At 61.2% G+C, this 54,548-nt stretch carries 49 protein-coding genes and 1 rRNA gene (2 of these 50 cut by a window edge); 17 read left to right on the forward strand and 33 right to left on the reverse strand.

The annotated features are described in order from the left end of the window. Nucleotides 1-290: the 5' portion of a PAS domain-containing sensor histidine kinase gene (locus tag AB4N85_RS25035; RefSeq protein WP_236169649.1), read on the reverse strand. 2,473 nt of this gene lie to the left of the window's left edge; the window shows 290 of its 2,763 coding nt (coding positions 1-290); it begins with the start codon at nucleotides 288-290; the stop codon falls past the left edge of the window. Beyond that, nucleotides 287-733: a TadE/TadG family type IV pilus assembly protein gene (locus AB4N85_RS25040; protein ID WP_024011435.1), complete on the reverse strand. Its 447-nt coding sequence runs from the start codon at nucleotides 731-733 to the stop codon at nucleotides 287-289. The genes AB4N85_RS25035 and AB4N85_RS25040 overlap by 4 nt, the downstream gene beginning before the upstream one ends. Before the next feature lie 75 nt (nucleotides 734-808). Here AB4N85_RS25040 and AB4N85_RS25045 point away from each other — a divergent pair, with 75 nt between their 5' ends. From AB4N85_RS25045 to AB4N85_RS25055, 3 genes are all read left to right on the forward strand, one after another. Further along, nucleotides 809-1,279 (forward strand): A24 family peptidase, encoded by a 471-nt coding sequence (locus AB4N85_RS25045; RefSeq protein ID WP_056787729.1) that lies wholly within the window; start codon nucleotides 809-811, stop codon nucleotides 1,277-1,279. Between the two features lie 106 nt (nucleotides 1,280-1,385). Continuing rightward, nucleotides 1,386-2,165: a response regulator gene (locus AB4N85_RS25050; RefSeq protein ID WP_370695132.1), complete on the forward strand. Its 780-nt coding sequence runs from the start codon at nucleotides 1,386-1,388 to the stop codon at nucleotides 2,163-2,165. 1,563 nt (nucleotides 2,166-3,728) lie between these two features. Beyond that, complete coding sequence (locus AB4N85_RS25055) at nucleotides 3,729-4,091, forward strand: DUF6124 family protein (protein WP_041480653.1); 363 nt, start codon at nucleotides 3,729-3,731, stop codon at nucleotides 4,089-4,091. A gap of 107 nt (nucleotides 4,092-4,198) precedes the next feature. Here the strand turns inward: AB4N85_RS25055 and AB4N85_RS25060 are convergent, their stop codons facing one another. The 8 genes from AB4N85_RS25060 to cpaB are packed head-to-tail and all read right to left on the reverse strand — an operon-like array spanning nucleotide 4,199 to nucleotide 11,646. Next, nucleotides 4,199-4,471: a DUF3613 domain-containing protein gene (locus AB4N85_RS25060; protein WP_041480652.1), complete on the reverse strand. Its 273-nt coding sequence runs from the start codon at nucleotides 4,469-4,471 to the stop codon at nucleotides 4,199-4,201. 9 nt (nucleotides 4,472-4,480) lie between these two features. After that, complete coding sequence (locus tag AB4N85_RS25065) at nucleotides 4,481-5,203, reverse strand: tetratricopeptide repeat protein (protein WP_256811987.1); 723 nt, start codon at nucleotides 5,201-5,203, stop codon at nucleotides 4,481-4,483. 23 nt (nucleotides 5,204-5,226) lie between these two features. After that, a complete protein-coding gene (locus AB4N85_RS25070) occupies nucleotides 5,227-6,111 on the reverse strand; it encodes a type II secretion system F family protein (protein WP_110647081.1) in 885 nt (294 codons plus the stop codon). A 1-nt stretch (nucleotide 6,112) separates the two neighbouring features. Further along, nucleotides 6,113-6,997 (reverse strand): type II secretion system F family protein, encoded by an 885-nt coding sequence (locus tag AB4N85_RS25075; RefSeq protein ID WP_310219105.1) that lies wholly within the window; start codon nucleotides 6,995-6,997, stop codon nucleotides 6,113-6,115. Between the two features lie 17 nt (nucleotides 6,998-7,014). Then, nucleotides 7,015-8,283: a CpaF family protein gene (locus AB4N85_RS25080; RefSeq protein ID WP_310219102.1), complete on the reverse strand. Its 1,269-nt coding sequence runs from the start codon at nucleotides 8,281-8,283 to the stop codon at nucleotides 7,015-7,017. Beyond that, nucleotides 8,280-9,470, reverse strand: coding sequence for a pilus assembly protein (locus tag AB4N85_RS25085; RefSeq protein ID WP_056787738.1), 1,191 nt, complete (start codon nucleotides 9,468-9,470; stop codon nucleotides 8,280-8,282). Before AB4N85_RS25085 ends, AB4N85_RS25080 begins: the two co-directional genes overlap by 4 nt. Then, entirely contained in the window at nucleotides 9,467-10,684 is a 1,218-nt protein-coding gene (locus AB4N85_RS25090) for a type II and III secretion system protein family protein (RefSeq protein WP_041480646.1), read from the reverse strand. The genes AB4N85_RS25085 and AB4N85_RS25090 overlap by 4 nt, the downstream gene beginning before the upstream one ends. 20 nt (nucleotides 10,685-10,704) lie before the next feature. Further along, nucleotides 10,705-11,646 carry a Flp pilus assembly protein CpaB gene (gene cpaB, locus AB4N85_RS25095; RefSeq protein WP_256811979.1) on the reverse strand — a complete coding sequence of 314 codons (942 nt, stop codon included), beginning with the start codon at nucleotides 11,644-11,646 and terminating at the stop codon, nucleotides 10,705-10,707. 329 nt (nucleotides 11,647-11,975) lie between these two features. Here cpaB and AB4N85_RS25100 point away from each other — a divergent pair, with 329 nt between their 5' ends. Further along, nucleotides 11,976-12,191 carry a Flp family type IVb pilin gene (locus tag AB4N85_RS25100; RefSeq protein ID WP_370593582.1) on the forward strand — a complete coding sequence of 72 codons (216 nt, stop codon included), beginning with the start codon at nucleotides 11,976-11,978 and terminating at the stop codon, nucleotides 12,189-12,191. A gap of 70 nt (nucleotides 12,192-12,261) precedes the next feature. Then, entirely contained in the window at nucleotides 12,262-12,669 is a 408-nt protein-coding gene (locus tag AB4N85_RS25105) for a response regulator (RefSeq protein WP_041480644.1), read from the forward strand. Nucleotides 12,670-13,232: 563 nt separating this feature from the next. Here the strand turns inward: AB4N85_RS25105 and AB4N85_RS25110 are convergent. The 5 genes from AB4N85_RS25110 to AB4N85_RS25130 form a co-directional block, all read right to left on the reverse strand. Then, nucleotides 13,233-13,595 carry a DUF6124 family protein gene (locus AB4N85_RS25110; RefSeq protein WP_041479635.1) on the reverse strand — a complete coding sequence of 121 codons (363 nt, stop codon included), beginning with the start codon at nucleotides 13,593-13,595 and terminating at the stop codon, nucleotides 13,233-13,235. A gap of 520 nt (nucleotides 13,596-14,115) precedes the next feature. Next, on the reverse strand, nucleotides 14,116-15,786 hold the full coding sequence (locus AB4N85_RS25115) for a ShlB/FhaC/HecB family hemolysin secretion/activation protein (RefSeq protein WP_071174303.1): 1,671 nt from the start codon (nucleotides 15,784-15,786) through the stop codon (nucleotides 14,116-14,118). 135 nt (nucleotides 15,787-15,921) lie between these two features. Further along, nucleotides 15,922-17,484 carry a collagen-like triple helix repeat-containing protein gene (locus AB4N85_RS25120; protein WP_460066303.1) on the reverse strand — a complete coding sequence of 521 codons (1,563 nt, stop codon included), beginning with the start codon at nucleotides 17,482-17,484 and terminating at the stop codon, nucleotides 15,922-15,924. A gap of 303 nt (nucleotides 17,485-17,787) precedes the next feature. Continuing rightward, a complete protein-coding gene (locus AB4N85_RS25125) occupies nucleotides 17,788-18,642 on the reverse strand; it encodes a MaoC family dehydratase (protein ID WP_095180890.1) in 855 nt (284 codons plus the stop codon). 2 nt (nucleotides 18,643-18,644) lie between these two features. Further along, entirely contained in the window at nucleotides 18,645-19,997 is a 1,353-nt protein-coding gene (locus AB4N85_RS25130) for a 3-oxoacyl-ACP reductase (protein ID WP_252887270.1), read from the reverse strand. Between the two features lie 237 nt (nucleotides 19,998-20,234). Here AB4N85_RS25130 and AB4N85_RS25135 point away from each other — a divergent pair, with 237 nt between their 5' ends. From AB4N85_RS25135 to AB4N85_RS25145, 3 genes are all read left to right on the forward strand, one after another. Further along, nucleotides 20,235-21,512: an acetyl-CoA C-acetyltransferase gene (locus AB4N85_RS25135; protein WP_460066307.1), complete on the forward strand. Its 1,278-nt coding sequence runs from the start codon at nucleotides 20,235-20,237 to the stop codon at nucleotides 21,510-21,512. Nucleotides 21,513-21,942: 430 nt separating this feature from the next. Beyond that, the gene (locus AB4N85_RS25140) at nucleotides 21,943-22,839 is read left to right on the forward strand and encodes a PA4780 family RIO1-like protein kinase (RefSeq protein ID WP_016771829.1); all 897 of its coding nucleotides are present in this window, start codon (nucleotides 21,943-21,945) and stop codon (nucleotides 22,837-22,839) included. 558 nt (nucleotides 22,840-23,397) lie between these two features. Next, the gene (locus AB4N85_RS25145) at nucleotides 23,398-24,606 is read left to right on the forward strand and encodes an MFS transporter (protein WP_460066311.1); all 1,209 of its coding nucleotides are present in this window, start codon (nucleotides 23,398-23,400) and stop codon (nucleotides 24,604-24,606) included. On the opposite strand, the gene cueR is transcribed toward AB4N85_RS25145, so the two are convergent. From cueR to AB4N85_RS25160, 3 genes are all read right to left on the reverse strand, one after another. After that, entirely contained in the window at nucleotides 24,560-24,973 is a 414-nt protein-coding gene (gene cueR / locus AB4N85_RS25150) for a Cu(I)-responsive transcriptional regulator (RefSeq protein WP_016771827.1), read from the reverse strand. The two genes, AB4N85_RS25145 and cueR, sit on opposite strands and share 47 nt — an antisense overlap. Further along, on the reverse strand, nucleotides 24,970-27,363 hold the full coding sequence (cueA, locus tag AB4N85_RS25155; RefSeq protein ID WP_460066314.1) for a copper resistance metal-translocating P1-type ATPase CueA: 2,394 nt from the start codon (nucleotides 27,361-27,363) through the stop codon (nucleotides 24,970-24,972). Before cueA ends, cueR begins: the two co-directional genes overlap by 4 nt. 175 nt (nucleotides 27,364-27,538) lie before the next feature. Beyond that, a complete protein-coding gene (locus AB4N85_RS25160; RefSeq protein ID WP_024011458.1) occupies nucleotides 27,539-27,922 on the reverse strand; it encodes a hypothetical protein in 384 nt (127 codons plus the stop codon). 148 nt (nucleotides 27,923-28,070) lie between these two features. Between AB4N85_RS25160 and AB4N85_RS25165 the strand changes: the two genes are divergently transcribed. Beyond that, on the forward strand, nucleotides 28,071-28,268 hold the full coding sequence (locus AB4N85_RS25165; RefSeq protein ID WP_150638131.1) for a cation transporter: 198 nt from the start codon (nucleotides 28,071-28,073) through the stop codon (nucleotides 28,266-28,268). 87 nt (nucleotides 28,269-28,355) lie between these two features. Next, a complete protein-coding gene (locus tag AB4N85_RS25170) occupies nucleotides 28,356-29,552 on the forward strand; it encodes a multidrug effflux MFS transporter (protein WP_024011460.1) in 1,197 nt (398 codons plus the stop codon). Between the two features lie 17 nt (nucleotides 29,553-29,569). On the opposite strand, the gene AB4N85_RS25175 is transcribed toward AB4N85_RS25170, so the two are convergent. From AB4N85_RS25175 to AB4N85_RS25185, 3 genes are all read right to left on the reverse strand, one after another. Beyond that, entirely contained in the window at nucleotides 29,570-29,743 is a 174-nt protein-coding gene (locus tag AB4N85_RS25175; RefSeq protein WP_016771823.1) for a hypothetical protein, read from the reverse strand. A gap of 152 nt (nucleotides 29,744-29,895) precedes the next feature. Beyond that, nucleotides 29,896-30,909 (reverse strand): zinc-binding alcohol dehydrogenase family protein, encoded by a 1,014-nt coding sequence (locus AB4N85_RS25180; protein WP_460066319.1) that lies wholly within the window; start codon nucleotides 30,907-30,909, stop codon nucleotides 29,896-29,898. 32 nt (nucleotides 30,910-30,941) lie between these two features. Next, the gene (locus AB4N85_RS25185) at nucleotides 30,942-31,235 is read right to left on the reverse strand and encodes a putative quinol monooxygenase (RefSeq protein WP_125917567.1); all 294 of its coding nucleotides are present in this window, start codon (nucleotides 31,233-31,235) and stop codon (nucleotides 30,942-30,944) included. Nucleotides 31,236-31,354: 119 nt separating this feature from the next. Here AB4N85_RS25185 and AB4N85_RS25190 point away from each other — a divergent pair, with 119 nt between their 5' ends. From AB4N85_RS25190 to AB4N85_RS25200, 3 genes are all read left to right on the forward strand, one after another. Further along, on the forward strand, nucleotides 31,355-32,284 hold the full coding sequence (locus AB4N85_RS25190; protein WP_252879382.1) for a LysR family transcriptional regulator: 930 nt from the start codon (nucleotides 31,355-31,357) through the stop codon (nucleotides 32,282-32,284). A gap of 317 nt (nucleotides 32,285-32,601) precedes the next feature. Continuing rightward, nucleotides 32,602-33,336, forward strand: a complete 735-nt coding sequence (locus tag AB4N85_RS25195; RefSeq protein ID WP_041479646.1) for an ArsR/SmtB family transcription factor — start codon at nucleotides 32,602-32,604, stop codon at nucleotides 33,334-33,336. 127 nt (nucleotides 33,337-33,463) lie between these two features. After that, nucleotides 33,464-34,831: an MFS transporter gene (locus tag AB4N85_RS25200; protein ID WP_336353914.1), complete on the forward strand. Its 1,368-nt coding sequence runs from the start codon at nucleotides 33,464-33,466 to the stop codon at nucleotides 34,829-34,831. Between the two features lie 121 nt (nucleotides 34,832-34,952). On the opposite strand, the gene AB4N85_RS25205 is transcribed toward AB4N85_RS25200, so the two are convergent. The 3 genes from AB4N85_RS25205 to AB4N85_RS25215 all read right to left on the reverse strand — a co-directional run bounded on the left by AB4N85_RS25205 (nucleotide 34,953) and on the right by AB4N85_RS25215 (nucleotide 38,171). Beyond that, a complete protein-coding gene (locus tag AB4N85_RS25205) occupies nucleotides 34,953-35,906 on the reverse strand; it encodes an adenosine deaminase (RefSeq protein WP_024011466.1) in 954 nt (317 codons plus the stop codon). An 80-nt stretch (nucleotides 35,907-35,986) separates the two neighbouring features. Next, nucleotides 35,987-36,952 (reverse strand): 2-oxoglutarate and iron-dependent oxygenase domain-containing protein, encoded by a 966-nt coding sequence (locus tag AB4N85_RS25210; protein ID WP_460066325.1) that lies wholly within the window; start codon nucleotides 36,950-36,952, stop codon nucleotides 35,987-35,989. A gap of 145 nt (nucleotides 36,953-37,097) precedes the next feature. Next, complete coding sequence (locus AB4N85_RS25215; RefSeq protein ID WP_016771815.1) at nucleotides 37,098-38,171, reverse strand: BMP family ABC transporter substrate-binding protein; 1,074 nt, start codon at nucleotides 38,169-38,171, stop codon at nucleotides 37,098-37,100. Between the two features lie 286 nt (nucleotides 38,172-38,457). On the opposite strand from AB4N85_RS25215, the gene AB4N85_RS25220 reads away from it, so the two are divergent. Further along, the gene (locus tag AB4N85_RS25220; RefSeq protein ID WP_056787779.1) at nucleotides 38,458-39,549 is read left to right on the forward strand and encodes a calcium:cation antiporter; all 1,092 of its coding nucleotides are present in this window, start codon (nucleotides 38,458-38,460) and stop codon (nucleotides 39,547-39,549) included. 124 nt (nucleotides 39,550-39,673) lie between these two features. Here AB4N85_RS25220 and AB4N85_RS25225 read toward each other — a convergent pair whose 3' ends face one another. The 9 genes from AB4N85_RS25225 to AB4N85_RS25265 form a co-directional block, all read right to left on the reverse strand. After that, nucleotides 39,674-41,032, reverse strand: coding sequence for an 8-oxoguanine deaminase (locus AB4N85_RS25225; protein WP_016771813.1), 1,359 nt, complete (start codon nucleotides 41,030-41,032; stop codon nucleotides 39,674-39,676). Between the two features lie 256 nt (nucleotides 41,033-41,288). Continuing rightward, entirely contained in the window at nucleotides 41,289-41,975 is a 687-nt protein-coding gene (locus tag AB4N85_RS25230; protein ID WP_460066328.1) for an SDR family oxidoreductase, read from the reverse strand. Between the two features lie 276 nt (nucleotides 41,976-42,251). Further along, complete coding sequence (locus AB4N85_RS25235) at nucleotides 42,252-43,178, reverse strand: ABC transporter permease (RefSeq protein ID WP_041479652.1); 927 nt, start codon at nucleotides 43,176-43,178, stop codon at nucleotides 42,252-42,254. Continuing rightward, nucleotides 43,178-44,284 (reverse strand): ABC transporter permease, encoded by a 1,107-nt coding sequence (locus AB4N85_RS25240; RefSeq protein WP_252883136.1) that lies wholly within the window; start codon nucleotides 44,282-44,284, stop codon nucleotides 43,178-43,180. The genes AB4N85_RS25235 and AB4N85_RS25240 overlap by 1 nt, the downstream gene beginning before the upstream one ends. Before the next feature lie 12 nt (nucleotides 44,285-44,296). Then, nucleotides 44,297-45,844 carry an ABC transporter ATP-binding protein gene (locus AB4N85_RS25245; RefSeq protein WP_460066332.1) on the reverse strand — a complete coding sequence of 516 codons (1,548 nt, stop codon included), beginning with the start codon at nucleotides 45,842-45,844 and terminating at the stop codon, nucleotides 44,297-44,299. Nucleotides 45,845-46,456: 612 nt separating this feature from the next. Beyond that, complete coding sequence (locus AB4N85_RS25250) at nucleotides 46,457-47,038, reverse strand: IMPACT family protein (protein ID WP_125917571.1); 582 nt, start codon at nucleotides 47,036-47,038, stop codon at nucleotides 46,457-46,459. A gap of 7 nt (nucleotides 47,039-47,045) precedes the next feature. Beyond that, on the reverse strand, nucleotides 47,046-47,696 hold the full coding sequence (locus tag AB4N85_RS25255) for a TetR/AcrR family transcriptional regulator (RefSeq protein ID WP_016771809.1): 651 nt from the start codon (nucleotides 47,694-47,696) through the stop codon (nucleotides 47,046-47,048). A gap of 88 nt (nucleotides 47,697-47,784) precedes the next feature. Next, nucleotides 47,785-49,173 (reverse strand): uracil-xanthine permease family protein, encoded by a 1,389-nt coding sequence (locus AB4N85_RS25260; protein ID WP_305382163.1) that lies wholly within the window; start codon nucleotides 49,171-49,173, stop codon nucleotides 47,785-47,787. A gap of 119 nt (nucleotides 49,174-49,292) precedes the next feature. Beyond that, nucleotides 49,293-50,213 carry a LysR family transcriptional regulator gene (locus AB4N85_RS25265; RefSeq protein WP_056787796.1) on the reverse strand — a complete coding sequence of 307 codons (921 nt, stop codon included), beginning with the start codon at nucleotides 50,211-50,213 and terminating at the stop codon, nucleotides 49,293-49,295. 137 nt (nucleotides 50,214-50,350) lie between these two features. Here AB4N85_RS25265 and aptA point away from each other — a divergent pair, with 137 nt between their 5' ends. The 3 genes from aptA to AB4N85_RS25280 all read left to right on the forward strand — a co-directional run. Beyond that, a complete protein-coding gene (aptA, locus tag AB4N85_RS25270; protein ID WP_016771806.1) occupies nucleotides 50,351-51,700 on the forward strand; it encodes an omega-aminotransferase AptA in 1,350 nt (449 codons plus the stop codon). 76 nt (nucleotides 51,701-51,776) lie between these two features. Further along, nucleotides 51,777-53,270 carry a CoA-acylating methylmalonate-semialdehyde dehydrogenase gene (locus AB4N85_RS25275; protein WP_041479657.1) on the forward strand — a complete coding sequence of 498 codons (1,494 nt, stop codon included), beginning with the start codon at nucleotides 51,777-51,779 and terminating at the stop codon, nucleotides 53,268-53,270. 628 nt (nucleotides 53,271-53,898) lie between these two features. Continuing rightward, nucleotides 53,899-54,548: ribosomal RNA gene (locus AB4N85_RS25280) — 16S ribosomal RNA — on the forward strand (it continues 887 nt past the right edge of the window).

The raw sequence follows: 54,548 nt of genomic DNA on the forward strand, positions 1-54,548 counted from the left end.
AGGCCGGTGAAATCCAGATCGAGCAATTGCCCGTGCCAGTCCCGCGGCTGGCCTTCGACGCTCAGCAGGCTATGCGGCAGCAGATAGGCGCGAAGCGGCAGCGGCTGACCCTGAGGTTTGTGCTGGGCGAGCAAATGCCGCAGCGGGCCGGCGATCTGCAACACATCGCCGTTGCCATCCAGATAAAAATGCAGGCCGATCGGCGGCGCGCCGAGGTGGTCCGGCAAGTCGTGGGCTGCGACGGGGGCGCGCTTGAGCAAGCGCCCGAAAAGCTTATCGCCGGCGGTCAAAATTGCAGGCTCGAGCGGGCGGTGAGATGCGTGGGCAGATTAGGCACCGTGCCGATCCCGGGCAGCACCAGAAACGGCATGATCTGATTGAGCTTGCTCACCGGGTAATTGACGCTGACGGTCAGGGTGCCAGTCCCCGCGTCGTACGCCGCACTGGTGTCGGTGCCGACCACCAGATTCAAGGCCGAGGGCAGCCATTGCAGTTGTTGGGTCAGCGCGGCATTGGCGGTGTTGACCACCACCGTCGAATAGTTCGGCGTGGTCGGGTCGACCGCAACGCTGCGGCGCACCGCCTCGGCGGTGGCCTGGTTGAACGATTGCATCATCACGAAGGGCAGGCCGTAGCTGACCAGCCCGTAAAACACTGCGAAAAAGATGATGAACACCAAGGCGAATTCGATCGCCACCGCACCTTTTTGCGACCTGCGAAAGCCGTTTTTCATGCGTGCGTCTACCCTGACAGTCACTGCGTAGTATCAGCATAGAATCAATCAGGCAAAACGGACGGCTTTCAGCGGATGCAGATTTCCCTTGTTCTGATCTGGCTGGCGATCTGCGCCGCGCAAGATGCCCGGCAGCGGCGAATTTCCAACGCATTGACGTTAGGCGTGGGCGCGCTGGCGCTGGTCTGGTTGCTGGCGACCGGCAGCACCTGGCTGGGTGCCGACGCGGGGCAGGGCGGCTGGGCCTGCCTGATCGCTTTGCTGCTGACGCTGCCCGGTTATTTCATGGGCCGCATGGGCGCTGGTGATGTGAAATTAATGACAGCCCTAGGTCTTGCGACGAACGGCATATTCGTTCTTGGCGCGTTTATCGGCGCGGGCCTGGCCAGCGTGCTGTGGCTGCTGCTCGCGCCAAAAGTCTGGCCTCATATGGCTCAAGGGCTTAGAGCGCATCTGCGTCATCTGGCCCCGGACAAGTCAAAAAAGCTGCCATTTGCGCCGTTCGTGTGGGTAGGGGTAGTGCTTTCGCTGTACTGGATCACCTGATCGCGGGGTGCCACTAGTCCTATGTACATAGTCGGAAAGTGGGTCTACTTTCAATTCAGGCGAATACGCCACCAAAGTGCAGGAATCGTCAGCGTTGGCCGAGCAAATGGAGTGGTTCGTGAACAAGCCTAATTCGGTAAAAATCCTCGTGGTCGATGATCAGCCGCTGATCGTCGAAGAACTCTGTGAGTTTCTCGAGAGCAGTGGCTACCGTTGCGTGCCGTGCGACTCAAGTCTTGAAGCCATCGAGCTGTTCAGGGCGGACCCGGACATCGGTCTGGTGCTGAGTGATTTGCACATGCCGGACATGGACGGCATCGAGTTGATCCAGGCGTTGCAGCGGCTGGCCGGCAAGCAGCGGGTGTTCGAGGCGATCATGCTCACCGGGCGCGCTGACAAGCAGGATGTGATCAAGGCATTGCGTGCGGGGATTGCCGATTACTATCAGAAGCCGATTGATCTGGCAGAGTTGCTCGAGGGTGTGCAGCGCCAGGAACTGGCTTTGCAGGAGCGGCAGAAGAATCTGCATCTGGGGCATTTGAATCAGAAATTGCAGTTTTTGTCCGAGTCGATTGATGACCTTTATCAGGATCTGGACAAGGTGCGGCGCTCGCCCGTGCCGGTGGTGAGTGATGGTGAGCCTGAGTCCGTGGAGATGCCGGCGGTGTTCAGTCAGTTGTCGCCCCGGCAGTTGGATGTGGCGCGGCTGGTGGGCAAGGGGCAGACCAATTATCAGATTGCCTGTGAGTTGGGGATTACCGAGAACACGGTGAAGCTGTATGTGTCGCAGGTGTTGCGGTTGACGCATATGCATAATCGGACGCAGTTGGCTTTGGCCCTTTCGCCCGTTGGATCTGCTGGGCGGCAGCGGGTTACTGCGCATTGACTTGGCGGCCTTTGGGCCGACCATGCTTTGGGTGGTTGGGGTGAATATCCGTTTTTTTGGTGTCGCTGATTACGGTTCCGCCCTTACGGCGGGTCACTTTTGGCAAACGCCCCAAAAGTAACCAAAAGGTCTTCGCCCTGACGTTCGGCCCGCTCGCTGGGGCTCGGGGTTCCTTCGCTCCGGGATCGATCCTGGCGCAGCGGCTCCGGTTTGCTTCGCTGCACCTCCTTCCGCTGTGTACGACTGCGTCGTACGGTCGCTGCGCTCCCACGCCCGGATCAATCCCTCCACTCAGCCTGCCGACGGGCTCCCAGATCAAGATCAAAAGCTACTCGAGCTTGCGCTCATTGTTTTGAGTGGTGAAAAGCATGCGGTGTCTGGCTTTTGTTTTGCGCTGGATTCGCCCCTCACCCCAGCCCTCTCCCGAGGGAGAGGGAGCCGATTTGTGGGTTGTTCAAAATTTGTGTTCGACTCGGTATCTCAGGTCGGCATACCTGACCCAAACAACTCGGTCGGTCCCCTCTCCCTCTGGGAGAGGGCTAGGGTGAGGGTGCTTTTGATCTGCTTCAAAATCTGCATTCGACTCGGTATTTCAGGTCGGTGTACTTCGCCCAAACAACTCGGTCGGTCCCCTCTCCCTCTGGGAGAGGGCTAGGGTGAGGGTGCTTTTGATCTGCTTCAAAATCTGTGTTCGACTCGGTATTTCAGGTCGGTGTACTTCGCCCAAACAACTCGGTCGGTCCCCTCTCCCTCTGGGAGAGGGCTAGGGTGAGGGTGCTTTTGATCTGCTTCAAAATCTGTGTTCGACTTGGTATTTCAGGTCGGTGTACTTCGCCCAAACAACTCGGTCTGTCACCTCTCCCTCTGGGAGAGGGCTAGGGTGAGGGTGCTTTTGATCTGCTTCAAAATCTGCATTCGACTCGGTATTTCAGGTCGGTGTACTTCGCCCAAACAACTCGGTCGGTCCCCTCTCCCTCTGGGAGAGGGCTAGGGTGAGGGTGCTTTTGATCTGCTTCAAAATCTGTGTTCGACCCGGTATTTCAGGTCGGTGTACTTCGCCCAAACAACTCGGTCGGTCCCCTCTCCCTCTGGGAGAGGGCTAGGGTGAGGGTGCTTTTGATCTGCTTCAAAATCTGTGTTCGACTCGGTATTTCAGGTCGGTGTACTTCGCCCAAACAACTCGGTCGGTCCCCTCTCCCTCTGGGAGAGGGCTAGGGTGAGGGTGCTTTTGGTTTTGATTGTTTAAATCTGTGTGTGATTTGCCAGAACCTTCCCACAAGGTTTTCAGGTTGTCCGTCGGACGTCGGGTCACTAGTCTCTGGCTGTCGCTGACAACTCAGCGGCCAGGTGTGGAAACCTGAAATTCAAGTAGTTGCTTTGCATTGCTACCGTAATCGTTGTCGGCGCGCTCGTTCGTCTGCAAACTGTGTCGCGGCGGCTGTGCGTGGGCAGACTTTGGTCTGGCCGGTTGCCTACTTATCGGTTTTCCACCCTGCGTACAGCTGCCACCTTTTGTCGTGTGGAAACGACAGAAGAGGGCGTCACAGCCAAGTAGGAGTTCTCATGGACAAACTGATCCCAGACCCACCGCCATCCCCCACCACCCCGCTCGAAGACGCCATGCGCGCCGACGATCTGGTGAAAAACCGCGAAGCGATAAAACGCGCGCTCGATTTCTATCTCTGCCCCGAACCCGCAAAACCGCACCCGCCCAGCACGCTGTTCATGGTGGTGCCCAATGTCGATACCGAAAGCCTGTTGGCGCATGCCTGTGAGTCGCTGGCGTCAGCGAGTGCGATGGCGAGTAATTTCGCTGGTGAGTTGAGCGGGTTTCAGCGCAGCACGGCGTTGGCGATTCAGCAGATTGTCATGCTGGCCGAGCTGGCCGTGAATCGGGCGCTGGATCGGGTTGATCCGCAGCGTTGAAACCGCGTTATCGTTCTTCGCGAGCAGGCTCGCTCCCACAGGGGAAACGCATTGCAAACTGTGGGAGCGAGCCTGCTCGCGAAGGGGCCTTCAAGAACACCACCAGACTAGTTCTTGCTCTCGATCTTCCCGCCCGCATCCGGATCATAAAAATCCGGGATCTCGTACTGGTATTTCTTCAGCCAGCGCTGCATCGCCAGTTCGCGTTCGGTGGCGGTGGCGCTTTGGGGTTTGGGGGAGGCGGCTTTGTTGCGGCTTTGCAGGACCAGCCAGCCTTCGGTTTCCTGCTGCTGCGCAGAAGCAGGGCCGGCGTCGATGGCTTGGGCGCTGAGGGGCAGGGTGAGCAGGGTCAGGTAGCACAGGCCTTTGCGGATGGTCATGGCTGTCTCCTATTCGAGCGTCGGCGGTAGCGGGTCGATGAAGGCGGCGACGCGGTCGCCAGGTGTGGCTTTGGTGTTGGTCGGGGCTTTGAGTTTTTCTGCGCGTTGCTGCGCTTCGGTGAATTGCTCCGGGGTCAGTTTCGAGCGGCTGACGATTTCCGCGGCTTGCGGCCAGTCGTTCTGGTAGAGCAGCAGGGTGACCATGTTCAGCGTCGCCAGTTGATTGTTCTGGCTCAGTTCGATGGCGGTGAGGAATTCGAATTTCGCTTCGTTGAGGCGCAGTTGGTTGAGGTAGACCACGCCGAGATCATTGCGGATTTTTTCGTCGGTGGGCGCCAGGCGTGCGGCGCGTTGCAGGTGGGCCTGGGCCTGGCCGTTGTCGCCACGGGCGGCGTAGACCTGGCCCAGGCCATGTTCGGCCTGGGCGGTGAGGCAGCCGCCGAGCAGGCTGCGGTAAAGCGGCTCGGCTTCGCTGCGGCCGAGCAGGCGATAAACCTTGGCTTTGCGCAGGCGCACTTCGCTGAGGTTGTCCGGCAGGCTTTGCAGGTTGGCGAGGCTGGCGTGGAGCTTGCCGTCGCTGGCCAGATCATCGGCGAGGTTCAGCGACAGTTCCTGCTCCGACGTGAGTTTGCTGCAGCTGGACGGCGACAGCAGCGAGGTCCACGGCGCCTGGCCATCCGTGGCGCAGCCGCTGAGCAGCAACAGAATTGCCATGACTATCAGTACTTTCATCAAACGCTCTCCATGAGCCAAGGTCAGTTTGCGAACGCGCGGGCAATGGCGGTGAAGCCCGGGCCGGCCAGTACGATCAGCAGGGCGGGAAACAGAAACAGCATCATCACCACCGACATCTTCGCGGACATTTTCGAGATGTATTCCTGCAGCCGGGTCAGGCGTCGGTCATCGAGTAATTGCTTGAGCGCCAGCAGTGATTTCATCGCGCCGCCGCCCTGGTGGATCAGTTGCTGGAGGATCACGCAGGTGTCGGTGAATTCGTCCACCGCGAGCATCACCGCAGTCTTGTTCAGCTCCTGCCCCAGCTCCAGACCCGAGTCGACGCGGCTGAGGATCAGGCGCAGTTCGCTGGTCAGTTCCGGCAGCAGTTTCTGTGCTTCGACGCTGAGCACACGCAACGCTTGTTCCACGGCCATGCCGGATTCGAAGAGGATGCGCAGCAGCGGTATGAACGTGGAGATTTCCACGGCGATGGTTTTCTGTCGGCGGGCGGCGGCGTAGGCGAGCAGGCGTTTGGGCAAGAGATAGCCGCCGCCCGCAGCGAACATCGGCGCCATCCAGCGGTGACTGGTCTGCGGGAAAAACACTTCCTGCAAAAAGATCGCCAGCCCCAGAGCGAGCAGCGGCGTGCCGATCTGGCAGGCGGCGAAGAGCGCGCGTTCGTTGGCGCGGCGCCAGCCGAGGCGGCCGAGCAGGGTCTGGGTTTCGCTGTCGATGCTCACCGAGCCCCGGCCGAAACGGCTGTTGCCCAGCGCGCGCAGCCAGTGGCCGAAACGGTTCTCCCGGACCAATTGACCGTGCAAGCGCTGATGCACCTGACGCACGCGGCGGCGCTCGGTGAGCAGGTGATTGCCCAGCAATAACAGCGAACCGAGGAGCAACAGCAACGCCGCGAGCCAGACCATCTCAAACGCTCCGCAACATGCGCCACAGCGCCATACTGCCCAACACCTGCAACACGGCGGCGCTGAGCAGCATGGTCTGGCCGCTTTCGTCGTGCCACATGCCGAGCATGTAGCCGGGGTTGGTCAGCATGAAATAGCTCACCAGAATCAGCGGCAGCAAACCCAAAACCCAAGCAGTCATGCGAGTTTCCCCGGTCAGCGCGCGCAACTGCCGCGCGCCCTGGTCGCTCTCGCGGATCAGTTTGATCAGGTTCTCCAGCAGCTCACTGGCGTTGCCGCCGTAGCGGTGGTTGACCTTCAGGCCGAGGGCGAACATACGCAGTTCGTCCTGCTCGTAGAGTTCGGCAAAATCGCTGACGGCGTCAGGCAAGTTCACCCCCAGTTGCACGTTGCGCTGCACCCGGCCCATGGCCGCTTTCAAGGGGTCTTCACTGGCTTCGATGGCGCCCAGGACTGCGTCGCTGAGGGTGCGGCCGGACTTGAGGCTGCGCACGGTGTGGTCGAGCAGTTGCGGCAGTTGTTCGATCATGCGACGGATCCGTTGCCGGTAGCGAATGGCGATGTACAACCGCAACGCCACGGGCGGGACGAGCAACATGATCAGCAAACCAACCCAGCTCCCGAGTAAAAATCCCAGGCCCATCGCCGCCGCCCACAGGCTCAGCCACAGGCCGAAACGCTCGCTCGGCCGACCCAGTCCGGCACGTAAAAACATCCGTTCCAGTCCAACCCACCTGGCCTGCTCGACGGCCAGCTGCGGTTGTCCGGCGGCGAGTCGATTGAGGACTTTTTCCTTCGCGGTCTTGCGCAGCCCTTGCAGGAACAGATAGATCGACAGCCCCAGCAGCATCAGGCAAATGGCGATGAGAATGATCGGTCCCAGCATCTGCGTGCTCCTCGCCGTCAGCCCAGGTGAGCGTCGTGGCGCAGCTTGTCGCCGGCCGGGTTGACCGCTTCGCGCACAAAGCCGAACCCCGTGCGGCGGTCGAGGCGGAACAGGGTGTTGGTGACGTAGACCTCCTCGCGAATGCCGACCACTTCCACCACTTCACTGACGCAGCGCCGGCCATCGGGCATGCGTGTCAGTTGAATGATCACGTCGAGGGCGGCGCAGATCATCTGACGCAGGGTGCGTTCGGCAATCGAGCGCCCGGTCAGGCCGACCAGCGTCTCCAGTCGCAGCAGCGCGTCCTGGGCATTGTTGGCGTGCACGGTGCTCATCGAGCCGTCGTGGCCGGTGTTCATCGCGGTGAGGACGTCGACCACTTCGACGCCCCGGATCTCGCCGAGAATGATCCGGTCGGGACGCATGCGCAGGGCGTTGCGAATCAGGTCGCTGGCCTTGACCTCGCCATGGCCCTCGGCATTCGGCGGGCGGGTTTCCAGGCGCACCACGTGCGGGTGGCCGAGTTGCAGTTCGGCGACGTCTTCGATGGTCACCAGCCGTTCGTGCGGGTTGATCAACTGGCTGAGGATGTTCAGCAGCGTGGTCTTGCCGGTGCCGGTGCCGCCGCTGATCAGGATGTTGCAGCGCTTGCCCACGGCGTTCTGCAGGAATTCGAAAATCGCCAGATCGATGGTCTGCATCGCCATCAGGTCGGTGCTCTTGAGCATGTCCTTGCGGAACTTGCGGATCGACAGGCACGGGCCGTCGAGGGCAATCGGCGGGATGATCGCGTTGACCCGGCTGCCGTCCGGCAGGCGCGCATCGACCATCGGCGAGGACTCATCGAGGCGGCGCCCGAGCGGCGCAAGGATGCGTTGCATGACCCGCTCGACGTGATGCGCATCGATAAAACGCAGATCGCTTTGATGCAATACGCCGTCGCGCTCGATGAACACCCGGTGCGGGCCGTTGACCAGAATTTCCGTCACCGACGGGTCACGCAGCAGGACTTCCAGTGGGCCGAATCCGGTGAGTTCGTCGACGATTTCTTCGCCGAGGCGCTCCATTTCGTAGCGCGAGATCGCCAAGTGCAAACGCGCGATGTATTCGGCGACCTTGTCGGTGACGAACTGCGCCAGTTGCTGGCGCGAACCTTCCAGCAGGTTTTTCCCCGACTCCTCGATGGCGTCGATGATGTAGCGGTGCAGGACCAGTTTCAGGCCTTCGTGGTCGCTGTTGCCGATCGCTCCGTGCGACGTTGCGCCAAAGAGTTTTTCTGCGCTCATGAGTGGCCTCGCAGACGGTCGAACCAGGTGACTTTCGGTTTGCTCAGGCCTTCGGAGCGTTTCGCCAAGCGCTCGCCGAGGGTGCGCAGGCTCTGGGTGAGTTTCTCCCTGGGCGCCAGTTCGAACAGGCTGACGCCCTGGTTTTTCGCGTTCAGGCGCACGTCGGGACTGAACGCCAGCACGGCGATGACTTCCAGATTGAAGGTCTTGCCCAAGGTCTCGGCATCCGGCGCGACGTTGCTCAGGTAGCGATCGATCAGCAAGCGCCCATGCTCGAGTTTCATGCCTTTCTCGCGCCACTGGTTAAGCACGGCGAGGTTGCGTCGGCAGTTGAGTACGTTCTGGTCGGTGTACCACAGCAGTTTGTCGCAATGGCTGACGAAGGTGCGCAATGCCTCACTGTCGGCCTGCCCGGTGAGGTTCACGACAATGTGCTGAAAGTGCTGGCGCAGGGCGCTGAGGAGCATGTACAGCTCGGCGGCACTGGTGGTTTCCAGCGGCTCGTCAGTGTTGGCGTAGGCAAGAATGCGCAGGCCGTGGTCGGCGCTGGTGAAAGCGCTGTCGATCAGCGTAGCGTCGAGCCGGCGCAGATGGCGCAGGGCGTCGCCGAAGTGAAACGAGCTCTCCAGCCCCAACAGCGCGAGGCTGTCGCCACGGGGCAGGCCAAGGTCGAGCAGCAAGGTTTGCTGGCCGCTCTTCTGCACCACCATGGCCATGTGATTGGCGAGCAAGGCACCGTCGGAACTGCTCTGCACGCCGTACATCACGGTAAGCCCGCCCAGCTGCGTGTTGGGAGTGACGGCGGGCAGGCGTTTGCCCAGGCGCCGCACCAGCCCGGCGACTTCGCTTGAACGTGAGCCATAGGCGACGAAATCCCGCGCGCCGGCGCGCATCGCATTGAGCACCAGTTGATTGTCCATGCCGTCGCCGAGGGCGACGATTGCCAGCATCGGCTTGGCTTCCAGCGCACCTTCGATCAGCGCACTTTGCGCCACGACATGCTCGCGATCGAGACCGACGAAGACCAGATTGGCGAACGTCACATCGACCAGTGCGAGCAGTTCGTCGAGGCTGCCGGCACCGGCGCTGACCACCTGGCCCAGTGGCGCGAGTGCGCTTTGCAGCCATTCCAGATCGGTGCTGTTGCGGGTGATGGCGAGGAAGGTCTGACTGAGATTCTGGCTCATTGCGATAACCCGCTGCGCTTGTCGAAGTTACCGTTCTCGAGGAAGAACATGCGATAGAAATTCGGGTCGTAATTGCGCAGCTTCTCTCCCGGCAACGACGGCAAACGCGCGTCCGCCGCCAATGGCTGGACCAGGTGCGGGGTGACGATCATCAGCAGTTCGCGCTCTTCGCGTTTGATTTGCGAACCCTTGAAAAACGCCCCGAGGATGGGAATGTCGCCCAGGCCTGGAAACTTGTTCACTTGCGAGCTGTTGGTGGTGCTGATCAAACCGCTGATGACGAAACTTTCGCCATCACCCAGCGACACGCTGGTGTCGGTGCGGCGGATGGTCAGCGCCGGAACGGTGGTGCCGGCGATGTTCACCGCGTTGGCGAAATCCAGTTCGCTGACCTCCGGGGCGACTTTCAAGGCGATGCGGTCGCGGCCGATGATGGTTGGCGTCAGGGTCAGGCGGATGCCGAATTCCTTGTACTCAATCGACACGCTGTCGCTGCCGGAACTGGGCACTGGAATCGGGATTTCTCCGCCGGCCAGGAAGCTCGCACTCTGCCCGTTCAACGCCACCAGACTTGGTCGCGCCAGCGTGTAGGCGAAGCCGCTGGTTTCCAGGGCGTTGATGATCGCCATGGTCTTGCCGCCGACCCAGGAGAAATTGAACAGCGAGTTATCCACCGGCAAGCGCGGCTGCGGCACGCCGTCAATCGGCGGCAGTGTGCCAGGCGAGCCGAACAGGAAATTGCCGCGGGTGCCGATCAGCGAGGCCGTGGCTTCCTTGAGCTTGGTGCGGCTGACTTCGACGAAACGGATGTCGGTCTGCACTTGCGACGGCAGGGTCGGATCGTCCGACGGCACGCTGCTGGTCAATGCCGTGGTCGCCGCACCCTGGACGAAGACCATGGCTTGCTGTGGCTGCGCCGAACACGCCGTCCAGACCATCAGGCTGGTCGCGCCGGGGCCGACGCCAGTCAGCAAAAAGGACGAACCGCCATTGGCATGCACGTCGGCAATTTTCGGGTCGCCGACCGCCAGCCGAGTGATTGCCACCGGTGACTGCATGTCCTGCTGGAAGCCTTCACCGATCTCGATCACCGAAGGCAGGCGCGGCAGTGCCGAGCAGTTGCCCGCCGCCGCGAGGGCGCTGTCCATCGTCAATCCCAACAACAGCAAGGCCCGGAGCGCCGGTTTCAATGTCGGTCTGAGTCGACTCTGCATGCACGTGAATCCTTGCGCAGTCATGGGGTTTGTTGGCTGATCTGGTTGCCGCGAATGATTTCCACCGCAGGCCTGGGCGCCGCGCCGGCACTGGCGGTGGCAGGTGCTTTTTGCGCGCTGCCCAGGGCGAGTTGAGTGAACTGGAAAAGCTGGCTATTGGCCCGATCCAGGTGCGCGGGCGATTGCGCTTCGCCGGCCCAATATTTGGCCAGCCGCTGTTCTTCGCTGCTGCGCACCGCGAGGCGCAACGTGCCGACTTGAGTGGCCAGCATCAGACGACTGAGCAGTTGTTCCGGCACCGCCAGCACCACGGTGCGTGCGGCGATGCGGCGTTGGTCCTGTTTGATTTTTTCTTCGGCGCTGAGGCTGGGCGATGCCGGTTGGCCGTCATTGGTCAGGCCGTACTGATCGCCGATTCCGAGCACGCGCAAGGCAGGAACGGCGATCTGCGCCGACTGCTGCAGGTTGCTCGCGTCCTCGCGCAGATACAGCAGCACATCAACGTAATCGCCCGGCAGCAATTGCCCGGCGCCACCGATCACTTCGTCAACGGCCACGGTCAGCGCGCGTTCGTCGCGGCGAATCATCCGCGCCAGCGCACCGCCGGCCTGGAAGCTTTCGTCATTGAGCCAGGTGCCAGTGCTGAGGTGGCGCCAAGGCGTGCGGCCGACAGCTTGTTCGATGCTGCTGAGGCTGCCGGCCGGTGCGCTGCGCAGTTTTTCCACGGTTACATCGGCGGCGGTCAGCGGCGTGAACGGCGCTACATCGTGGAGCAGCACCACCACCGGTTGGCGGGTCTGGTCTTCGGCAATCGCGACAGTCTGTTCAATGCTGACCGCTGGGGCGACGGGCGCCTCGGCGACCGGGGCCGGCTGACGACTGAGCACCAGCCCCCAGTAACCGACAAAAACCGCGCCGAGCAACAGCAACGCGGCTAGGCCCATGGTGACGCGACTGTTCATGACGGCTCTCCCTTTCCTGCTGCACAACCGACTGCATTTGCTTGCGAAAGGCGGACTGAATCGGCAGCTATGAACATGCAACTATTTCGCTATTTCCAAGCTAGCTGATCCAAGCAAAAGCGCCATTAGTGACAGGCAAAATAACCGTACCAAAGTGTGAGTCTGGCCGGTTAACAGCGGGAAATGGCCGAGACACGTTGGGATTAATGCTTTGTGATTAATGCGTTCTTACAGTTGTTGGGCGGGGGTTTGTTGACAATGCTCAGGTGGCACGGTGGAACCTTGCCGCGGTGGTGATGTCGGCGCCAGAGGCGCGAAGGAGTGGACCTATGTTTCGTATGACTTTTGATTATGTGATCGCCAAGGCTCGCGCGTTTGCCCGCAGTGAAGAGGGTGCTTCGGCGATCGAGTATGCGATTGTGGTGGCGATGGTGGCTGTGGTGGTTGTGGCGTTCGTCACTCCGCTTGGAGACAGGGTATTGGCGATCTTCAACAATATTCTGACCTCGCTCGATGGTACGGCTGTGACTCGGCCAACGCCCTGATCTTGTGAACACTGCACCTGGCTGATATCGCACTACACTGGATTTACCTTTCAGTATTCAGGTATTGCCTATGAACGCGTCTTCGTCGCCCCGCCAACAACTGCTTCTGGTTGATGATGAAGAAGACGCGTTGCTGGAGTTGGCGGAGTTGCTGGAGGGGGAGGGGTTTGTCTGTCATACCGCGACGTCGGTGAAGCTCGCGCTGCATCATCTGACCCGGCATCCGGATATTGCTTTGGTGATTACTGATCTGCGTATGCCGGAGGAGTCGGGCATGTCGCTGATCAGGCGGTTGCGTGAGCATACGTCGCGGGCGCATTTGCCGGTGATTGTGATGTCGGGGCATGCGGATATGGAGGATGTCAGCGATATGTTGCGGTTGCAGGTGCTGGATCTGTTTCGCAAGCCGATTTATCACGTGAGGTTGTTGGAGACTCTCGATAATCTTTTTCCCAAGCCTAAGGTTCAGGGTGGGTGAACTCGGCGGCCTTTGGGCCGACCGTGTTGGTGGGGGTTTGGGTGAGTATCCGTTGCTTCGGGTGCTGCGGCTGGCGGTTTCGCCTGACGGCGACTTACTTTTTTACAAGCGCCTAAAAAAGTAAGCAAAAAACGCTAGCTCCTGCGTTCGGCCCTCGCAGGCTCGGGTTCCTTCGCTCCGGGACTGATCCGGGCGCAGCGGCTCCGGTTTGCTTCGCTGCACCTCCTTCCGCTGTGTCTGGCTGCGCCAGACGGTCGCTGTGCTCCCACGCCCAGATCAATCCCTCCACTCAGCCTTCCGACGTCGCCGGTGGATCAAGATCAAGAGCACTCGAGCTTGCGCTCATTGTTGAGTGGGGCGGCTTCGCCGCGGGCAGCTGCGCTGCTTTGCTTTTGCTTTTGCTTTTGTGGGAGCGAGCCTGCTCGCGAAAGCGGCCTGGCAGCCGACCCATTCCTGCCTGATGTACATGAATTCTGTGGGAGCTGGCTTGCCAGCGATGGCGGCCAGTCAGCCAACAACGCTCTGCCTGTCTCACCACCTTCGCAACCAGCCTCTTGCTCTTGTCACTCCGGCACAAGCCTGTCCAGTACGCGGTTGACCGCCAGTTCGCCCAGCATGATCACCTGTTGTATCCCCAACAGGGAGCTGCGCTGTGGTCCATCGATAAATCCGGCGAGGTCGCTGGCCATGATGCTCGCCGAGGCCAGTGATTCGCAGGCATGCACCAGCAGGGTTTCGTTGTCCGCAGCCGGGTCGACGATGAACAGGGTGCTGGGTTTGCGCGGTGCAGCGGGGTCTTTGATGAGGCGGGGGTTGAGGTAGTAATCGATGGCGCGGTCGGCGGCTTCCTTGAGTTTTTGCGCTTCGACGAGCGGGTCGGCGAAAGTCGGATCGGCAAGGGGTGGATCGGGCGTTATCTTTTTCACGGGCTCAGTCTCCTTGTGGAGTAAGGGCCGCAACCTCTCGCTGCTAAACGATAAGGGTGGCAGCTGGACGCAGGTTAGCAGACCGATGAGCCACGAAATCGGCGCGCCCGAGGGCGCCCTGCGCACAGCCGCCATCAAGCACAGGAATGTATTCCAGACTGATAGAACTGGTGCAACGTGGTATCGGCGAGCTGCTAAACCCGACCACTGATGAGCAGTGGCAGGCAAACGATAGAACCCGCGCCCCAGGCGCACAAGCCGGCGGATTCTGGCGTAGCCGTAGGCAATGGCGCAAGGATTTGTAGCCTGTTGCGAGGTAGCGTGGCCTGTGTTTAAACGGCTGGTTTAAGCGCTGCGATAAATCGGTTGAATAGCCGAACCCTTTCGCGAGCAGGCTCGTTCACACAGGGACGGCGGTTGTACTCAGCAACCATGAACACCGCCGAATCTGTGGGAGCGAGCCTGCTCGCGAAGGCGGTGCGTCAGTCAAAAAAATCCTGACTGACACACCGCTCGACCATCACAACTGATAACTGAAACTGATGCTGTACCGAGGCTTGCGATTGAACGTATCCAGTGCTTCATCCGACATCGCCTTCGCCACTTCCAGCGCCACGTTGTAATACTTGGCATCACCAAAGCGCAGCCCGACGGCGGTCGATGACAGGTTGTTGGCCTGCACCGGCAGTTGGTTGAACCAGCTGCGCGAGCGGTCGACAACTACGTAGGGTTGCAGGATGCGCACCCAGTTGCCGTCGCGGTTGAAGCTGTAGTTGACCTCGTAAGCCACGCCCCAACCCTTGTCGCCCGAGGCCTGGTCGTCGGGGTAGCCACGGCCGAAGTTCTGCCCGCCGAACACGGCGCGTTCGCTGTCGGGCAAGGTGTCGTCGCTCCAGTACAGCGCCGCCGAGAGCACGCCTTGCCAGTTGTCGAGGAACTTGTCGCTCTGCACGCCGGACAAGCGCACGCGGAAAAAATCCAGGTCGATGTCGTCGTAGTTGGTGTGTGCGCCGAGGCTGTCGAAGCCCTGGTAGACGCCGGCACTGAGGATGCGCAGTTGGCGGGCGTCGGCCTTGCGCCAGTCGCCTTCGAAAGCCAGGGCGCGGACGTCGGTGCGCAGTTCGGTGCTGAAGGGAAAGTTGATGCCGTCGTAGCGCGTCTTGTCGTCGACCGCATACAGGCGTGAGCCGGCGGTGAGCAGTTCGTTGGCGGAGGCGATCAGGGGCGTGCTGAAGCCGATCGAGTAGCGATCGTTCTCACGGTGGGTACTCAGGCGTCCGCCACCGCCGACCAGCACTTCGGTGTCCGGGTCGGCGCGGTAACGCGAGGCCGAGACGTTGAGTTGCGTGCCCTCGGTATCGAGGAACTGGCTGTAGTCGAGACGGTAGTAATGCTCTTTGTCGTCGCCCGGTGGGAACAGGCCGCTGAGGCTCAACTGTTCGCCCATCGACGTCTGCGAATTGCTGCTGACACCGAGCAACGCCTGCGGGCCGTTACGGTTGTCTTCGGTGGTGCTCAGGGTGCTGGTGAACGGTTTGCGACTGGCCTGGGCAACCAGGGTGGTCGCGCCATCGGTGGTGCCCGGCGGTGGCACTTGCGCTTGGATGGTCACGCCAGGAATACGGCTCATCAGCGTGGTGTAGCGCTCGAAGGTTTTGCGCGTCAGCGGGCGTTCGGCCTGGATTTTCGCGGCGAGTTTGTCGAGCAGACTTTTGACCCGGCCGATGTCGCCCTGCATCTGAATATCGCGCACATAGCCCTCGACCAGCACCACGCGGGCCACGCCGTCATCGAAGTTCTGTTGCGGCAGGAACGCGTAGGACAACAGATAGCCGTCCTGCTGATAGCGACGGGTGATGTTGCGCGTGGCTTCGATCAGTTCGGCAAGGCTGGCCTGACGGCCGATCAGGGGCTTGTAGATTTCCGCGAGTTCGTTGAGCGGGTAGATCGTGCCGCCTTCGATCTGCACGGTCTTCAGGTTGACCTTGGTTTCCATCAGCAGTGGCTGCGCGGCGGTCGCACCCGGGTCCGGCACTTGCAGCGGCGCCGCGCTCGGGCGATAGGCGTCGGCGGGCAGGTTGGGAACGGGCAGGTTGCGGATGGTTTCGTTGCTGTTGAGAAAGCTGGGCAAGGTGTCGGCGAGGGCAGCGGAACTGAGGCTCAGGCACAGCAGGGATGCCAGTACGCGCATAGGGACACTCCATGGTCAGAACACAGCACAGGGCAGATTTTTCCTTAGAAAAAAGGCGGAAGACTCGTGGGAATCTTCCGCCCTCAACCAAGCGTAGGCGCTGTAGGTAAGGCCGTCGAATCGGCCAGGTGCAATTTAGCGTTTGTTGCCGCCCAGCGCGCCGGTCAGGCCGCCGAGTACCCCGCCCAGGCCACCGGTTGCCGTGCCGCCGCCAGTGGCAGTGCCGCTGTTGACCAGACCACCGACCGCTGCCACGGTGCCGCCGACGTTGGTAACCAGACCGCCGACAGCAGTGGTGACCGGGTTGTTGGTGGCGGCAATCGCTCCGCCGAGATTGCCGACTGCGGCGCCCACCTGATTTGTAAGACCAGCGACCGGAGTGCCGAGACCGGTAGCGGCGCCGACTTGTTGAGTGACAGTGGTCACCGCGCTGGTGACCGGATTGAGGCCGGCTCCGACTGCGGCGCCGACGCTGGCCAGCGGCGAGGTGGATGCAGTAATCGGTGTGCCCGAACCACCGAGTACGGTGTTGATCGAAGCAATCGTGTTGCCCAGCCCGCCGGCGGTGACGCCGCCGGCACTGACCACGCCGCTGGTGCTGCCGGCATTCAGACCGCTGCCGACGTTGACCACCGCACCACCGACAGTTTGCAGCAGACCGGTGCCGCCCAGCCCGCCACCGATGCCGCCACTGCCCGAGCCAGTGCCATTGGACACCAGACCACCCGCTTTGCCGACCGCCGTGCCGGTGTTGCTCAGGGCGCCGCCGAGGGTGTTGGTCAGGGCATTGCCGCTGCCTGCGTCGGTGACTTTGCCGCCAAGGCTGTTCACCGTGCCGCCCACCTTGGAGATCACCCCTTTGAGCGGATCACCCAGACCGGTGGCATCGCCGAGTTTGTCGGTGGTGCTTTCGACCATGGCGATCACCGGTACCAGGCCGCTGCCGACCTTGTCGGTCAACTGGCTGGTCGGGCCGCTGGTCATTGAGGTGTTGAGGGTGTCGCCAAGCATGGTGACTTTTTCGCCGATGCCATCGACCAGCGGCGCCACGCGGGTGACTACACCGCCAACGACAGGAACGCTGCGGGTCGCTGTGTTGAGTTTGACGCTGAGGTCCGACACGCCGTAGCCAACATCGGAAACCACGCCGCCAACCGAGGCGACGGTGGTGGTCAGGCCATTGGGGTCAGTGGCCAGTTTGCCGATGCCATCAGTGACGCCATCGCCCAAGGTGCTGACCACGTTGCCGGTGGTGTTGGCCAGGCTTTGCACGATGCCGCCAGCGACCGGAACAGTGCTCAGCGAATCGCCGATCTGGCCGACGCCATCGCCGACACCGCTGACGGTTTTGCCGACATCCTGAACAAGTGTTGTGGTCACCAGCGAAGGTGCAGCGGGATTGGTCGGGTTGGTGGGATCGGTCGGGTCTGTCGGATTGGTTGGATTGGTCGGATCGGTGCCGCCGCCAGTGCCGCCAGTACCACCGGTTCCGCCACCTGTGCCACCAGTGCCGGCAGTATCGCCGCCGGTTCCGCCGCCCGCGCCACCGCTGCCATCGGTACCCGCCGTGCCGTCCGCCGTCGAGCTGCCCGAACTGCTGCGATGACCGCCACCGCCGCTGCTGCAGCCGACGAGGCCGACCGAAAGAATCAGTGCCAGCGCGATTGCCGATTTGGACCACATCACTTGAGTTTTCATGATTGAGATTCCTGCACCTGTCACAACGTTACGTTGCCTTCGATGGCTCGCCGATCTGTCGTCGGCGATGCCTCGTCCGTGGCTGTAATCTCAGTCGAGGGCAGGTTTTTCACCATTCTCAAGTTGGTATTAACCCCTTTATATAGAGGGCTCGGCGCTATGCCGAAGGACTAATACCCAGGTAATAAACGGGCAAAAAAAAGCCTTGAAATTCAAGGCTCGGTTTTTTGCAAAGCAGCGGGCAGGGCGCGGAAAAACTTAAGTGATATATACACAATTAACGGGTTTTTCCGCCCCGCCAGATCAGGCGATCGGTTGCCACTGACCGACCATATGTTCCAGGGCGCCGGCGCCGATCAGACGCAACTCACCGCTGGATCCCGCGGCACTGGCCAGCAATGTCACTTCACTGGGCAGGCGCACCGGTTTGCGAAAGTGCACGGCGATTTCCAGGTTGGCTTTGGGTAGGTGATCGGAGAGTGCCGCCAGTGTGCGTGCCTTGTTCCACAGTCCATGGGCGATCGCGGTGGGGAACCCGAACAGTTTGGCGCTCGCTGCACTCAGGTGAATCGGGTTGTAGTCGCCGGAGACTTTCGCATACTGGCGACCGATATCGGCCGGCGCAGTCCAACGCGTCACCTCAAGCAAATCCTGCGACGGCTGCCAGTCCTGTGCCAGCGCCTCGCCCTCGAGTTTCACCCCGCGACAGAGCATCCGGCTTTCGGCTTCCCACAGCGGCCCGAGCTGATCGTCGAGGGTGGTCAACAGATCGAACGTCGCGCCCTTGGCATGTGGTTGCAGGTTGTGCACGCGCACGCTGACTTGCGCGCGACTGATCGCGCCCATTGGCCGCAACACGCGGATGCGGTTGCTCAGGTGAATCAGCCCCAGCAGCGGGAAGGGAAAATCCCTGGCCGTGAGCAATTGCATCTGCAAGGCGAAGGCGAGGATGTGTGGATAGGTCGGCGGCAGCAGGCCGTCATCGACGAAACCGCAGACCTTGCGATAAGCCGTCAGCCGTTTGCTGTCGATATCGACCCAGCAGCGCAGGCCGCTGTCGGGCAGTTGCGTACCGGTGATTTTGCGTCGCGTCGCTGCGCGCGAATAAAGCCCCGGCAGACTCGGCTCGCGATCCAGCGTGTGCCATTCGATGCTCATCTTTATGCCCCCAGAACACTTTGCCCGCAGACCCGCAGCGCCTGCCCGGTGAACGCGCCCGTGCCCGGTTGCGCCAGCCACGCCACGGCTTCGGCGACGTCCTGCGGCAAGCCACCCTGGCCCAGCGAACTCATGCGCCGCCCGGCTTCGCGCAGGCCGAATGGGATGTGCGCAGTCATTTGCGTTTCGATGAACCCGGGGGCGACGGCGTTGATGCTGATGCCGCGTTCCAGCAGCGTCGGCGCCCAGGCCTGGGCCAGACCGATCAGGCCAGCCTTGCTCGCCGCGTAGTTGGTTTGCCCGCGATTGCCGGCGATGCCGCTGATCGAGGCAAGCAGGACCACCCGTGCGTTGTCGCGCAGGGTGCCGCTGTCGAGCAGCGCCTTGGTCAGCACTTGCGGGGCATTGAGGTTGACGGCCAGCACCGCGTCCCAGAATTCCGGGGTCATATTGGCCAGGGTTTTGTCACGGGTGATGCCAGCGTTGTGCACGAGGATGTCGAGGCCGTCGGGCAGCTGTTCGATCAAGTGCACGGCGGCGTCATCGGCGCAGATATCGAGGGTGATCGCCCGGCCGCCGAGGCGCGCGGCGAGGGCTTCGAGATCGGTTTTGGCCGGCGGTACGTCGAGCAGAATCACCTCGGCGCCATCGCGGGCGAGGGTTTCGGCAATCGACGCGCCGATGCCGCGCGCAGCACCGGTGACCAGCGCCTTGCGCCCGGCCAGCGGTCGGGTCCAGTCGGTCACTGGCGTGGCGCACGCGGTCAGGCGAATCACCTGGCCGGAAACGAATGCGCTTTTCGGCGAGAGGAAAAATCGCAGCGGGCCTTCCAATTGATCCTCGGCACCTTCGCCGACGTAGATCAACTGCAAGGTGCCACCGCCGCGCAGCTCTTTGGCCAGCGAGCGCGAGAAGCCTTCGAGTGCTCGCTGCGCACTGGAGGCGAACGGATCACCCAGGCTTTCCGGAGCACGGCCGAGAATCACCAGGTGCGCGCTATGGTCGAGGTTCTTCATCAATGGCTGGAAGAACTCGCGCAACTGCTTGAGCTGGTCGGTGTGTTGCAGACCGCTGGCGTCGAACACCACCGCTTTGAGTTTCGGCCCGTGGCCGGGGATCCATGCAGTGGCCAGCGAGGGCTCGGTGCCGTAGCTGTAGATTGCATCGGTCAAGCGATTGGCAAACACGCTGATCCGTTCGGCCAGCGGCCCGCCACCGATCAACAGGGCGCCCTCGATCGGCCGCAGACGCCCCGCCTGCCAGCGTTCCAGCCGCACCGGCGACGGCAGGCCCAAGGCCCCGACCAGACGATGGCCGAAGGATGAGTTGGCGAAGTCGATATAGCGGTCAGACATGGAACGCTCTCCAGAAGTTGGGGTTCAAAGTGTGGACTGCCTATGGCAATCAATCGTTCGATCGGCGCAATAAGGCCTACGCTGGTTTAGCAGAGTAGACCACTGACCCTGTGGGAGCGGGCTTGCCCGCGATAGCGGAGTGTCAGCCGCTGAAGGGTTGGGAGTGCCGCCCCCATCGCTGGCAAGCCAGCTCCCACAGGTTTCCATGTGAATCCGCAAATTCCACAGGAGTTATCCATGACCCAGCTGCGCCGCGTCGCGATCATCGGCGGTAACCGCATCCCTTTCGCCCGCTCCAACGGGCCGTACGCCACGGCCAGCAATCAGGCCATGCTCACCGCCGCGCTGGAAGGCCTGATCGAACGCTACAACCTGCACGGCCAGCGCATTGGCGAGGTGGTGGCAGGCGCGGTGCTTAAATTGTCACGGGATATGAACCTGACCCGCGAATGCGTGCTCGGCTCACGCCTGTCTCCGACGACACCGGCCTATGACATCCAGCAAGCCTGCGGCACCGGTCTGGAGGCGGCGTTGCTGGTGGCGAACAAGATCGCCCTCGGCCAGATCGCCTGCGGCATTGCCGGCGGCGTTGACACTACTTCCGATGCGCCGATCAGCGTCAGCGAAGGCCTGCGCAGGATTCTTCTGCAGGCCAACCGCGCCAAGAGTACCGGCGACAAACTGAAAACCCTTTTGCAGTTGCGCCCCCAGCACCTGATCCCCGAATTCCCGCGCAACGGCGAGCCACGCACTGGCCTGTCGATGGGCGAGCACTGCGAACTGATGGCGCAGACCTGGAATATTCCCCGCGAAGAACAGGATCAACTGGCCCTCGAAAGCCACCACGAACTCGCCGCTTCCTACAGCGAAGGCTGGCACAACGATCTGATGACGCCGTTCCTCGGCCTGACCCGCGACAACAATCTGCGCCCGGACCTGACCCTGGAAAAACTCGCCACGCTGAAACCGGCCTTCGAGAAAAGCGCCAAGGGCACGCTGACGGCGGGCAATTCCACGCCGCTCACCGATGGCGCTTCGGTGGTGTTGCTCGGCAGTGAAGAATGGGCCAGAGAGCGGGGTCTGCCGATCCTCGCTTATCTGCGCGACGGCGAAGCGGCGGCAGTGGATTTCGTCAACGGTGCCGAGGGCCTGCTGATGGCGCCGGTGTACGCCGTGCCACGCTTGCTGGCACGCAATGGGCTGACGTTGCAGGATTTTGATTACTACGAAATTCACGAAGCCTTCGCCGCGCAGGTCTTGTGCACGCTCAAGGCCTGGGAAGATCCCGAATATTGCCAAACCCGCCTGGGGCTCGACGCACCGCTGGGTTCGATTGATCGCAGTCGGCTCAATGTAAAAGGCAGTTCGCTGGCGGCGGGGCATCCGTTCGCCGCAACGGGCGGGCGCATTGTCGCGAATTTGGCCAAGCTGCTGGATGCGGCGGGCAAGGGGCGAGGGTTGATTTCGATCTGTGCGGCGGGCGGGCAGGGTGTCACCGCGATCATTGAACGCTGAAAAAGCCCTTCACCCTAACCCTCTCCCAAAGGGAGAGGGGACTGATTGGGGGATGCTAGAAATCGACGCCGACCTGAGCGCCCTTCACCGAATCCAGAGATGCGATTCAAACCATAAGCGCTGCGGTCTGTCAGGTCGATGTATTACGGGAGACACCTCGGTCGGCCCCCTCTCCCTCTGGGAGAGGGCTGGGGTAAGGGCAACTGAAGTTCGCCGACCATGTCAGATTCTGTCGCAAATACCCTTGCCGACCGATACCAATCAATGCCACGGTCTCGGCTATGATTCGCCCGGGTCGCTGCGATTGATCCGGCACAGTGTGTGCATCCTCAAGGTTCACAGGTCGGCAACCCCTCCCCGTCGGGCGAGGATTGCCGTATAACGAGTGACATTCGCGTGTTTGGTAATAAAGGACCCACAATAAAAGCTGATGAAGACTCCAAAACGCATTGAACCCCTGATCGAGGACGGTCTGGTCGACGAAGTGCTGCGCCCACTGATGAGTGGCAAAGAGGCAGCTGTTTATGTAGTGCGCTGCGGCAATCAGTTACGTTGCGCCAAGGTCTACAAGGAGGCGAATAAACGCAGTTTCCGCCAGGCGGCCGAGTATCAGGAAGGCCGCAAGGTTCGTAACAGTCGTCAGGCGCGGGCCATGGCGAAGGGGTCCAAGTTCGGTCGCAAAGAGACCGAAGACGCCTGGCAGAACGCCGAAGTGGCGGCGCTGTTCCGTCTGGCCGGCGCCGGCGTGCGAGTGCCCAAACCCTATGACTTCCTCGACGGCGTGCTGTTGATGGAACTGGTGGCTGACGAATTCGGCGACGCTGCGCCGCGTCTGAACGATGTGGTGCTGGAGCCGGATCAGGCGCGCGAGTATCACGCGTTCCTGATTTCGCAGATCGTGCTGATGTTGTGTACCGGTCTGGTGCACGGTGACCTCTCCGAGTTCAACGTGCTGCTGACACCTACCGGCCCGGTCATCATCGATTTGCCCCAGGCAGTCGACGCTGCGGGCAACAACCACGCGTTCAGCATGCTCGAGCGTGACGTTGGCAACATGGCTTCGTACTTCGGTCGCTTCGCGCCGGAATTGAAGAAGACCAAATATGCCAAGGAAATGTGGGCGTTGTACGAAGCCGGCACCTTGCACCCGAACAGTGTGCTGACCGGTGAGTTCGACGATCCGGAGGACCTGGCCGATGTCGGCGGGGTGTTGCGCGAAATCGAAGCGGCGCGCCTCGACGAGGAACGCAAGCAGGCCATTCGCGCGGCGGACGACGCGCCGAAAGGCAAACCCGAAGAACCGCCTCCACCGCCGTGGATGCAGTGATCGCGTGATGAAAAACCCGGCTTCGGCCGGGTTTTTTGTTTGAGTCAAAAAGCACCCTCACCCCAGCCCTCTCCCGGAGGGAGAGGGGGCCGACCGAGGTGTCTTGAGCCATACATCGACCTGAAAAAACCGAGTCGATCATGGATTCAACGGAAAACGTTCAGGTCGGTGTATTTCCCAAATATCCCCCAATCGGTCCCTCTCCCGGAGGGAGAGGGGGCCGACCGAGGTGTCTTTAGCCATACATCGACCTGAAAAAACCGAGTCGATTATGGATTCAAAGAAAAACGTTCAGGTCGGTGTATTTCCCAAATATCCCCCAATCGGTCCCTCTCCCGGAGGGAGAGGGGGCCGACCGAGGTGTCTTTAGCCATACATCGACCTGAAAAAACCGAGTCGATTGTGGATTCAAAGAAAAACGTTCAGGTCGGTGTATCTCCCAAATATCCCCCAATCGGTCCCCTCTCCCTTTGGGAGAGGGCTAGGGTGAGGGGGCTTTCGGATCCTGGCTTATTCGCGTCTACTGTCCAGCGCTCCAACCACACTCAAGGACTGAATGTGACCACCCCACGCAACACCCACCTGATCGTAACCGCCCGGCTGATCTCCGATTTCGGCGCCTTCCTCAACATGGTCGCGCTCGCCACCTACGTTTACCTGTTAAGCAACAGCGCCATGAGCGTCGGCGTTTTCCTTGCCAGCCGCGTCGGTGGCGGAATCTTCGCCAGTCTGATTGGCACACGCTTCTACCGACGCTGGCAGGGCCGCGCGCCGCTGATTGCGTTCGATCTGTTGCGTGCGGCGCTGCTGGGGCTGCTGTTGATCACTCCGGCGAGTCAGCAGGCGTGGCTGTTACCGTTGATTGCCTTCGGCCTCGGCCTGGGCAATTCGATGTTCGCCATCGGCCTCAACAGCCAGTTGCCGCGTTTGATCGCGCCAGCGCAGTTGCTCAAGGCCAACGCCTGGATCACTTCAGCCTCTTCAGCCGCCATGGTCGGCGGCAGTCTGGTGTCGGGGTTGCTGGTGGCTGCTTTTGGTTTCGAAACGGTCTTCGCCCTAAACGCGCTGACCTATGTGCTCGCGGCTCTGCTGATCGTGCCGCTGCGTTTCGAAAAAAACGATGTCATCGAACAGCCGGAGCGCGGTGAATGGTTTGCGCTACGGCAGGGCCTGCGTTCGGCGCCTGTGGTCGCGGCCATGCTCGCGGTGACTATGGCTGATACCTTGGGCAGCGCCGCGCACAACGTCGGCTTCCCGATCATTTCGAAACTGCTCACGCCGGAGGCGGCGAGTACGACCTTGGGCCTGGCGCTTGCGGTATGGGCCAGCGGCAAACTGCTCGGCGCACGCATCGCCAGTCACCTCAAGGGCTCGGAGAACAGCCACCTCGAAAGAAGATTTTTCTGCGGCGTGGCGCTGATGTCCTGCGGTTTCATTCTGATGTTCCAGCAGCACAGCCTCTACGGTCTGCTGGTGTTCGCCTTGCCGGCGGGGCTTGGCGACGGGGTTTCCGAAGTCAGCCTGATGTCACGGCTACAACGGGAACCTGCGGCGTTGCGCCTGCCGATTTTCAGCGTGCTGACCTTGCTGCAGATGAGCGGTTTCGGCATCGGCATGTTGGTCGCTGCGCCGTTCTATGCGTGGTGGACGCCGGGGGCCGTGGTCATGCTGTTCCACGGCATTCCCCTCGGCACCCTGTGCGTGGTGACGCTGTTGCGGATCAGGCGCGAGCGGGTTGCGCGCAGCAGCCCGACGCCAGCTCCTTGAGGATCGGGCAGTCCGGGCGATGGTCGCCGCTGCAATGCTCGACCAGATCCTGCAGGGTGTCACGCAACTCGCCGAGCTCGCGGATCTTCTGATTCAGCTCGTCGATGTGCTGGCGCGCCAGTGCTTTCACATCGGCGCTGGCACGCTGGCGATCCTGCCACAGGGTCAGCAGCTTGCCGACCTCTTCCAGGGAAAAGCCCAGATCCCGCGAGCGCTTGATGAACGCCAGCGTGTGCAGGTCATCGCTGCCGTACACGCGGTAACCGCTGTCGGTGCGATTGGCCGCTTTGAGCAGGCCGATCGATTCGTAATAGCGGATCATTTTTGCACTCAGGCCACTTTGTCGGGCCGCTTGGCCGATGTTCATCGGTGTTCCTCCAGGTCCTTGGGTTTCCAGGTTTTCAACAGTAGCGCATTGCTCACCACGCTGACGCTCGACAGCGCCATCGCCGCACCGGCCAGCACCGGATTGAGGAAGCCGAACACCGCCAGCGGAATGCCGATCAGGTTGTAGACAAAGGCCCAGAACAGGTTCTGGCGAATCTTCGCATAGGTCTTGCGACTGATCTCCAGCGCTGCCGGCACCAGTCGCGGATCGCCGCGCATCAACGTGATGCCGGCCGCGTGCATGGCAACGTCGGTGCCGCCGCCCATGGCGATGCCGATGTCGGCGGCGGCGAGGGCCGGGGCATCGTTGATACCGTCGCCGACCATGGCAACCACGCCGGTTTTCTTCAGATCGGCCACCGTCGCGGCTTTGTCGGCCGGCAGCACTTCGGCGTGGACATTTTGGATGCCCAGAGCCTCGGCCACCACCCGTGCGCTGCCGCGATTGTCGCCGGTCAGCAGGTGGCTCTGGATACCCCGCGCGGCGAGTTGTTGCACCGCTTGCAGTGCGCCGGGTTTCAGCGTGTCACCGAAGGCGAACAGACCCAGTACCTTCGGCTCAGGACTTTGTTCGATCAGCCACGACAGTGTCCGACCTTCGCGTTCCCACGCTTCGGCGGATGTGCTCAATTCACCGGCATTCAAGGCGCTTTCGTCGAGCATCCGCCGGTTGCCCAGCGCCAGGCGCCGGCCATCCAGCGTGCCGGCAATGCCGCGCCCGGTCAGCGCCTGGCTGTCGCTGACATCGGGCACGTTCAAGCCGCGTTCGGCGGCTGCATCCAGCACGGCTTTGGCCAACGGATGCTCGCTGCCGCGCTGCAAGGCACCGGCCAGTGTCAGCAGATTGTTTTCGTCACCATCGACCGCGCTGAAGTGCGCGATACGCGGCGTACCCGAGGTCAGCGTGCCGGTCTTGTCGAACACCACCCTGCTGACTTCATGGGCGCGCTCCAGCGCTTCGGCGTCCTTGATCAGAATGCCGTGGCGTGCGGCGACGCCGGTGCCGGCCATGATCGCCGTCGGGGTGGCAAGGCCGAGGGCGCACGGGCAGGCAATCACCAGCACGGCGACGGCATTGATCAGCGCAGTTTCCAGCGGTGCGCCGTACAGCCACCAGCCGATCAGCGTGGCCAGGGCGATCAGCAATACGGTCGGCACGAAGATCTGGCTGACCTTGTCCACCAGTTTCTGGATCGGCGCTTTCGCCGCTTGCGCGTCCTCGACCAAACGAATGATCCGCGCCAGCACGGTTTCCGCGCCGAGCGCCTGGGTGCGCACCAGCAAACGACCTTCGCCGTTGATCGCGCCGCCGGTGACCTTGTCGCCCGGCTGTTTCGGCACTGGCAGGCTTTCGCCACTGATCAGCGCTTCGTCGGCGTGGCTCTGGCCTTCGACGACTTCGCCATCCACCGCGAAGCGTTCGCCGGGTTTGACCAGCACCAGATCGTCGAGGCGCAGGGCGCTGATCGCAACGTCCTGCTCACGCCCGTCGATGACTTGAATCGCGCGCTCCGGCCGCAACGCTTCAAGAGCGCGGATGGCGCTGGCGGTCTGACGTTTGGCGCGGCTTTCGAGATATTTGCCGAGCAACACCAAAGCGATGACCACCGCCGAGGCCTCGAAATACAGATGCGGCATGCGTCCGGCGGCGCTGGCCCATTCATAGACACTCAGGCCATAACCGGCGCTGGTGCCGAGGGCGACGAGCAGGTCCATGTTGCCGGCACCGGCGCGCACGGCTTTCCACGCCGCAACATAAAAGCGTGCGCCGAAGATGAATTGCACCGGTGTGGCGAGGGCGAATTGCGCCCAGGCCGGGAGCATCCAATGAATGCCGAACGGCTGCAGCAACATCGGCAGCACCAGCGGCAGAGCGAGGGCGATCGCGCAGATCAATGCCCAGCGCTCGCGATGCAGGCGTTTTTGCTGGTCATCGGACTGTGGCCGTTCAGCTTGCCAGACGCTGGCCGAGTAACCGGCCTTGCTCACCGCGTCGAGCAGGGTTTGCGTATCGACCTGGCCGAGCAATTCGAGGTGCGCACGTTCATTGGCCAGATTGACGCTGACGCTGCTCACGCTTGGGACTTTGCTCAGGGCGCGTTCGACGCGACCGACGCAGGACGCGCAGGTCATGCCGTCGATGCTCAATTCGACGGTTTGCCGGGGCACGCTGTAACCGGCGCGCTCCACGGCTTGCATCAGCGCCGGCAGGCTGTCGCCGGGCGCCTGCACCCGGGCCTGTTCGGTGGCGAGGTTGACACTGACGGCACTGGCGCCGCTGACCTTGCGCAGCGCCCGCTCGACACGCCCGGCGCAACTGGCACAGGTCATGCCGGCAATCGGCAGATCGAAAGTGGTGGATTCGGACATCGGTCGCGCTCCCTGTAGTGGATGTCTACAGGATCAACCTTGCCATGCGGGCAAGGTCAAGCACCATTCTTGTGGGAGCGAGCCTGCTCGCGAATGCGGTGCATCATTCAGCAATCATGTTGGCTGACCCGGCGCTTTCGCGAGCAGGCTCGCTCCCACAGGTCGAGGCGGTTGCTCAATAACCCAGGCCTGCAGGTTTCAGGTACACGCCTTCGGCATTCATCGCCAGGCGGAACTTCAGCACATCCCCGGCGTGCAGCACGACTTCCTGCGAGCCCGGTGCGAGCATCCCGGGGTTGCAACCCGGTGCCTGGCCCGGCAGCAGTTTCAAGCGCAGCGAAACCTTGCCCGGCGGCAGGTTGAACGACGTGCTCTGCTCCTGGAACAGGCGCGCCGAGAGCTGGTCCTGGATGTACACGCCGATCTCGCACGAGGTCGCCACTTCGAGGCGCTCGCGGGAAATGATCAGTACCGCGTAATCCTCGCCGGCGGCTTGCACCTGCGGGACGGCGGCGAAAAGGCTGAGCAAGCCAAACAGGCCCAAAGCTGACCAGCGCATGGCTGAATCTCCTGAATTTCAGTCATTGATACACGCAGCTTGGCCGAGCGCAGCGCCGATTGCCAGCCCGGCAGTTTTTCGCAGAACTTGACCTTGCCATCGTGGCAAGCTCGAGACTGCCGGCAAACTCACTCAAAGGAGTCTTCCCATGCAAGTGTTCAACGTTCAAGGCATGTCCTGCGGTCATTGCGTCAAAGCCATCACCACTGCGGTGCAGGCGCTGGATCCGGCAGCCAGCGTGCGCGTCGATCTGGCGGCCAGGGAAGTCGGCGTCGAGAGCGCGCTGAGTGCCGATCAGGTCATCGCAGCGATTCGCGAAGAGGGTTATGAGGTGAAGCTCGTCTGAAATTGATCGTTAGCGAGCTATCGGAATGTTCAAGGCGTCCGGGCGCGGCTAGACTGTCGGGCTGCGACTTGCCCACCTGGATGCCTGATGAATTTCCGCACGATTTTGATACTCGGCGCCTTGAGCGCCTTCGGTCCTTTGGCGATCGACTTCTATTTACCTGCCTTCCCGGCCATGGCGCTGGCCTTCGGCACCGATGAGCAGCATGTCCAGCTGACGCTGGCGGCGTACTTCCTTGGTCTGTCTCTGGGCCAACTGGCTTACGGGCCGATTTCCGATCGTTTCGGCCGGCGACTTCCGCTGCTCAGCGGCGTTGCTCTGTTCACCCTGGCGTCATTGGCCTGCGCCTACGCGCCGAGCCTGGAATGGCTGATCGGCGCGCGTTTCGTCCAGGCACTCGGTGGTTGTGCGGGCATGGTGATTTCCCGCGCGGTGGTTGCCGACAAGTGCGACGCGGTGGGCTCGGCGAAGGTGTTTTCCCAGTTGATGCTGGTGATGGGGCTGGCGCCGATTCTGGCGCCGATGCTCGGTGGGCTGCTGGTCAATACCACGGGTTGGCAGTCGATCTTTCTGGTGCTCACCGGGTTCAGTGCGGCGGCGGGTCTGGCGGTGGCGTTGGGGCTGCCGGAAAGCATGCCGGCCCATGTGCCGCGCCAGCCGTTGTCCGGTGCGTTGCGCCAGTACGCGCGACTGGTCAAGGATTCGGTCTACCTCGGCCACGCCCTGACCGGCGGCATCGCGATCGCCGGCATGTTCGCCTACATCGCTGGCTCACCGTTTGTGTTCATCAAGCTCTACGGTGTACCCGCCGAGCATTTTGGCTGGCTGTTCGGCACCAACGCGGCGGGGTTCATTCTGGTGGCGCAGGTCAATGCGCGTCTGCTGGCCAAGCGTGGCCCGGCGTTCTTGCTGGTGCGCGCGGTGTGGGTGTATTTCCTCGCCGGGCTGACGCTGTTGGCGGTCAGCGCGATGCGTCCAGAGGCGTTGTGGCCGTTGCTGATTCCGCTGTTCATCTGCATTGCCAGCCTCGGCTGCATCATTCCCAACGCCTCAGCTTGCGCAATGAACGGTCAGGGCGCCCGTGCCGGCAGTGCATCGGCAATGCTCGGTTGCCTGCAATTCAGCATCGCCGCCGGTGCCGCCGCGTTGGTGGGGGTGTTGCACGATGGCAGCGCCGTGCCGATGGCGATGGTCATCAGCCTGTGCGGTTTGCTGGTGGTGAGCGTCGCGCTGCTCACCCGGCGCTTGCAGAATGCCCGGGCGTTGGCGCAAGCCCAGGTTTGACGCTCTGCCTGGAAAGCTCAGCCGGCGGCGCGCTGCTGGCTGGGTTCGGGGATTCGGTGGGGCGCGCAGAGTCGCGCTTCGAGGGTGCGAGTGAAGGCCAGAGCCTCGGCTTCACTGCGAAAGGTCACGACGTGCTGGTCCAGGCGCACCTGCCATTGGGACTTTGCCACTTCTTTTATCAGGATCTTCATTGCTGACCTCCCTTGCGTAAAAGATGTATCGCAGAGGCTTCGATTGTAGACCTCGATACCCGCGTAATTGTGACAAGGGTCAAGCAACCGACTGACGGCAAAAAGCCCCGCAACCGCTCTGGCATCACGAGCGGTTGCGGGGCTTTGTTTTTTTAGAAACCTTCTAAAACAATTTTCCCCTTGGCCTTGCCGCTTTCCAGCAGCTCATGGGCGCGTCGCAGGTTGGCTGCGTTGATCACACCGAAGTGCTCGCCCAAAGTTGTCTTCAAAGTGCCGGCGTCGATCAGTTCGGCGACGCGGTTGAGCAGCTTGTGCTGTTCGATCATGTCCGGCGTTTCGAACAGCGAGCGGGTGTACATGAACTCCCAGTGCAGCGACAGGCTCTTGCGCTTGAGCAGGCTGATGTCGAGGGACTTCGGATCGTCGATCAGCGCCAGCTTGCCTTGCGGCGCGAGGGCTTCGACCAGTTGCGGCAGATGCTGATCGGTCTGGGTCAGGCTGGCGACGTGGGTCACGCTGTCGATGCCGGCGCGCTTCAATTCTTCGCTCAGTGGCTGGCTGTGATCGATGACCAGATCGGCACCGAGTTCGCTGACCCAGTCACGGGTCTGTGGGCGGGAAGCGGTGCCGATCACTTTCAGGCCGGTCAACTGCTTGGCCAATTGGGTAAGGATCGAGCCCACTCCGCCCGCCGCGCCAACGATCAGCAGGCTCTGACCCTCATCATTGCTGCCTTCGCTGATTTGCAGGCGCTCGAAGAGCAATTCCCACGCAGTGATCGCGGTCAGCGGCAGCGCGGCGGCTTCGGCAAAACCGAGGGACTTGGGCATGTGGCCGACGATGCGCTCATCGACCACGTGCAACTCGCTGTTGCCACCGGCCCGGGCGATCGAACCGGCGTAGAACACCTTTTCGCCCGCCTTGAACAGGGTGACTTCGCTGCCGACCGCCTTGACCACACCGGCAACGTCCCAGCCCAGCACTTTCGCCGCGCCGTTTTCCGGTGCCATGTTCTGCCGCACTTTGGTGTCGACCGGGTTGACCGAAATGGCTTTGACCTCCACCAAGAGGTCGCGCGGGCCGGCGACCGGCTCTGGCAGTTCAATGTCCTGCAGGGACTTGGCGTCGCTGATCGGCAGGGAAGCGTAATAGGCAATGGCTTTCATAAATGGCTCCGTACAGTTGATAGAAGAAGGATTCAGGCAATCTTGCCGAGGCGTTTGAGCTGGAAGTGTTCGATGGTGTGGCCGGCGCTGGCCTGAAACTTCTGAAAATGCGCGCTGGCGTTGTGCGCCTCAAGAATCTCGTCACTGGCCCACTGTTCGATGACATAAAAAACCTGCGGATCGGCAAGGTCGCGGTGCAGGTCGTACTGGCCACAACCGGGCTCGGCGCGGCTCGGTTCGACGAGGGCGCGCAGCGCCTGTTCGAGAACGTCCTGCTGACCGGGTTTGGCGGTCAGGGTGGCGATAGCGGTAAAGGGCTGGGACATGTGCGGACTCCAGAATCGGGATGAATTCGATGGAGGCCATCATTGGCTATTTCTCTGCGCGATAAAACCGGCTAAAAGAGCAGTCTCTTTCAATATTTTTTTGATAATCGAGGCTGCGCATGCTGCGTTTTGATGACTTGCAGTTGTTTGTTCGCGCGGCGGATCTGGGCAGCCTGTCGGCGGCGGCACGGGTGATGGACATGTCCGCGGCGGTGGCCAGCGCGGCGTTGAAGCGCATCGAGCAGCAACTCGGTGCGCGGCTGCTGGCGCGGTCGACCCGCAGCCTGCGCCTGACCGCCGAGGGCGAAGGCTTTCTTGAATATGCCCGCGCCGCCCTGAGCAATCTCGACGAAGGGCGTCGCCTGCTCGCCAGCGGACAGGATCAGGTCAGCGGGATTTTGCAGCTTTCGGCGCCCTCGGACTTCGGCCGCAATCTGCTGCTGCCGTGGCTCGACGCGTTCCAGCGTGAACACCCGAAGCTGACGGTGCGCCTGCTGCTTGGCGACCGCATCGCCGACCTGTTCCGGCAACCGGTGGACATCGCCCTGCGCTACGGCGAGCCGGAAGATTCCAGCCTGATCGCCTTGCCCATCGCCCCACACAATCGCCGGGTGTTGTGCGCATCCCCCGATTACCTGGCCCGGCAGGGCGAGCCGCGCCAGCTCGAGCAACTGGCCCAGCACAACTGCCTTTTGTACATGCTCGGCAGCCGCGTCCACGACCACTGGAGTTTTCACGATGGCAAGCGCGAAGTCGGCCTGACCGTCAGCGGCGACCGCTTCAGCGATGACGCCGACGTCGTGCGGCTGTGGGCGCTGGCCGGTGCCGGTATCGCTTACAAGTCCTGGCTCGACGTCGGCGCCGATGTGCTCGCCGGACGCCTCAAAGTGCTGATGCCGGAACTGCTGTGTGAGCGCGCACCGCTGAATCTGTTGTGCGCTCATCGCGCACAATTGAGTAAGCCGGTGAACCTTCTGAGAGAGATGCTCGCCAGCCGATGCGCCGAATTGAGTAGCCAATTTCCCGGTTTCCTCAAAGTTGATCATTAGTCGCAGGCAATTAGAGAAATTTCTGTCAGGAACAATCGCCACCTGCCCAGGCCCAGGCGCAGGACGTCTGGCTTAACCCGCTTATACTAGCGCCCGCCTCATGCCTGCACTGACACCCGGCGCGCAGACCCCGTAACGCGTTGCCGGCTTTTGGTGACGGTTGCTACTTCTGCTGCCAGGTTGTGTGCCGGAGCAGCTGGTGTCGGTGGCATCCCTTGCCACCGATCCCGGGCGATTTTCGCGTGTTGGCCGATGCCCCATAACCGGCCAGGATGTCTCCGAGCGGTAGACGATACGATTCAACAGGGAGTGAACATATGGAACATGCACCGTGCATCAGCCAGATCGCGACATTGCTGGCCGACCCCAAGCGCAGCGCGATGATGTGGGCGTTGATGGATGGCTCGGCCCGGCAAGCCGAAGAGCTGGCGCTGCTGGCCGGGCTCTCGCCGTCGTCGGCCAGTGCGCATCTGGGACGCCTGTCCGCAGGGGGGCTGTTGAACATCGAAATGCGTGGGCGCAAACGCTTCTTTCGCCTGGCGGCGCCGGAAATCGGCGCGGCAATCGAAGCACTGGCCAGCGCCACCATTGCCAGCGCGCCACGGCAAATCCCTGATGCGCTGAAACGCACGACTCCCATGGTCAGGCCGCAGGCGGCGCCGTCTTCGCTGTTGCGCGCGCGGTTCTGCGACGATCATCTGGGCGGCACCCTGGCGGCCGACCTGTATCAGCGCCTGCTCGACGCCGGCTGGATCGAACAGCTTGAGCAGCGGGTGGTGGTGACGCACAAGGGCTCCACCCGACTGGCGCAGCGCGGCGTGTTCATCCAGGCCCTGGCCCACCGCAACGTGCAGGTCGCCTGCGCCTGCCCGGACTGGAGCGAGCGCCGTCCGCACATGGGCGGCTCACTGGGCGCGGCGCTGTTGCAGTTATTCATGCAGTCCGGCTGGCTGACCTTGCCCAACGATTCCCGCGCCTTGCAGTTGACCGCCACCGGCCAGCGCGAAATCCATCGCTTTGCCAAGGAAACCGAGCTGGAAACAGCGTTCTAGAGCGTTGCTCGGCGATGAGCTGAAGGCTGACGTCGTCCACGGCTGTGAACAGGTCGCATCCAGTACGACCTCTGTATGACCATCGCGCACACTCGATCCGGGGATTTTCCGGATGGGGGAGCACAACATGAATACACAACGCTTTAGTGCGGCTGAACGCCTGGAACGGCTGCCGCTCAGCGGCTATCACCGCGTCATTTTCATCATCATCGCCTTGGCGTTTTTCTTCGATTCCATGGATCTGGCGATGATGACTTTCCTGCTCGGCTCGATCAAAGCCGAGTTCGGCCTGAGCAGTGCGCAAGCGGGGTTGCTGGCCAGTTCGAGCTTTTTCGGCATGGTGCTCGGGGCGTCGTTGTCAGGGATGCTCGCCGACCGCTTCGGGCGCAAACCGGTGTTTCAGTGGAGCATCGTGTTGTGGGGCGTGGCCAGTTACCTGTGTTCGACGGCGCAGACGGTGGAGACGCTGACGCTGTTCCGCATCCTGCTCGGAATCGGCATGGGTATGGAGTTTCCCATCGCGCAATCGATGCTCTCGGAGCTGATTCCAGCACAACGGCGCGGGCGCTATATCGCCCTGATGGACGGCTTCTGGCCGCTGGGGTTTGTCGCGGCGGGCGTGCTCTCGTACTTCCTGCTGCCGTTGATTGGCTGGCGCGATATCTTTCTGGTGCTGGCGGTGCCGGCGGTGTTCGTTCTGGCGATCCGCTTTTTCATCCCTGAGTCGCCGCGCTGGCTGGAACAGGCCGGGCGCGACGCAGACGCGGACAAGGTGTTGAACGGCATCGAAGCGCGAGTGCGTGCTTCGCTGGGCGGTGCAGCCTTGCCGGAACCGGTTCGTTTGCCACGCACGGTGACGCCACCGGGTAATTTCTTCTCGGCACTCAAGCAGATCTGGTCGCCGCAATATCGCCAGCGCACAACGATGATCTGGAGTCTGTGGTTCTTCGCATTGCTGGGTTTCTACGGGCTGACTTCCTGGCTCAGCGCATTGCTGCAGCAGTCGGGTTTCGCCGTGACGCAATCGGTGTACTACACGGTGCTGATCTCACTCGGCGGGATTCCCGGCTTCCTCATGGCGGCGTGGCTGGTCGAGCGTTGGGGGCGCAAACCGGTGTGCATCGTCACCCTGCTAGGCGGCGGGGTGATGGCGTTTCTATACGGGCAGAGCGCGGTGTTCGGCGGCAACGTGGCGCTGCTGATCGGCACCGGGCTGTTGATGCAGTTTTTCCTGTTCGGCATGTGGGCGGTGCTCTACACCTACACGCCGGAGCTGTACCCGACGTCCGCACGGGCAACCGGCTCGGGATTCGCCTCGGCCATCGGCCGCGTCGGCTCTCTGCTCGGGCCATTGGTGACCGGGCTGGTGTTCCCGATTACCGGGCAGGGCGGGGTGTTCGCGCTCGGCGCGGCGTGCTTCGCGATTGCGGCGGGCGTGGTGTGGCTGTTCGGGATGGAGACGCGGGGCAAGACCCTGGAAGAGCTTACCGAGTGAACATCGATATGAATGTGGGAGCGAGCCTGCTCGCGAAAGCGGTGTGTCATTCAACGTAAATGTTGACTGACTCTCCCTCTTCGCGAGCAGGCTCGCTCCCACATTGGTTTTGCGGTGTTGCTTACGGTTTTACCAACCGCGCATCCAGGCTGTTCTGCGCCAGACGCTTGGCCTGATCCTGGGTCATTCCCAGATGCTCGTGCAGCGCATGGAAGTTCTCGGTCACGTAACCGCCGAAATACGCCGGGTCATCGGAGTTGACCGTGACCTTCACGCCGCGCTCGAGCATGTCGAGGATGTTGTGCTGCGACATGTGATCGAACACGCAGAGCTTGGTGTTCGACAGCGGGCACACGGTCAGCGGGATCTGCTCGTCGATGATCCGCTGCATCAGGCGCTCGTCTTCGATGGCGCGCACACCATGGTCGATGCGCTGGATTTTCAGCAGGTCGATGGCTTCCCAGATGTACTCCGGCGGGCCTTCTTCACCGGCGTGGGCGACGGTGAGGAAGCCTTCGTCGCGGGCGCGATCGAAGACGCGTTTGAACTTGCTCGGCGGGTGGCCCATCTCGGAACTGTCGAGCCCGACCGCGACAAACGCATCACGGAACGGCAGCGCCTGATCGAGGGTTTTCTGTGCTTCGTCTTCGCTGAGGTGGCGCAGGAAGCTGAGGATCAAACCGCTGCTGATGCCCAGTTGCGTCTCGCCATCCTTGAGTGCGGCGGCGATGCCGTTGAGCACCACTTCGAACGGGATGCCCCGGTCGGTGTGGGTCTGCGGATCGAAGAACGGTTCGGTGTGGATCACGTTCTGCGCTTTGCAGCGCAGCAGGTAGGCCCAGGTCAGGTCATAGAAGTCCTGCGAGGTGCGCAGCACATCGGCGCCCTGGTAATACAGGTCGAGAAATTCCTGCAGATTGTTGAAGGCGTAGGCCTTGCGCAGGGTTTCGACGTCGCTCCACGGCAGGGCGATCTTGTTGCGTTCGGCCAGGGCGAACAGCAGTTCAGGCTCCAGCGAACCTTCCAGATGCAGGTGCAGTTCGGCTTTGGGCAGGGCGTTGAGCCAGTCGTACATAGTCTTTTCTCATCAGGTGCAATGCCGGCATTCTACAGAGGCTGGCCGCAACAATTGGCAAAACCTGACCAGGTGATCGATCAAACCGCCTCTTGCTCGCGACGATAGGCATAGGTATCGGCGAAGCGCGACAGCAGGAATTCGGCACAGGTGGTGGTCGGATATTTCGCCGGGTGCTGGGCGTCCTGGCAACCGGGCAGGCATTCGATGCGCGTGTCCGGGTGCGGTTCGGCGAAGAACGGCATCGAATAACGATCCACGCCCAGCGGGCTGATCACCCGGTGCGGCGTCGAGCGATAACGGTCGTTGCTCCAGCGCGCCATCATGTCGCCGAGGTTGACCACGAACGTGCCGTCAATCGGTGGCGCGTCGATCCATTCACCTTTGACGTTCTTCACCTGCAAACCGCCGGCGCTGTCCTGATAGAGCAGGGTGATGCAGCCGTAATCGGTATGGGCGCCGGCGCCTTGCTGCTCGGCGGAACTGGCGGTGTGACGCGGCGGATAATGGATCATGCGCAACACGCTGACCGGGTCGACAAAGCGCGAATCGAAGAAGTCGCGCTCGATGCCCAGTGCAATGGTCATCGCCCGCAACAGGGTTTGCGCCAGCGCCTGCATGTCGAGGTAATGCTGCTCCATAAGGGCTTCCCAGCCAGGTTGCGCCGGGTGCCGATTGGGGCCGCGCAAGGGTTTTTCCGCGAGCACCTCGGGATGCTCGTCCGGCAGGTGCAGGCCCATGTCGAAGGTTTCTTTGAGATCGCTGGGTTTGTCCGGGTCCAGTTGCTCGGTCGCAATCGCACCGTAGCCGCGATGATGGCGGGTCTGGGTAATGTCGATCTTCAGTTTTTCTGTGGCTGGCAGGGCGAAGAAGCGCTGGGCGTGATCGAGCAGTTCGTCGATGCGCTGCGCCGAGATCGGATGGCCCTTGATGTAGAAAAAGCCCCATTCGCGACAGGCTTGGTCGATCTGCCCGGCCACGGCGGGCCAGGCATTTTCGTCGTCGCCATAGAGCGGGCTGATATCAATGATCGGAAGCTGATCCATACACAATCCTTGAATACGCTGTGTTTCCAATGTGGGAGCGAGCCTGCTCGCGAAGAGGGAGTGTCAGACAACATTTTTGTTTAATGACACACCGCTTTCGCGAGCAGGCTCGCTCCCACAGGGTTTTGTGTGGTGAATCGAGGGACTACTTCGGCATCTCGGCCTTCATGCCCTCAACGTAGTAATTCATCGAAGCCAGTTCCGCGTTGGTGGCGCTCACGCCCGCCGGGATTTTTTCTACACCGGCCTGATCCTTGATCGGCCCGGTAAACGGCTGCAATGCGCCGCTCTTGATGTCGGCGATCAACTGCTCGGCCTCGGCTTTCACCGGCGCTGGCACCAGGTCGCTGATCGGCAGTTCCACCGTGCCTTCCTTCAACCCGCCCCAGTAATCCTGGGATTTCCAGGTGTGATCGATCACGCTCTGCGTCGCTTGAATGTAGTGCGGCGCCCAGTCGTTGACGATCGAGGTCAGCACCGCTTTCGGGCCGAAGTGGGCCATGTCCGAGGCGTAGCCCACGGCATACACGCCGCGCCGTTCGGCAGCCTGGATCGGCGCCGGGCTGTCGGTGTGCTGGAACACCACATCAACACCCTGATCGATCAGCGCATTGGCGGCGTCGGCTTCCTTGCCCGGATCGAACCAGGAGTTGACCCACACCACTTTGATTTCGGTGCCAGGGTTGTATTTGTTCAGGGCCAGCTGTATGGCGTTGATGTCGCGGATCACTTCCGGAATCGGGAACGAGGCGACATAGCCGATCTTCTTGGTCTTGGTCATCTTCGCCGCGAGGAAACCGCCGACGTAACGGCCCTCGTAAGTGCGCGCCAGGTAAGTGCCGAGGTTCTTGTCCTGCTTGTAACCGGTGGCGTGTTCGAAAGTGACCTTGGGGAATTGCTTGGCGACTTTCACTGTCGGGTTCATGTAGCCGAAAGACGTGGTGAAGATCAGGTCATATTTGTCCTTGGCCATGTTGCGGATCACCCGCTCGGCGTCGGCGCCCTCGGCGACGTTTTCCACGTAGTTGGTGGTGATCTGCGTGCCGAGTTTTTCCGCCAGGGCCTTGCGCCCCTGTTCGTGCTGATACGTCCAGCCGTGGTCACCGATCGGGCCGATGTAGACGAAACCGACCTTCAGCGGATCGGCAGCGCTGGCGCTCAGGCTGATTCCCAGACCGATGGCGGCGTACAGCAGTTTGTGCAGCGGACGTATTGGCATGAACCCGAACTCCATTTTGTTGTGTGTGCTCAGGGCCAATGCAAATTGCTGACCAACAGGACAACAAACTCATTTGAAAACGCGGTGCGGCCTTCGCGAGCAGGCTCGCTCCCACAGGGACGCATTTCAATGTGGGAGCGAGCCTGCTCGCGAAGAGGCCGGCAAGGCCAATAAAAGTGCATGCCTGAATCCAGCTGCCATCGCGTGGTGCGTAAAGATGTAACGAAACGTTAGCGGCGCGCGGCAGTCAGTAGCTTCATCAGCTCTTTTCGGCAAAAGGCCCGTCATGCTCTCGATCCTCAAACAAGAAAGCTTCCTGCTGCTGGCAGTCCTTGCCGCGTGCGTCGCTTATCCACTGGAACACTGGCTGCTGCACAGCGGCCAGATCGTCGCGCTGGGCGGCGGTCTGCTGCTGATCGCCTTTATTGTCGCCGCCTCGATGCGCGTCGCTCATCACGCTGAACTGCTGGCGGAAAAAGTCGGCGACCCCTACGGCACGATGATCCTCACACTCTCGGCAGTGCTGGTCGAAGTGGTGATCCTGGCGATCATGATGAGCAACGAGGCCTCGGCGACGCTGGTGCGCGACACGATCTATTCAGCGGTCATGCTCGACATCAACGGCATCCTCGGCCTCGCCGCTTTGATGGGCGGGATCAAACACGGCGAACAGTCCTACAACGACGATTCGGCGCGCAGCTACAGCGTCATGATCCTCACCGCGATGGGGGTGTCGATGGTGGTCCCGGAGTTCATTCCCGAGGCCAACTGGAAGATGTATTCGGCGTTCACCATCGGCGCAATGATGGTGCTCTACGCGCTGTTCCTGCGCATGCAGGTCGGCCCGCACAGTTACTTTTTCAGCTACAGCTACCCGGACAAACGTCGCAAGAAAGAGCCGGTCGAGCAGGAGCCGAAACCGGTCAGCCTGGCGCTGTCGATCGGCATTCTGGTGTCGGGGGTGGTGATCATCGGCGCACTGGCCGAGGTGATGTCCAAGACCCTCGATCTGGGCCTGGAAGGCACGGGCGCGCCGCCGGTGATCACGGCGATTCTGGTGGCAGCGATTTCCGCCGCGCCGGAGATTCTCACCGCATTACGAGCGGCGCTGGCCAATCGCATGCAGTCGGTGGTCAACATCGCGATGGGGGCGTCACTGTCGACGGTGATTCTGACCGTACCGGTGATGGAAGCGATGGCGCTGTACACCGGCCAGCCCTTTCAAATGGCGATGACCCCGGTGCAAACGGTGATGATCTTCATCACCCTGATCGTCAGCGCAATCAACCTCAATGACGGCGAGACCAACGCCATTGAGGGCATGACGCACTTTGTGCTGTTTGCCACATTCATCATGCTGTCCCTACTGGGCCTTTAGGGCTGGCTGATACCCATGTGGGAGCGAGCCTGCTCGCGAAAGCGGTGTGTCATCCAACAAACATGTTGTCTGACACTCCCTCTTCGCGAGCAGGCTCGCTCCCACAGTTTTGAACGGCGGTGACTCAGGTGCCGGCAATCAACTGCCGAGCCGCCTGGCTGTGATCGGCAATCAAACCTTTCAGATCCAACCCTTCAACCTGCCCATCAACCACACGCCACTTGCCGCCAATCATCACCCGATCTGCCCGATCGGCGCCGCACAGCAGCAACGCCGAAATCGGATCATGGCTACCGGAGAAGCGCAGTTCATCGAGCTTGAACAACGCCAGATCCGCCTGTTTGCCCACGGCGATTTCGCCGATGTCGCTGCGACCGAGCAGGCTCGCCGAACCCTTGGTCGCCCAGCCAAGTACTCGCTCCGGGGTGATCTTTTCAGCGCCGTAGCGCAGGCGCTGGATGTACAGCGCCTGACGCGCTTCGAGGATCATGTTCGAGGCATCGTTGGACGCCGAACCGTCGACGCCAAGACCGAAGAGCGCGCCGGCGTCGGTCAGCTCGATGCTCGGGCAGATGCCGGACGCCAGGCGCATGTTCGAGCTTGGGCAGTGGCAGATGCCGGTACCGGCCTGGCCGAGGCGGGCGATTTCGTCGGGGTTGAAATGGATGCCGTGTGCCAGCCAGGTACGCGGGCCGAGCCAGCCGACGCTGTCCAGATAATCGACGGTGCGCAGACCGAAACGTTGCAGGCAGAAGTCTTCTTCATCAAGCGTTTCAGCGAGGTGGGTGTGCAGACGCACATCGAGCTTGTTCGCCAGATCAGCACTGGCCGACATGATTTCCGGAGTGACCGAAAACGGCGAACATGGCGCCAGGGCGATCTGGATCTGTGCACCATCGCCACGCTCGTGATACTCGTGAATCAGCCGCTGGCTGTCATCAAGAATCACCTGACCTTCCTGCACCGTTTGTTGTGGAGGCAGGCCGCCGTCCTTCTCGCCAAGGCTCATCGAGCCGCGCGTGAGCATGGCGCGCATGCCCAGTTCACGCACCGTTTCGACCTGCACGTCGATGGCGTTTTCCAGACCGTCCGGGAACAGATAGTGATGGTCGGCAGCGGTGGTGCAACCTGAGAGCAGCAATTCGGCCAGCGCCACTTTGGTGGCGAGGGCGAGTTTTTCCGGGGTCAGCCGCGCCCATACCGGGTACAGGGTTTTCAGCCACGGAAACAGCGGCTGATTGACCACTGGCGCCCAGGCGCGGGTCAGGGTTTGATAGAAGTGATGGTGAGTGTTGATCAGGCCCGGCAGGATCACATGCTCGCGGGCATCGAACACTTCATTGCACGGCGCCGACGGCTGCTGACCGGCAGCGAGCACTTCGACGATGACACCGTCTTGCACGACTAGACCGCCACGGGCATCAAGCTCGTTGGAGGTGAAAATGGCGAGGGGGTTTTTTAACCAGGTACGGGTCGCAGGCATTGTGGCCGGCTCCTCTGAAAGTTGGGTTCAGGGTTGCCAGCTCAGTGTTGCCCTGTCTGCTGATCCAGGGTCGCCGCGAAGGACGAGGCGCGCAGTTTCAAACAAATCGCAGCGCCGGGCAAGCGCCACCCGACCATTCACCATCACTCCCTGTGGGAGCGAGCCTGCTCGCGAAGGCGTCATGTCAGTCGATACAGATTTACCTGACAGATCGTATTCGCGAGCAGGCTCGCTCCCACATCGGGATTTTCAGTGCTTACCAGGCAATCGTTTCACCCTTGTAATTGACGAAGTGATGCCCGCCCTTGCCGGTGAACGCATTGACCTGGTCAATCAGCCCGCGAGTGCTGGTCTCTACATCCAGGTCAGCACCTTCGCCGCCCATGTCGGTCTTCACCCAGCCCGGGTGCAACGACAGTACGGTGAGTTTCTGTTCACCCAGTTGCGTGACAAAACTGTTGGTCATCGAATTCAGCGCCGCTTTGCTCGCCTTGTACAGCGCCAGTTCCGGCGCGTCGGGCATGGTCACGCTGCCGAGCACCGAACTCATGAACGCGAGCACGCCGCTGCCGTCGCGAATCTGCCCGACGAAACGCTGGGCCAGATTGATCGGCGCCACCGCGTTGGTGAAAAACAGCTGCCCGACCTCGGCCAGGGTCGCACCGCCCGGCGTCTGCACGTCCGGGCCTTTGACCCCGGCGTTGACGAACAACAGATCGAAGGTTTCGCCCTTGAGCTTCTGGCTCAGAGCGATCACCGCTTGCTGATCGTCCATGTCGAGCTTCTCGATGCGCACGTCACCCAGCGCTTGCAGCGCCTCGGCCTTCTGCGGATTGCGCACCGTCGCGGTGACTTGCCAGCCATCGCCCAGCAGGGTCTTCACCAGACCGAGGCCCAAGCCCCGGGAGGCGCCGATGATCAGTGCGTTTTTTACCTGAGACATGATGGGTTTCCTTGAAAGTCAGCATTCAGGATTCAATGGACACGCCTGACCGCGCCACAGTTGCAGCGCTTGGCGAAAACAGGCTTTGATCCCGGAGCATACTCCAGGCGTCTTGAGTTTCTCGAGGGTGTTTGATCAGAAACAATCATGAGGCGTGGTTCAAGTGTTGCCTGTGCGGACGCTTTCGCGAGCAGGCTCGCTCCCACATATGCCCGCGTTCACTCAGATCCCCTGTGGGAGCGAGCCTGCTCGCGAAGAGGCCCGCTCTGACATCAACTAATGTCCCGATTGCCACGGCTGCCCCAACGAAACCGGCGCATACAACCGAGTGCGCACGGCGTCGCGGGACAGCAACACCAACACCAAGATCGTCGCCACATACGGCAGCATCGCCAGCAGGCTCGAAGGTATCGCCAGTCCCAATCCCTGTGCCACCAAATGCAGGATGCTTGCGAGGCCAAACAGATACGCCCCGAGCAACAACCGCCACACCCGCCAACTGGCAAACACCACCAGTGCCAGGGCAATCCAGCCGCGCCCAGCGGTCATGTTTTCCGCCCACATCGGCGTGTAGGCCAGCGACAGATAGGCCCCGGCCAGCCCGGCCATTGCTCCGCCGAACAACACCGCCAAGGTACGCACGGTCAGCACTGGCAAGCCCATCGCGCTGGCCGCATCCGGGTTTTCACCGACCGCTTGAATGATCAGGCCGACACGACTTTTGATGATCACCCACGCCACCAGCGCAAACAGCGCGAACGATAGATACACCAGCAGATCCTGGGCAAACAGCATCCGCCCGATCAGCGGGATCTCACTCAGATACGGAATCGCCAGAGGCTCGAAACCCGCCAGCGGCTTACCCACCCATGCCGCGCCGACAAACGTCGAAAGCCCGACACCAAAGATCGTTAGCGCCAACCCGGTGGCCACCTGATTGGCGTTGAACACCAGCGCGACCAAGGCAAACAGTGACGACAACAACATCCCGGCCAACATCGCCAACAGCACACCCAGCCACAGGTTGCCGCTGTTCAGCGCGACGATAAAACCGATCACCGCACCGAACAGCATCATGCCTTCCTGGCCGAGGTTGAGGACGCCGCTTTTCTCGCAGATCAACTCACCCAATGCCACCAGCAACAGCGGCGTGCCGCAGCGGACCATGGCATAGAAAATATTGCTCAACAGATCGATATCCATCACAGCGCTCCGGCGGTTACGGCAGGGGTCGAGGCGCGCCGGCTCCAGCGCAGTTTCAGGCGTGGCCGATAGAGAATCAGCACGTCACAGGCGAGCAGGAAAAACAGCATCATGCCCTGGAACAATTGGGTGATCGCTTGCGGCAGATTGAGCGACATCTGCGCGCTCTCGCCGCCGATGTACAGCAGCGCCATGAGCAGACTGGAGAACAGAATGCCGAGCGGATTCAACCGTCCCAGAAACGCCACGGTGATCGCCGCGTAGCCATAGCCCGGCGACACCTGCGGCACCAGTTGGCCGATCGGCCCGGTCACTTCGCAGACCCCGGCGAGCCCGGCCAGAGCACCGCTGATCAACAGCGCCAGCCAGATCAGGCGCTTCTCGCGAAAGCCGACAAAACCTGCCGCACGTTTGTCCAGCCCGAGCACTTTGATCTGGAAGCCGATGAAGCTTTTCTGCAACAGCACCCACACCGCAACCAGCGCGAGCAGGGCGAAATACGCGCCGGCATGCACGCGGCCGTCCTCCAGCAGCAGCGGCAAACGACTGGCGTCGCCGAACATCGCCGACTCCGGGAAATTGAAGCCCGCCGGATCCTTCAACGGCCCGTGCACGCAGAACAGCAGCAAGTTCAGCGCGATGTAGTTGAGCATGATGCTGGTAAGGATCTCATTGGCGTTGAAGCGCGTGCGCAGCCATGCGGTGAGCCCGGCCCATGCGGCGCCCGCCAGCGTGCCGGTCAGCAGAATCAGCACCAGCGCCCAGCGACTTTGCATGTCGATAACGTTCACTGCCAGAGCACTGCCGGCCAACGCGCCGAGTAGAAGTTGGCCTTCGGCGCCGATGTTCCAGATCCGCGCCTGATAGGCCACGGCCAGGCCGAGTGCGCAGAGCAGAATCGGCAGCGCCTTGACCAGCAATTCGGACACTCCATACAAATCGCTGACGGGCGCGATCAGCAGTGTGTGCAAGGTTTGCAATGGGTCGTGGCCCAGCGCGATGAACAACAGCGAGCCGCAGCCGAGGGTTAGCGCCGCCGCCAATAACGGCGAGCACCACAGCATCAGGCGCGATTGCTGGCCACGGGGTTCGAGGGAAAGCAGCATGTTGAAACTCCGTTAAACCGAGGCGGTGCGAGGTGAGTGATCGAACTGGCCGGCCATCCACGCGCCGACATCGCTCAGTTGTGTAAGGCCGGTGTCTTGCAGTGCCGACAGACGCCCGCCGCATAGCGCGCCGAGGCGATCGCTGATCTGGAACAGCTCATCGAGGTCTTCGGAAATCACCAGAATCGCCGCGCCGGCATCGCGCAGGGCAATCAAGGCGCGATGGATGGTGGCGGCGGCACCGACGTCGACGCCCCATGTCGGGTGCGCGGCGATCAGCAGTTTCGGTTGCTGAAGAATTTCCCGGCCGAGGATGAATTTCTGCAAGTTGCCGCCGGACAGGCTGCGCGCAGCGGTTTGCGTGTCCGGGGTCTTCACGCCGAAACGCTGGATGATCTGCTGCGCGAGGGTTTCGACTTTGCCGCGTTGGATCAACCCGCGGCTCACCAGTCCTTGCTGGAAAGCACTGAGCAGGGCGTTATCGGCCAGACTCAACTCCGGCACCGCGCCGTGGCCGAGGCGTTCGGCCGGCACGAAGGCCAGACCGAGTTTGCGCCGCGCGTCCGGGCGCAGGTCAGCGACGTTTCGCTCGGCGAAGCGCAGGGTCGCCGCTTGCGCACGAGGCAAGGGCTGCTCGCCGCTGAGCAGGGCGAGCAGCTCATCCTGACCATTGCCCGCGACCCCGGCGATGCCGACGATTTCACCGCTGCGCACTTGCAGGTCGATGTCTGTCAGCGAGCAGCCGAACGGATCCGGGTTGTGCCAGCTCAAACCCTGCACCTGCAGAAACGCCGCGCCACCGCTGACTTTCGGATACTCGCCAATCAATGCCGCCGCTTCGCCGACCATCAGTTGTGCCAGTTGCTGATCCGTACATTGCGCCGGCAGGCAATGCCCGGCTACCCGACCGCCGCGCAGCACCGTGGCGCTGTGGCACAAGGCCCGCACTTCACCGAGCTTGTGGCTGATAAACAGAATGCTGCAGCCCTCGTCGGCAAGGCGCCGCAGGGTGATGAACAATTCGTCCGCCTCTTGCGGCGTCAGCACCGAGGTCGGCTCGTCGAGAATCAACAGGCGGATGTCCTGCATCAGGCAACGGATGATTTCCACCCGCTGCCGCTCGCCGATCGACAGGCTGTGGACAAGTCGCTCCGGCTCCAGCGCCATGCCGTAACGCCGCGATACTTCGCGAATTTTCGGTTCCAGTTGCTTCGGCGTGCCGGCCGCCGCGCCCATCGCCAAGGCAATGTTCTGCGCCACGCTGAGGGTTTCGAACAGGGAGAAATGCTGGAACACCATGCCAATGCCCAACTGCCGCGCCTGTGCCGGGTTGCGCATCTGCACGCGCTGCCCCTGCCAGAGCATTTCACCGCTGTCGCACTGGGTGACCCCGTAAATGATCTTCATCAACGTACTTTTGCCCGCGCCGTTTTCACCGAGCAGGGCATGGATTTCACCCGGCGCGATGCTCAGGTCGATGGCGTCGTTGGCCAGACAACCGGGGTAGCGTTTGCTGATCTGGCGCAGTTGCAGGCGCGGCGGGGAAGGGGCGATGGACATGACAGGCTCGACTGACTTGGAGTTGTGCCTGTGGATAAAGCAATTTCCTGGCCATTGAGTCAGGAACGCTTGCGGAGCCGGTCCGCAAGTGCCGACAGCAGCGCATCAGCGGGCGTTTTGTCTTTCTATCGAGCACCAATTCAGCGCAAAGCCATTGAACAGGCTCCAGTTTTGCTCGTGCTACGTTGGTTAAAAAACGAGCAATCACTTGGGGCCTAGGCAGATCCAGCGACAGCGACGGTCATGAACGGCTTATCCACAGGTTGTTCCACAGTAATTGTGCGCAAGCGCCGAGGTCGGGCATAAGCACTGCGATGCTTTCTTCTAATGGTGATAAACGATGTTAACTATCTGTTTTTACGCTGATTTTTCGTTTCGTCGGATCAATTGAACGAAAAGTGAACAAATCGCGCAAAGCCGCATGACAGAAGGGTTACAGCGGTATGTGCTCAGGTTATCCACAGTCGGGTGCACAGCCGATGTGGGCAAGTCGGCAGAAAATGGAATGCATGTAATGCCCCAAAAAGATCGCAGCGTTCCGCAGCTCCTACAGGTGGAATGCGATCACCCTGTAGGAGCTGCCGAAGGCTGCGATCTTTTGATCTTCCACTCTCAACGCTGCAACAAAATCCGCCCACGGCTCAGATCCGCCAACTGACTTTGCAGCACTTCGATCTGCGCTTCTCCTACCGCCAATTTCAACTCAACCCCATTGGCCGTGAAGTTTTCCTCCACCACCAATCCACCGAGATCCGCCACGCGCAACTTCACCAGCGCCAACTCGGCAAATCCGCAGGCGCAACTGAGCGGCACGCGGCTGATCAGCTCGATTTTTTCCGCCGCTTGCAGGCACTTGTTGGCGCCACCGCCGTAGGCCCGGGCCAGGCCGCCAGTGCCCAGTTGAATGCCGCCGTACCAGCGAATCACCAGCACCGCGACCTGATCGCAGTCCTGCGCTTCGATCGCCGCGAGAATAGGGCGCCCTGCGGTGCCGCCCGGCTCGCCGTCGTCAGTGCTGCGGTATTGCGCGCCGAGTTTCCACGCCCAACAGTTGTGCGTGGCATTCAAATCGCTGTGCTGCTCGAAAAACGCCTGCGCATCGGCGGGGCTGCTGATCGGCGTCGCCAGAGTGATGAAGCGGCTTTTGCGAATCTCTTCGCGGTACTCGCAAAAACCGCTGAGGGTGAAAGGCATAAACGTCTTATAGAGAAGGAGTGAGGCCGCAGCCTTTGAGAATGATGCGGATCAGGTTGTTGCCGGCGTCTTCCATGTCCTGCTTGGTCAACTTGCTGCGCCCGGTGACGCGGCAGATCTGCGTGGCGAAGTCGGCGTAATGCTGGGTGCTGCCCCACAGCAGGAAGATCAGGTGCACCGGATCGACCGGATCCATCTTGCCCGCATCGATCCACGCCTGAAACACCGCCGCGCGCCCGGTGAACCAGGTGCGGTAATCCTGATTGAAATATTCGCTCAGGCATTCGCCGCCGCTGATCACTTCCATGGCGAAGATTCGCGAAGCCTGTGGCTGGCGCCGGGAGAATTCCATCTTCGCGCGGATGTAGCGGGTCAGCGCTTCGGCCGGGTCATCCTCGGCAGTGAGGGTGTTGAAGGTGCTGTCCCACAACTCGATGATGTTGCTCAGCACCGCCACATACAAACCGAGCTTGTTGGTGAAGTAGTAATGCAGGTTGGCCTTGGGCAGCCCGGCATTCTGCGCGATGGTGTTCATGCTGGTGCCTTTGAACCCGTGACGGGCGAACTCGTCTTCGGCGGCTTTGAGAATGGTCTCTTCGTTCTTCTGACGAATGCGGCTGGCGGGTTTGCCGCCGTGGGCTGGGACTTCAAAGGTCATAGGCACTTCCGGGATTGTCTGTGGGTGCAACCAGTTGCGTTGATAGCGCACCCACAGGCATCCGACAAGTCCTTGCGCGGAAAAACAGTTACGCCTGTTCGATCTTGTTCAATGACGCGGGGCTTTTTGTCTCGGCGGTTTTGCCTTCCGGCAACAACAGACAAAGGAAGATTGCCGTCAACCCGCCGCTGGTGATCGCCGAGTCGAACAGGTTCTGCACCAGTTTCGGCAACAGGTGCAGCAGGTTCGGTTGCGCGGCGATGCCAAGGCCGACGCCGAACGAAGTGGCGATGATCAACATGCTGCGCCGGTCCAGCGGTGACTGCGCGAGAATGCGTACGCCCGCCGCCGCCACTGCGCCGAACATCACCAGCGTCGCACCGCCGAGCACCGGTTTCGGGATCTGTTGCAGCACCGCACCGATCATCGGGAACAGGCCGAGGCAGAACAGGATCGCGCCGATGTACAGACCGACGTAGCGGCTGGCAACGCCGGTCAATTGGATCACGCCGTTGTTCTGCGCGAACGTTGTGTTGGGGAAAGCGCTGAAGGTCGCCGCAATCATGCAGCTCACGCCGTCACCGAGCACGCCACCGCGCAAGCGGCTTATATAAGAAGGGCCGCTGATCGGTTGGCGGGCGAGCATGCAATTGGCGGTGAGGTCGCCGACGGTTTCGATGGTGCTAATCAGATAAATCAGCGCGACCGGCAGGAAAGCGGTCCAGTCGAAGTTGAATCCGAACTTGAACGGCGTAGGAAAACTCACCAGCGGCAAGTCAGGCAACGGCTGTGGCACTAATTTTCCGCTGAACCACGCAGCGAGACTGCCTAGCACCAGTCCGATGATGATCGCCGACAGTCGTACCCAAGGCGTGTTCGAACGGTTGAGCAGAATGATCGTCAGCAGCACGAACACGCCCAAGGCCAGATTGCCCGGCGCGCCGAAGTCCGGCGCGTTGAAGCCGCCACCCAGATCGGTGATGCCGACCTTGATCAGGCTGATGCCGATCAGCGTGATGACAATGCCGGTCACCAGCGGTGTGACCACTCGGCGCAACTGACCGATGAAACGGCTGAGCACGATCTGCACGATTGCGCCGAAAAAGCACACGCCGAAAATCATCGCCAGGATATCTTCCGGGCTGCCGCCGCGCTGCTTGACCAGAAACCCGGCCGACAGCACCGCACCGAGAAACGCGAAACTGGTGCCTTGCAGACAGATCATCCCCGCGCCGATGCCGAACGGTCGTCGCGCCTGGATAAAGGTGCCGACGCCCGAGACCATCAACGCCATACTGATCAGGTACGGTAGATGCGCGGTCAGCCCGAGCGCCGAACCAATCACCAGTGGCGGGGTGATGATGCCGACGAAACTGGCGAGCACGTGTTGCAGCGCGGCGAGAATGGCGGCGAGTGGTTTGGGGCGGTCGTTGAGGCCGTAGATCAGTTCACTGGACGAATCGGAATCTGGCTGCATGGTTTTGGCTTCTTGTTGAAGGACGAGTCAGCCCTTCACTGCAAAAACCTGTCCACTTGCTCAGGTTATTCCTGGATTCTGTCGATGAGGCCCTGCCGGGCTGGGCTCTGCGCGCTTATCTATCGCGTCGCGGCCAGACTCTCGAGGAAACTTTCCAGCACCAAATGAGGGCGCCGCCCCTTGCGCGTGACTGATGCCAGACTCAAATCGTAAAAACGCGTGCCGGCCTTGAGCGCACGCAAACGCCCCTGCTGCACCCAAAGGCTGGCGTAGTGATCCGGCAGATAACCGATGTAGCGCCCGGTCAGAATCAGAAATGCCATGCCCTCACGGTCAGAGGCACTGGCGGTGCAGTTGAGCGCTTGATAATGCGCCTGAATCTCCGCCGGCAAACGAAAGGTTGGCGCAATCGCGTCCTGACTGTCGAGGCGTTGATCATCGAGTTGCTTGTCGTCGACATAAAACAGCGGATGACCCACCGCGCAATACAGCAGCGAACGCTCGCTGTATAACGGCTGATATTCCAGTCCTGACAAGGCGCTGGCCTGCGGCACCACGCCAACGTGCAGGCGCCCGTCGAGCACACCTTGTTCAACTTCGTTCGGCGCAATCATGCGGATCTGGATCTGCACGTCCGGCCCGCGCTCCTTCAACTGCGCGAGGGCATGGGTGATGCGCATGTGCGGCAGGGTGACGAGGTTGTCGGTGAGGCCGATGATCAGCTCGCCGCGCAGATGTTGGTGCAGGCCGTTGACCTCAGTGCGGAAACTCTCCAGCGCACTCAACAATTGCAGCGCTGATTGATACACCTCACGACCTTCCTCGGTCAGGGAAAAACCGGCCCGGCCACGCTGACACAAGCGCAAGCCGAGGCGCTGCTCCAGATCGCTCATCTGCTGGCTGATCGCCGAGCGGCCGATGCCAAGCACGGTTTCCGCTGCGGAGAAGCCGCCACACTCCACGACACTGCGAAAGATCCGCAGCAGGCGAATATCAAAATCACTGACCTGGGCCAGCGGATCGGCGCGGCGGCTGCTCATTTTTTGTTCTCTTTGTTTAGCAATGATCTAACTGAAGGTTAGAAGAGTTGGATTTCACCGACTTTATCGCCGTGGCAATTTAGCTGCAACAACGCTTTCCATCTCTCTGACGCTTATGCCCTGCGAGGTTTTGCCCGATGAACATGCCTGAAAACGCGCCGTCGCCACTGGCCAGTCAACTGAAGCTGGACGCGCACTGGATGCCGTACACCGCCAACCGCAACTTTCAACGCGACCCGCGGCTGATCGTCGGCGCTGAAGGCAGCTGGCTGTTCGACGACAAGGGCCGCAAGATCTACGACTCGCTGTCCGGTCTGTGGACCTGCGGCGCCGGGCACACCCGCAAAGAAATTCAGGAAGCCGTTGCGAAACAGCTGGGCACTCTCGATTACTCACCGGGTTTCCAGTACGGCCATCCGTTGTCGTTCCAACTGGCAGAGAAAATCACTGAACTGACCCCGGGCAATCTGAACCACGTGTTCTTCACCGACTCTGGTTCCGAGTGCGCCGATACTGCGGTGAAAATGGTCCGTGCCTACTGGCGCCTGAAAGGCCAGGCGACCAAGACCAAGATGATCGGCCGCGCCCGTGGCTACCACGGTGTGAACATCGCCGGCACCAGCCTCGGTGGCGTCAACGGCAACCGCAAACTGTTTGGTCAGGCGATGATGGATGTCGATCACCTGCCGCACACGCTGCTGGCGAGCAATGCGTTTTCCCGCGGCATGCCGGAGCAGGGCGGTATTGCTTTGGCCGATGAGCTGCTGAAGTTGATCGAACTGCACGACGCTTCCAATATCGCTGCGGTGTTCGTTGAACCGATGGCCGGGTCCGCCGGCGTACTGGTTCCGCCACAGGGTTACCTCAAGCGTCTGCGCGAAATCTGCGATCAGCACAACATTCTGCTGGTGTTCGATGAAGTGATCACCGGTTTCGGCCGCACCGGTTCGATGTTCGGCGCCGAGAGCTTCGGCGTAACCCCGGACCTGATGTGCATCGCCAAGCAAGTCACCAACGGCGCGATCCCGATGGGCGCGGTGATTGCCAGCTCCGAGATCTACCAGACTTTCATGAACCAGCCGACGCCGGAATACGCCGTGGAATTCCCTCACGGCTACACCTATTCGGCACACCCGGTGGCCTGTGCCGCCGGCCTTGCAGCACTCGACCTGCTGCAAAAGGAAAACCTGGTGCAGAGCGTCGCCGAAGTCGCGCCGCATTTCGAAAACGCGCTGCATGGTCTGAAGGGCTCGAAGAACGTCATCGACATCCGCAACTACGGCCTGGCTGGCGCGATCCAGATTGCCGGGCGTGACGGCGACGCGATCGTGCGTCCTTTCGAAGCGGGCATGGCCTTGTGGAAAGCCGGGTTCTACGTACGCTTCGGCGGCGACACCCTGCAGTTCGGCCCAACCTTCAACAGCAAGCCGCAAGACCTCGATCGTCTGTTCGACGCGGTCGGCGAAGTGCTGAACAAGCTCGACTGATTTTTCCTTCTATATAGCTATGCAATTAGCAGGTGTCTGTAGCGGGCGTCTGCGCACAAGAATTCAGGAGTGTTCGATGAGTGTTATCCCGCATTTGATCAATGGCGAACTGGTGACCGAGAACGGTCGCGCGGTGGATGTGTTCAACCCGTCTACCGGCCAGGCGATCCATAAACTGCCATTGGCCAGCCAGGCCACCATTCAGAAAGCCATCGATGCCGCCAAGGCCGCGTTCCCGGCCTGGCGCAACACGCCGCCAGCCAAGCGCGCCCAGGTGATGTTCCGTTTCAAACAGCTGCTGGAGCAGAACGAAGCACGCATCTCGCAACTGATCAGCGAAGAGCACGGCAAGACCCTGGAAGACGCCGCCGGTGAATTGAAGCGCGGTATCGAGAACGTCGAGTTCGCCTGCGCCGCCCCGGAAATCCTCAAGGGCGAGTACAGCCGCAACGTCGGCCCGAACATCGATGCCTGGTCGGACTTCCAGCCGTTGGGGATTGTTGCCGGTATCACCCCGTTCAACTTCCCGGCCATGGTCCCGCTGTGGATGTACCCGCTGGCGATCGTCTGCGGCAACTGCTTCATCCTCAAGCCATCCGAGCGCGATCCAAGCTCGACGCTGCTGATCGCCCAGTTGCTGCTGGAAGCAGGATTGCCGAAAGGCGTGATGAGTGTGGTCCATGGTGACAAGACAGCGGTGGACGCGTTGATCGAAGCGCCGGAAGTCAAAGCGCTGAGCTTCGTCGGTTCGACACCGATTGCCGAATACATCTACGCCGAAGGCACCAAGCGCGGCAAACGCGTTCAGGCACTGGGCGGCGCGAAGAACCACGCGGTACTGATGCCGGATGCCGATCTCGACAATGCGGTGAGTGCGCTGATGGGCGCTGCTTACGGTTCCTGCGGCGAACGCTGCATGGCCATCTCGGTGGCCGTGTGTGTTGGCGATCAAGTTGCCGACGCGCTGGTGGCGAAACTGGTTCCGCAGATCAAGGCACTGAAAATCGGCGCGGGTACCTCGTGCGGTCTGGACATGGGGCCGTTGGTTACCGGTCAGGCGCGTGACAAGGTCAGCGGTTATGTGGATGACGGTGTGGCGGCGGGCGCGACCCTGGTGGTCGATGGTCGCGGTCTGAGCGTCGCCGGTCATGAAGACGGCTTCTTCCTCGGTGGCTGCCTGTTCGACAACGTCACCCCTGAGATGCGCATCTATAAAGAAGAGATCTTCGGGCCGGTGCTGTGCGTGGTGCGGGTGAACAGCCTGGAAGAGGCGATGCAACTGATCAATGATCACGAATACGGCAACGGCACCTGCATCTTCACCCGTGACGGCGAAGCGGCGCGGCTGTTCTGCGACGAGATCGAAGTCGGCATGGTCGGCGTCAACGTGCCGTTGCCGGTGCCGGTGGCTTATCACAGTTTCGGCGGCTGGAAGCGTTCGCTGTTTGGCGACCTGCATGCGTATGGTCCGGATGGCGTGCGCTTCTACACTCGTCGCAAGGCGATCACCCAGCGCTGGCCGCAGCGTGCAAGCCATGAAGCTTCGCAGTTCGCATTTCCTAGCTTATAAGTAGCTGGATGTGCAGAAGGCCGACCTTTCAGGTCGGCCTTCGCGTTTTCGGGGCTTTTTGCCCCATATGACAGAAATATGAAAATAGGTGTTGACGGCAGATTCCAGAGGTCTATAATTCGCCCCACTTCCGGCGCGGTCGAAGCGGAAAACTCCTTGAGATTCAAAGAGTTACGTAGTTTTCGGCAGCGGCTTGCTTCAGATCATCGAGGCTTGGGATGAGTTGAAAGAGCAGTGATGTGTAGCTCTTTTAACGGTTCGATCTTCTCGGTCGAAAGCGGAGAAAAGAGGTGTTGACAGCAGCGATTAACGCTGTAGAATTCGCCTCCCGCTAACGAGAGATCGGAAGCGCAAGTGGTTGAAGTTGTTGAAGAATTCTTCGAAAACTTCTGAAAATAATCACTTGACAGCAAATGAGGTTGCTGTAGAATGCGCGCCTCGGTTGAGACGAAAGATCTTAACCAACCGCTCTTTAACAACTGAATCAAGCAATTCGTGTGGGTGCTTGTGCAGTCAGACTGATAGTCAACAAGATTATCAGCATCACAAGTTACTCCGCGAGAAATCAAAGATGTAACCAACGATTGCTGAGCCAAGTTTAGGGTTTCTTAAAAACCCAAAGATGTTTGAACTGAAGAGTTTGATCATGGCTCAGATTGAACGCTGGCGGCAGGCCTAACACATGCAAGTCGAGCGGATGAGAGGAGCTTGCTCCTGGATTCAGCGGCGGACGGGTGAGTAATGCCTAGGAATCTGCCTGATAGTGGGGGACAACGTTTCGAAAGGAACGCTAATACCGCATACGTCCTACGGGAGAAAGCAGGGGACCTTCGGGCCTTGCGCTATCAGATGAGCCTAGGTCGGATTAGCTAGTTGGTGAGGTAATGGCTCACCAAGGCGACGATCCGTAACTGGTCTGAGAGGATGATCAGTCACACTGGAACTGAGACACGGTCCAGACTCCTACGGGAGGCAGCAGTGGGGAATATTGGACAATGGGCGAAAGCCTGATCCAGCCATGCCGCGTGTGTGAAGAAGGTCTTCGGATTGTAAAGCACTTTAAGTTGGGAGGAAGGGTTGTAGATTAATACTCTGCAATTTTGACGTTACCGACAGAATAAGCACCGGCTAACTCTGTGCCAGCAGCCGCGGTAATACAGAGGGTGCAAGCGTTAATCGGAATTACTGGGCGTAAAGCGCGCGTAGGTGGTTTGTTAAGTTGGATGTGAAATCCCCGGGCTCAACCTGGGAACTGCATCCAAAACTGGCAAGCTAGAG

This window comes from Pseudomonas sp. H1_G08, from assembly GCF_054681355.1.

Bases quoted from the DNA above. Each gene is read 5' to 3' on its own strand.
- AB4N85_RS25040 (WP_024011435.1), bottom strand. From the start codon at position 733: ATGAAAAACGGCTTTCGCAGGTCGCAAAAAGGTGCGGTGGCGATCGAA.
- AB4N85_RS25045 (WP_056787729.1), top strand. From the start codon at position 809: ATGCAGATTTCCCTTGTTCTGATCTGGCTGGCGATCTGCGCCGCGCAA.
- AB4N85_RS25050 (WP_370695132.1), top strand. From the start codon at position 1,386: ATGGAGTGGTTCGTGAACAAGCCTAATTCGGTAAAAATCCTCGTGGTC.
- AB4N85_RS25055 (WP_041480653.1), top strand. From the start codon at position 3,729: ATGGACAAACTGATCCCAGACCCACCGCCATCCCCCACCACCCCGCTC.
- AB4N85_RS25060 (WP_041480652.1), bottom strand. From the start codon at position 4,471: ATGACCATCCGCAAAGGCCTGTGCTACCTGACCCTGCTCACCCTGCCC.
- AB4N85_RS25065 (WP_256811987.1), bottom strand. From the start codon at position 5,203: ATGAAAGTACTGATAGTCATGGCAATTCTGTTGCTGCTCAGCGGCTGC.
- AB4N85_RS25070 (WP_110647081.1), bottom strand. From the start codon at position 6,111: ATGGTCTGGCTCGCGGCGTTGCTGTTGCTCCTCGGTTCGCTGTTATTG.
- AB4N85_RS25075 (WP_310219105.1), bottom strand. From the start codon at position 6,997: ATGCTGGGACCGATCATTCTCATCGCCATTTGCCTGATGCTGCTGGGG.
- AB4N85_RS25080 (WP_310219102.1), bottom strand. From the start codon at position 8,283: ATGAGCGCAGAAAAACTCTTTGGCGCAACGTCGCACGGAGCGATCGGC.
- AB4N85_RS25085 (WP_056787738.1), bottom strand. From the start codon at position 9,470: ATGAGCCAGAATCTCAGTCAGACCTTCCTCGCCATCACCCGCAACAGC.
- AB4N85_RS25090 (WP_041480646.1), bottom strand. From the start codon at position 10,684: ATGCAGAGTCGACTCAGACCGACATTGAAACCGGCGCTCCGGGCCTTG.
- cpaB (WP_256811979.1), bottom strand. From the start codon at position 11,646: ATGAACAGTCGCGTCACCATGGGCCTAGCCGCGTTGCTGTTGCTCGGC.
- AB4N85_RS25100 (WP_370593582.1), top strand. From the start codon at position 11,976: ATGTTTCGTATGACTTTTGATTATGTGATCGCCAAGGCTCGCGCGTTT.
- AB4N85_RS25105 (WP_041480644.1), top strand. From the start codon at position 12,262: ATGAACGCGTCTTCGTCGCCCCGCCAACAACTGCTTCTGGTTGATGAT.
- AB4N85_RS25115 (WP_071174303.1), bottom strand. From the start codon at position 15,786: ATGCGCGTACTGGCATCCCTGCTGTGCCTGAGCCTCAGTTCCGCTGCC.
- AB4N85_RS25120 (WP_460066303.1), bottom strand. From the start codon at position 17,484: ATGAAAACTCAAGTGATGTGGTCCAAATCGGCAATCGCGCTGGCACTG.
- AB4N85_RS25125 (WP_095180890.1), bottom strand. From the start codon at position 18,642: ATGAGCATCGAATGGCACACGCTGGATCGCGAGCCGAGTCTGCCGGGG.
- AB4N85_RS25130 (WP_252887270.1), bottom strand. From the start codon at position 19,997: ATGTCTGACCGCTATATCGACTTCGCCAACTCATCCTTCGGCCATCGT.
- AB4N85_RS25135 (WP_460066307.1), top strand. From the start codon at position 20,235: ATGACCCAGCTGCGCCGCGTCGCGATCATCGGCGGTAACCGCATCCCT.
- AB4N85_RS25140 (WP_016771829.1), top strand. From the start codon at position 21,943: ATGAAGACTCCAAAACGCATTGAACCCCTGATCGAGGACGGTCTGGTC.
- cueR (WP_016771827.1), bottom strand. From the start codon at position 24,973: ATGAACATCGGCCAAGCGGCCCGACAAAGTGGCCTGAGTGCAAAAATG.
- cueA (WP_460066314.1), bottom strand. From the start codon at position 27,363: ATGTCCGAATCCACCACTTTCGATCTGCCGATTGCCGGCATGACCTGT.
- AB4N85_RS25160 (WP_024011458.1), bottom strand. From the start codon at position 27,922: ATGCGCTGGTCAGCTTTGGGCCTGTTTGGCTTGCTCAGCCTTTTCGCC.
- AB4N85_RS25165 (WP_150638131.1), top strand. From the start codon at position 28,071: ATGCAAGTGTTCAACGTTCAAGGCATGTCCTGCGGTCATTGCGTCAAA.
- AB4N85_RS25170 (WP_024011460.1), top strand. From the start codon at position 28,356: ATGAATTTCCGCACGATTTTGATACTCGGCGCCTTGAGCGCCTTCGGT.
- AB4N85_RS25175 (WP_016771823.1), bottom strand. From the start codon at position 29,743: ATGAAGATCCTGATAAAAGAAGTGGCAAAGTCCCAATGGCAGGTGCGC.
- AB4N85_RS25180 (WP_460066319.1), bottom strand. From the start codon at position 30,909: ATGAAAGCCATTGCCTATTACGCTTCCCTGCCGATCAGCGACGCCAAG.
- AB4N85_RS25185 (WP_125917567.1), bottom strand. From the start codon at position 31,235: ATGTCCCAGCCCTTTACCGCTATCGCCACCCTGACCGCCAAACCCGGT.
- AB4N85_RS25190 (WP_252879382.1), top strand. From the start codon at position 31,355: ATGCTGCGTTTTGATGACTTGCAGTTGTTTGTTCGCGCGGCGGATCTG.
- AB4N85_RS25195 (WP_041479646.1), top strand. From the start codon at position 32,602: ATGGAACATGCACCGTGCATCAGCCAGATCGCGACATTGCTGGCCGAC.
- AB4N85_RS25200 (WP_336353914.1), top strand. From the start codon at position 33,464: ATGAATACACAACGCTTTAGTGCGGCTGAACGCCTGGAACGGCTGCCG.
- AB4N85_RS25205 (WP_024011466.1), bottom strand. From the start codon at position 35,906: ATGTACGACTGGCTCAACGCCCTGCCCAAAGCCGAACTGCACCTGCAT.
- AB4N85_RS25210 (WP_460066325.1), bottom strand. From the start codon at position 36,952: ATGGATCAGCTTCCGATCATTGATATCAGCCCGCTCTATGGCGACGAC.
- AB4N85_RS25215 (WP_016771815.1), bottom strand. From the start codon at position 38,171: ATGCCAATACGTCCGCTGCACAAACTGCTGTACGCCGCCATCGGTCTG.
- AB4N85_RS25220 (WP_056787779.1), top strand. From the start codon at position 38,458: ATGCTCTCGATCCTCAAACAAGAAAGCTTCCTGCTGCTGGCAGTCCTT.
- AB4N85_RS25225 (WP_016771813.1), bottom strand. From the start codon at position 41,032: ATGCCTGCGACCCGTACCTGGTTAAAAAACCCCCTCGCCATTTTCACC.
- AB4N85_RS25230 (WP_460066328.1), bottom strand. From the start codon at position 41,975: ATGTCTCAGGTAAAAAACGCACTGATCATCGGCGCCTCCCGGGGCTTG.
- AB4N85_RS25235 (WP_041479652.1), bottom strand. From the start codon at position 43,178: ATGGATATCGATCTGTTGAGCAATATTTTCTATGCCATGGTCCGCTGC.
- AB4N85_RS25240 (WP_252883136.1), bottom strand. From the start codon at position 44,284: ATGCTGCTTTCCCTCGAACCCCGTGGCCAGCAATCGCGCCTGATGCTG.
- AB4N85_RS25245 (WP_460066332.1), bottom strand. From the start codon at position 45,844: ATGTCCATCGCCCCTTCCCCGCCGCGCCTGCAACTGCGCCAGATCAGC.
- AB4N85_RS25250 (WP_125917571.1), bottom strand. From the start codon at position 47,038: ATGCCTTTCACCCTCAGCGGTTTTTGCGAGTACCGCGAAGAGATTCGC.
- AB4N85_RS25255 (WP_016771809.1), bottom strand. From the start codon at position 47,696: ATGACCTTTGAAGTCCCAGCCCACGGCGGCAAACCCGCCAGCCGCATT.
- AB4N85_RS25260 (WP_305382163.1), bottom strand. From the start codon at position 49,173: ATGCAGCCAGATTCCGATTCGTCCAGTGAACTGATCTACGGCCTCAAC.
- AB4N85_RS25265 (WP_056787796.1), bottom strand. From the start codon at position 50,213: ATGAGCAGCCGCCGCGCCGATCCGCTGGCCCAGGTCAGTGATTTTGAT.
- aptA (WP_016771806.1), top strand. From the start codon at position 50,351: ATGAACATGCCTGAAAACGCGCCGTCGCCACTGGCCAGTCAACTGAAG.
- AB4N85_RS25275 (WP_041479657.1), top strand. From the start codon at position 51,777: ATGAGTGTTATCCCGCATTTGATCAATGGCGAACTGGTGACCGAGAAC.